Source organism: Pseudomonas sp. Pseusp15, from assembly GCF_059492165.1.
Map to the genome: position 1 here is coordinate 3774915 of NZ_CP168523.1, position 57671 is coordinate 3832585.

Genomic DNA, 57671 nt, shown 5'->3' on the forward strand with positions numbered 1-57671 from the left:
TGTCATTGGGAATGTCCCAAGCGAATTGCCCCGGTACCTGCGTGATCGGCAGCGTTGCTTCATGGCTGGCAACCGGACTGCCATTCACCAGCGCGGTGAACATCAGATGGATCTCATCACCCACGTCCCAGATCGCATCGATCAGATGAACCAAGGCCCACAACGGCCCCCCCTTCAACTTGTCCAGATCGACGATGGTCGGGTCGTCATTGTTCTCAGTCAGGATTTCTCGAAGGATCGGCATCTCCAGTTCTTTACGATCGAGGTGGACATCGATCAGGCAAGGCACCGACCAATGATCCCGTGCATCGAACTGCCCCAGATGCGTCGTGCCCGAGAAGTTGTTCGTCTGGCTGATGACGTTGTACCTGATCGGGAACTGCGAGTTATTCGGGTCGTTCGCGAAATGCTGGGTGTACAGGGTAAGAACCAGCGGCTTTGTCAGGTCGGGGACGGGATCCAGCGGCGTCGGTTCGATCCGGTGGGTCAGCGGGACGCCACCGCAATCGACGGTCACCAGGTCATAAAGATGCTTATGGGGCCAATCCAGGGTCAGGATCACACCCTGCGCCGCCTGCGCGGCATCCACGCTGGTCGGGCTGACGCTGATGCCCAGTGCAGAATGCCCCCCGCCCACGACCGGGTCATCGCCGCCCGGCGCGTAGACGAAGTAGAGCACTTTCAACTCCTGCGACTTTTCGATGTTGCCAGAAAGACGCTCGACCGTGCAGTAGAAGGTGTTGACGCCCTCCACCAGTAGGCCCATCGGCAGGCGCAACTCCACCGCTGCGCTGGAATCCATGACGATTTCGCTGGCAACCGGGTTGGAGTTGTCATTCACGTATAGATTTACGGTTTCATACTTAGCCTGCTCAAGCCAAGTCCCCAACAGCACCAGTACACCCTTCGAATCCCTGTAGTGATTAACGATGGACAGCCCGATATGCGCCTCCGGATGAGAGATCAGGTCAGTCTTCAGCAGAATATGCGGACGTGTGACGGTGAAAACGTCAATCGAAACCGGGACAGGACTGTTCATGGCGCAGTGCTCGCTATGTGATGGAGGGTCTGCGCAATCAGAACGCGGTAGTAGCGGAACTCGCTACTGTCAGATCTGACAGTAGCGACGAGCGGTCGGCAGAATGAATACCGTCGTTGGCTTATCCAAGCAAAAAAAACGGCCCTCTCAGGTCGTTTCTCATTTTGCTCATGCACAGATGCTGTTGTGGCGAGGGAGCTTGTCGGATCGCCGCACCGTCCCGCTAGGTTGCGAAGCGGTCCCAAAATCTGCAATCGCAGGTTTTCAGGTACACCGCATACACCGGTGTTGCGACTGCTGCGCCCGGACGCGGATCGGCCGGCGGGAGCAAGCTCCCTCGCCACAATGGATCAATCAGTTCTGAGGATCGAGGTTATCCAGCACCCGGTTGACGGCCAACTCACCGAGCATGACCACCGATTGAATCCCCAACATCATGTTGCGATGGGGCATGTCCATCAACCCGGCGAACTCACTGAGCATCACGCTCGCCGATGCCAGGGATTCGCAGGCGTTGACCAGCAGGGTTTCGTTATCGACCTTCGCACCGACATGGTAAATGGTGCTGGGTTTGCGCTTGGTGTCTTTGGGAGTGGGTGGTTTGAGGTAGTGGTCGAGGGCGCGGTCGGCGGCTTCGTGGAGTTTTTTGGAATCGAGGGATTCGTAGGGGGAGACGTCGTCGGGTGCTGGTGGATTAGGTGTTGGTTTGAACATGGATAAAGCCTCCTAGAGTCATGGAGCCGCCACTGTTCGCTGCGAGACGAAAGAAGGTGGCAGCTATACGCGGGTCGCAGACCGGGACTCTAGAACCGGCAGACCCGAAGGTCTCCCACGTACAGCCGCCATAACATGAACGGAGGATGTTGTGCGTCTAGAGATACACGGGCTGCGAGACCCGATCACTGATTGGTCAGCGACCCGGAAACGATATAGGCCGGCCTCAAGGCGCACTAGCCGGCGGATTCTGGCGTAGTCGTAGGCAGCGGCGCAAGGATGTGTAGCCTGGGTGAGTGTCTGGAGATGTCTTTTAAACATCCACGTTTAAAATCAAAAGATCGCAGCCTCGTTGCACTCGACAGCTCCTACAGGTGGACGCAAATCCCTGTAGGAGCTGTCGAGTGCAACGAGGCTGCGATCTTTTCGGCCAAGCCCCTACATCAAACCACCGGAAAATGAATCCGGAACGCCGCGCCGCCCATCGGCGAATCCCCCAGCGTCAGCTTGGCGCTGTAGCTTTCGATGATGTCCTTGACCACCGCCAAGCCAATCCCCTGCCCCGGATGCTGGCGGTCCAGCCGCTCGCCGCGCTCGAGAATCCGTGCGCGTTGGTCCGGTGGTACACCGGGGCCATCGTCTTCAATGCAAAGCTCAATGCTACTGAGGGTTTCGCGCACGCTGATGCGTACTTCGTTCAGGCACAGGCGATAGGCGTTTTCCAGCAGGTTGCCCATCATTTCCAGCAAGGCGCCCTGCTCGATCGGTACGTAGCACTGATCCGGCAGATCGAAGGCGACCCGCACGCGTTTGTCGCGGTAGACCTTGTCCAGGGTGTCGCAGAGGCTTTGCAGCACCGGGCGTAAGCGTACCTGATGGCGCACCAGACCACTTTTGCGCAGGCTGGCCCGTTGCAGTTGATAGCTGATCTGCTGGCTCATGCGTTCGATCTGGGTTTGCAGCACCCAGGCCTGATCGCGCTCTTGCGGCTTTTGCGCCATGTCTTCGCTGACCCCTTGCAACACCGCCAGCGGGGTTTTCAGGCTGTGGGCCAGGTCGTCGAGGGAGTCGCGGTAACGGCTGCGCTGTTCACGCTCGCTGTGCAGCAAACGGTTGAGCGAGCCGGTCAGGCGCAGCAGTTCACGCGGGTGTTGTTCGCTGAGGCTTTCGCGGGTGCCGCTTTCGATCTGGTCCAGCTCCTGGCTCAGTCGGCTCAACGCCTGCAAGCCCCAGGTCAGGCCAACCCAGAGCAAAACGAGCAACACCAGCAGCGCGGCACCGAAGCCCAGGTAGAGGTTTTCCCGCAGGCCTTCGAGGGTGGCTTCGTATTCGCGCACCGGTTGCAGCGCGACGATGCTGAACGCCGCGCTTTTGCCGCCGAGCAGCTTGACCTCGACGTCATAGACGAAAAACTCTTCACCATTGGCCTCGCGAATCCTCGCGAACTCGTTGCCGCGTCCGTCGTAACGCGGCTTGTAGTTGATGTTCTCTTCCTGGGTGGCCTTCGAGCGCCAGACCAGGTGACCTTCGCGGTCATAGATGTAGCCGAGCAATCGGCTGTCGGCGAGGTTGAAACGCTCATCGGGCAACTGCGCCGGCATTTGCAAGCGGTTGTTATCCACCCGGGCGGCGGAGATCAGCGTGGTGACGTCCGACGCCAGGCGCTGCTCGATGGAGTCCTGCAACGCCAGGCTGAACGCGCCCTGCATCGCCGGCAGTAACGCCAGCATGAACAACACCGCCAGGGTGGTGGCGGCGAGCATCAAGCGGACACGAAGGGAACGAATCAAGTGCAGCGCTCATTGAACAGGTAGCCGAGGCCACGCACGGTATCGATCGGCTTGAACCCGGCCGGGCCTTCGAGTTTGCGACGCAAGCGGCCCACCAGCACTTCGATCACATTTGGATCGCGCTCGTCGTCATCCGGGTAGAGCTGCTCCATCAAGCGGTCCTTGGCCACCACTTGCTGGTGATGGCGCATCAGGTATTCGAGGATCCGGTATTCGTAGGCGGTCAGCGCCAGCGGCTGGTCATCGAGGGACGCCTGTTTGCGATTGAGGTCCAACAGCAAGGGACCGGCGACGATGGTCGACTGGGTGAAACCGCTGGAGCGACGCAGCAAGGCATTGAGCCGGGCGTCCAGCTCTTCGAACTGGAACGGCTTGACCACGTAGTCGTCGGCACCGGCGGCGAGGCCTTCGACCTTGTCTTGCCAGTTGCCGCGCGCGGTGAGGATCAGGATCGGAAACGTCTTGCCTTGGGAGCGCAGCTGACGAATCAGGTCGAGCCCGCCCATGCCCGGCAGACCGAGGTCGATCACCGCCAGGTCATGGTTGAACTGCTCGGCCTGATGCAACGCATCGATGGCGTTGGCCACGGCCTCGACCACGTGGCCGCTGTCCGTCAAACGGGTCTGCAGGTGATGGCGCAACAGCGCTTCATCTTCGACAACCAGCAATTTCATAAGGCTCTCCGGGGCAAATCAACATCTCCAAAGGTCAGTTAAGCCTGCTCCCACAGGTTGCGAGGCTTAACTGACTGGCAACCAAACGCTGTTTAGAAAGCGTAGTTGGCGGACAAGTACGTCTGGGCGCTGCTGGTCAAGTCCAGCGAACCCTGTTTGCTGCCGCCGCGCTCGCTCATCTCGGTGCTGGCGTTGCTACGCAGGTAACGGTAACCCAGCTCGACCGAGGTGTTTTGCGTAACTTGCTGCAACACACCGACCTGGCCGCCAATGGCGTAACCGATGTCGCTGTCGCGGCTGAAGCCTGGCGATTCCTGGGTCATTTTGGTCAAACCGGCCGTGGCACCGCCGAACAGTTTGGTGCTGCCACCCACTGGGTAAAACAGATCGTAGCTGCCCAGCAGGTTTTCCTGACGCAGTTTAATGCCATTATGCGAGCCCGACACGTTGTCGTAAGTGGCGTAGTAGCGGCCCTGGCTGTCTTGCTGGCCCACACGCAAACCCCAGGTGTTGTCCTTGCCGATCACACCGTCGGCGTTAGGGTGGTTGAGGTTGTCGTTCAGGGCACTGGATTTTTTAACCTTGTCGCTGGTCTGGCCAAAGGTCAGGCCGGCAAAATTGGTGGTGTCGGCGTGGGCGGCAACACTGGCGCCCATCACGGTGAAAGCCAGGAGCAGTTTTTTCAAAGTAGTCATTGGGGAACTTCCTCATGCGCTATGTGCTTTTTGGGTACGGGGCAAGGTTACTGACCTCACCCTGTACAGCCCCTGAACGCACTCTGAACCTGAGCTGAATCAAATCGACTACGCTTTCTTGACGTTTGTTTATAAGGAGATTCAGCCATGCGTGTGTTGCTCGCCCTTGTATTACTGGCCGTGAGCGGGGTCAGCCAGGCCGCCATCAAGACCCAGGAAATTCCCTATCAGAGTGCCGATGGCACCAAGCTGATTGGCTATTACGCCTACGACGACGCCATTAAAGGTCCGCGTCCGGGTGTGGTGGTGGTACATGAATGGTGGGGGCTCAACGACTACGCCAAGCGACGCGCACGCGATCTGGCGGGTCTGGGCTACAGCGCACTGGCGATCGACATGTATGGCGACGGCAAAAACACCGAACACCCCAAGGACGCCATGGCGTTCATGCAAGCCGCGACAAAGGACAGCGCAGCAGCCAGCGCGCGGTTTCAGGCCGGGCTCGATTTGCTGAAGAAACAGCCACAGACCGATCCGGCCAAACTGGCGGCCATCGGCTATTGCTTCGGCGGCGCAGTGGTGCTGAATGCCGCACGCCAGGGCTTGCCGCTGGCGGGCGTGGTGAGTTTCCACGGTGCACTGGCGACCAATACGCCGGCGGTGCCTGGCAGTGTGAAGGCGAAAATCCTGGTGGAGCATGGCGCCCTGGACAGCATGGTCACAGCGGAAAACGTGACGGCGTTCAAGACGGAAATGGACAAGGCCGGTGCCGACTATAAATTTGTCAGCCTCGAAGGCGCCAAGCATGGCTTCAGCAACCCTGATGCGGATCGTCTGAGCCATGGCGATCATGGCGGGCCGGACATTGGTTACAACAAGGCCGCCGATGAGAAATCGTGGGCGGACATGCAGGCGTTTTTCAAGAAGATCTTTGGCTGATCAGATAGACCTCTGTGGCGAGGGGGCTTGCCCCCGTTGGGCTGCGAAGCAGCCCCAAAACCTGCAACCGTATTTCGTCAGGTACAACGCGTTTGCCGCCTTTACGACTGCTACGCAGCCGAGCGGGAGCAAGCTCCCTCGCCACAAAAGCCCTCAGCCACTACCCAGCCTCAAGGCAACCCGGCAAAATGCCCGTCATGAATCCCGTCCCCGCCCTACCCGCCTGCTGCACCCCGCTCGACGCCCATTGGCCGCTGCCGTTTGTGCTGCCCGATACGGTCCTGCTGGGCACTCACTTCGATACCAAGCAATTGGCCAGCGATGATTTCCAGCGCAGCGCCATCGAGCCGCCCGCGAGCATCCAGCGTTCGGTGGCCAAGCGTCAGGCCGAGTTTCTTGCCGGGCGGATTTGCGCTCGGGCCGCATTGCAACAGCTGGAAGGGCTGAGCTTCATTCCGGCCATTGGTGAAGACCGCGCACCGGTGTGGCCAGCGCATATCACCGGTTCGATCACCCACAGCACCGGCCGGGCCGCGGCGATTGTCGCGAACAAGGCCCATTGGCGCGGTTTGGGGATGGACCTGGAAAACCTGCTCGACGCAGAACGGGCCGAACGCCTGGCCGGAGAGATTCTCACCGGGCCTGAGTTGCAGCGCATGACCGCCGGGGCTCGCGATCAGTTGGCGATGGTGGTGACGCTGACGTTTTCGGTGAAGGAAAGCCTGTTCAAGGCGCTCTACCCGATCGTCCAAAAGCGCTTCTATTTCGAACACGCCGAAGTGCTGGAGTGGAGCGAGGGCGGTGAAGTGCGGTTGCGGTTGCTGACCGACCTGTCCAGTGAGTGGCGCAGCGGCACCGAACTGGACGCGCAGTTTGCGGTGATGGATGGGCAGTTGTTGAGTCTGGTCAGTATCAAGGCCTGAGGGTTTGTAGTGGCTGTCAGGGCCTCTTCGCGGGCAAGCCTCGCTCCTACGGGGTTTGTGTCGATAACGAAATGGGTGAACGCCCCCCCCCCGATCTGTAGGAGCGAGGCTTGCCCGCGAAGGCGATTGCCCTGACACCAACAACCTCAACGCCGCTCCTGATTCCTCGGCCAGCTCAAACTGAAACACGCCCCGCCCAGGCTTTTGCTCTTGCTGATCAGCGCTCGCCCGTCGTGCCAATGGATGATCCGCCTCACGATCGACAACCCCAGCCCATGACCACCCGAAGCGCGGGTGCGGCTGTCGTCGAGGCGCAGGAACGGGGTGAAGATTTTCTCCCACGCGGTTTCCGGCACGCCCGGCCCGTCATCCTCGACATCCACCCGACAGCGCTGCTGCCCCACCTGATAGCTGACGGTCACCCGTGAATGGGCATGGCGCATGGCGTTGCTCACCAGGTTCTGCAACGCCCGGTGCAGGTAACGCGGCTCGGCCTCGACCCAGGCGCCGTCGCAATCGGCGGCCGACAGGCACAAACCGCGTTGCACCGTGACCTCGGCGCGCAACGGTGCCAACTCCTCGATCACCTGATTGACCAACGCATCCAGATCGATCCGCTGGAAATTCAGCGCCGGCGAGCCCTGCTCCAGCCGCGCATAAGTGAGCATCTCATCGACCAACCGATCGAGATCCTCAATGTCGTGGTCCATGCCCTCGCGGTATTTCTCCAGCGCCTCAGGCGTGCTGGCCGAGCCGATCATCTCCAGGCCAAAACGCAGGCGCGCCACCGGTGTGCGCAATTCGTGGGACACGGCACGCACCAGTTCTCGCTGAATCGCCAACAATTGCTGCAAGTGCTCGGCCATGCCGTTGAACGCCGAGGCCAGCCGCCCCACCGAGTCGGCGCCACGGGCCGGTACGCGGGTTTCCAGGCTGCCCTTGGCAATTCGCGTGGCGGCGGCTTCCAGGCCGCGCAAACGACGCTCCAGTTGCCGCACCAACAGATAGACAATCAAACCGATCAGGCTCAGGCCAAGGGCCGCGATCAGCACCAGCCACTCGGGCGGGTAAGGATTCATCTGATACAACGGGCCAATTTCCAGCACCCACGGCGTACCAACCATGCCGGCAAACACCCGAATCGAATCGCCGCCCTTGCCTAACGCCATCACCGTGTCGCCTTCTGACACTCGGCGGCTCTGGTCTTCGTCCATGTCGGCCTCATCAACCGTCACCAGCCGCAGATCGAAGCCGAAACCCTTATCTTCCTTTAACTGCTCCAGACGCTTGGGCTGCTCGGCCACCGGGTAGCGCACCAGTTCATCGGCCAGCAGGTAGATGGTCGCCCGCGCCAGTTGCTCGCTGATCTGCTGGACTTCACCGGTGAGCACCAACTGCTCCTTTTCGCTGACCAGGCGATAAACCTTCGCCGCATGCGGACCGGTCTGCTCCACCAGGGCCTGGCCGTGCAACACGCGGGTGCGCTGGGTCAGGTCGAGGTCGGTCTGGGGGAACGTCTTCAGCGCCAGCGGAATCCCGAGCAAGCGCTCCCACAACAGCAACGCCCGATGGCGCTCGGTTTCGTTCATCGGTTGCAGGTTATCGGCCATCAGCGAGAAGGTGCCGTGGGCCAGGCGCTCGCGGTACTGCTCGCTGCGCACCTGGTTAAGCAGGTGCAACGCCAGCACGCCGAGTACGGCCACCAGAATCAGCGCCGCGCACATGCCGCCATAAATACGCAGGAAGATCGAGTTCACAGGGTGCAGGCTTCCGGCACGAACAAATAGCCTTTGCTGCGGACGGTCTTGATCAGCCGCGGATGCTCCGGGTCATCGCCGATCTTGGGGCGGATGCGCGAGATGCGCACGTCGATCGAGCGGTCCTGGCCGTCATAACCGATACCGCGCAGCGCGGTGAATATTTCTTCGCGGGACAGAATACGCCCGGCATTGGCCACCAGCAGCCAGAGCAGATCGAACTCGGCACTGGTCAATTCGATGCCTTTGTCATGCAGCCAGGCTTCGCGCAATGCATTGTCCACCACCAACGGACCGAACTGCAGGCGCCGGAGTTTTTCCGGGGCCACCTCCGGGGCTTCGCTGCGGCGCAGCAGGGCTTGAATACGCGCGAGCAATAAACGTGGACGCACCGGTTTACAGACGTAGTCGTCGGCGCCCAGGTCCAGGCCAAGAATCTGATCGGTGTCATCGGTGCGCGCGGTGAGCATCAGGATCGGCCCGTCATAGCGGTCGCGAATCTTGCGGCAAATGCTCAAGCCATCTTCGCCGGGGAGCATCAGGTCGAGAATCACCAGGTCCGGTTTCTCCTTGATGATGCGTGCTGCGGCCAGGGCGCCATTACCCTCGATCGATACTCGCAGGCCATTGGCTTCCAGGTAATCGCGGGTCAGTTCGGCCAGACGCTGGTCGTCCTCGACAATCAATACCTGCCAGGCTTCTTGCTCCACGACGACCTCTGCTTGCCAACACCATCAATAAGGAAGGATCCACCCGTCTTTTTGTAATGATTGGGGAGGATAAGAATGCATCTGCATGGGCCGATTGTATAAACGCCACACGTCTGGAACACAAGCCGGTAAATGCGTTCGGACACAACGGTTTTTTGTGATAGGGTTCGCGCCCTTAAAAATCCGGATGACTGTTTTCTGTCGCTGAAAATCAGTGAAAAATGGTCGGCTCCAGCTAGGTCGCGGCCTACACGCCCGTTCCCTCTTTCACACACAATTTACGCACAGGTTTATCCACAGGTAGTACGTTGCAACACCCTCCAAAACGCATTATCTTGTACCTCGGCGCAAAAAAAACCCTACATGTAGGGTTTTACGCCAAAAACCAAACACAAACCGGACACCGATTTCAAGCGCTTTTATTGCCTCTTTCCGGTTGAACCAAACGTATTTTCGAAAGACCAAACCGCGTGTGCGGATGGCTACTGTTTTTAAGCCCGAAACGGCGATAACGGTACGGGTGTTGCAGTCATTTACTGCCACTCAAAACGGAATTCGGTTTCAGGCCCAAGGCGTGACACCAAAGACTTCGGCATGGAAGCGGCGCCCAATAGCCCCCTTCCTGATCTGTCCCGAAGTTGGTATGCCCGGCCCTCGCCGGTTGTAGTGCTTCAGGACAGAACGGTGGGCACCGTGATGGTGCCCAAACAAACATAGAGAATGTGGAGACAACCCCCCATGCAAACCGACACAACTCGCGAGAACCCGCAAGGCACCTTGCCGCAGGCCGCCGATTCGAATTCGGATCTGTCCGCCACCGCGCCTGGCCAACTGCGCGTGATCAAGCGTAACGGCACTGTCGTCCCTTACACCGATGACAAGATCACCGTCGCCATCACCAAAGCGTTTCTCGCAGTTGAGGGCGGCACCGCTGCCGCTTCGTCGCGAATCCACGACACCGTTGCCCGCCTGACCGAACAAGTCACCGCGACTTTCAAGCGTCGCATGCCTTCGGGCGGCACCATCCACATCGAAGAAATCCAGGACCAGGTCGAACTGGCCCTGATGCGTGCCGGCGAGCAGAAAGTCGCCCGCGACTATGTGATCTACCGTGACTCCCGCGCCAAAGAGCGCGCAGCGCACTCCCCTGCCGAAGAAGCCGTCAACGCTCACCCATCGATCCGCATCACCCGCGCCGATGGCAGCCTCGCACCGCTGGACATGGGTCGTCTGAACACCATCGTTACCGAAGCGTGCGAAGGCCTGGAAGAAGTCGACGGCGAGCTGATCCAGCGCGAAACCCTGAAAAACCTGTACGACGGCGTGGCCCTGACCGACGTCAACACCGCCCTGGTGATGACCGCCCGTACGCTGGTCGAGCGTGAGCCGAACTACTCGTTCGTGACCGCCCGCCTGCTGATGGACACCCTGCGTGCCGAAGGCCTGGGCTTCCTCGGTGTCGCCGACAGCGCGACCCACCACGAAATGGTCGACCTGTATGCCAAGGCACTGCCTGCATACATCGCCAAAGGTATCGAATTCGAATTGCTGAACCCGGTTCTGGCGTCCTTCGACCTGGAAAAACTCGGCAAGGCGATCAACCACGAGCGCGATCAGCAGTTCACGTACCTGGGCCTGCAAACCCTGTACGACCGTTACTTCATTCACAAGGACGGTATCCGCTTCGAACTGCCACAGATTTTCTTCATGCGCGTGGCCATGGGCCTGGCGATCGAAGAGAAGCAGAAAGAAGACCGTGCGATCGAGTTCTACAACCTGTTGTCGTCCTTCGACTACATGTCCTCGACCCCGACCCTGTTCAACGCCGGTACCCTGCGTCCACAGCTGTCGAGCTGCTACCTGACCACCGTGCCGGATGACCTGTCGGGCATTTACCACGCGATCCACGACAACGCCATGTTGTCGAAATTCGCAGGCGGCCTGGGCAACGACTGGACCCCGGTTCGGGCGCTGGGTTCGTACATCAAGGGCACCAACGGCAAATCCCAGGGCGTCGTGCCGTTCCTGAAAGTGGTGAACGACACCGCCGTCGCCGTTAACCAGGGTGGCAAGCGCAAAGGCGCTGTCTGTGCCTACCTGGAAACCTGGCACATGGACATCGAAGAGTTCATCGAACTGCGCAAGAACACCGGTGATGACCGTCGTCGTACCCACGACATGAACACCGCCAACTGGATCCCTGACCTGTTCATGAAGCGTGTCTTCGATGACGGCAAGTGGACCCTGTTCTCGCCGTCCGAAGTACCGGACCTGCACGACCTGACCGGCAAGGCCTTCGAAGAGCGTTACGAGTACTACGAAGCCCTGACCGAGTACCCGGGCAAGGTCAAGCTGTTCAAGACCATCCAGGCCAAAGACCTGTGGCGCAAAATGCTGTCCATGCTGTTTGAAACCGGCCACCCATGGCTGACCTTCAAAGACCCGTGCAACCTGCGCAGCCCGCAGCAGCACGTGGGCGTGGTTCACAGCTCGAACCTGTGCACCGAGATCACCTTGAACACCAACAAGGACGAGATCGCCGTTTGCAACCTGGGCTCGATCAACCTGCCGAACCACATCGTCGACGGCAAGCTGGACACCGCCAAGCTGCAACGCACCGTGAACACCGCCGTGCGCATGCTCGATAACGTGATCGACATCAACTACTACTCGGTGCCGCAAGCGAAGAACTCCAACTTCAAGCACCGTCCGGTCGGTCTGGGCATCATGGGCTTCCAGGACGCTCTGTACCTGCAGCACATCCCTTACGGTTCCGACGCTGCCGTCGAGTTCGCCGACAAGTCGATGGAAGCGGTCAGCTACTACGCGATCCAGGCTTCCTGCGACCTGGCTGACGAGCGTGGCGCCTACGAGACGTTCCAGGGTTCGCTGTGGTCCAAAGGTATCCTGCCGCTGGATTCGCAACAGATCCTGATCGAGCAGCGTGGCCAGAAGTACATCGACGTTGACCTGAACGAAACCCTGGACTGGGCACCGGTTCGCGCCCGTGTGCAGAAAGGCATTCGTAACTCCAACATCATGGCCATCGCACCGACCGCAACCATCGCCAACATCACCGGCGTGTCGCAGTCGATCGAACCGACCTACCAGAACCTCTATGTGAAATCGAACCTGTCGGGCGAATTCACCGTGATCAACCCGTACCTGGTTCGCGACCTGAAGGCTCGCGGCCTGTGGGACTCGGTCATGATCAACGACCTGAAGTACTACGACGGTTCGGTGCAGCAGATCGAGCGCATCCCGCAAGAACTCAAAGAGCTCTACGCGACGGCCTTCGAAGTGGACACCAAGTGGATCGTCGACGCCGCCAGCCGTCGTCAGAAGTGGATCGACCAGGCTCAGTCGCTGAACCTGTACATCGCCGGCGCTTCGGGCAAAAAACTGGACGTGACCTACCGCATGGCCTGGTACCGTGGTCTGAAAACCACCTACTACCTCCGTGCCCTGGCCGCAACCAGCACCGAGAAGTCGACCATCAACACCGGTAAGCTGAACGCTGTTTCCAGCGGCGGCAACCACGGTGACGACTCGGTCCTGGCAGCCCCAGCCGGTCCAGCTCCAGTGCCGAAGGCCTGCGCCATCGACGAGCCGGATTGCGAAGCTTGCCAATAAGCTGAGCCGGTAGGCGCTCCAGGGCGCTTACCTGAAACCCCCGATGAGCCTCTGGCTGGTCGGGGGTTTTCTTTTGCCTCTGCCTTGTAGGAGCGAGGCTTGCCCGCGAAGAACGATGACGCGTAATACCTGAAAAACCGCAGTGCATTCTTCGCGGGCAAGCCTCGCTCCTACAGAATGAAAAAACCCCTCTTGCGAGGGGTTTCTTATGCAGCACTATCAAGCATCAAGTCATCTGAATGATGGTCTGCATGATGGTGCTCTGGGTGGAGATGGTCTTGGCGTTCGCCTGGTAGTTGCTCTGCGCCTTGATCAAATCAACCAGTTCGTTGGTCAGGTTGACGTTGGACTCTTCCAGCGAGTTGGACACGACCGAACCCAGGGTACCGGTCTTCGGCGCATCGACACCGGCCACACCGGAGGCGAAGGTTTCTTTCCAGCGCGTACCGCCAATTGGCTGCAAGCCTTGCTCGTTGGCGAAGCTCGCCACAGCCACCTGGCCGATGGCCTTGGTTTGCTGGTTGCTGAAGTTGGCGGTCATGACGCCGCTGGCGTCGATGGTCAGGCTGGAGATCTGGCCGGTGGCGTAGCCGTCCTGGTATTGGGCGGTACGGGCGGTTGGCGAGTTGTAAGAAGTGGTCAGCGCCATGTTGAACGCGATACCGCCAGTGGCAGCGACGGAACCGTTCGGCCCCCAGGTCACAGGAATCGTTGCGGCGTTGGTAATGGCACCTGGCACCCAACCGGTCATGGTCAACGTGTTGCCAGTCTGGGTCCAGCCGGCACCCGCCGTCAGCGTGTTAATGCTGCCGTCGGAGTTGAAAGTGATGTCAGCGGTGATCGGCACTGGAGGCGTGGTTGCAGGGTTGGCCGGGGAGCGACCGTCCATGTAGGTATAGACACGCCAGGCATTGGTACCCGTCTTCACGTAGTACTGATCCATGGTGTGCTCGTTACCCTGGCTGTCGTAGACCTTGGTGGAGATGGTCTTGTTATAGCTGTTGGTATCGGTCGGGCTGAACGGGGCCACGGTCGGCGTGGTTTCCGCCGAGTTCAGGTTCATCGTCTGATCAACCTTGGTAGTCGGATTCGGCTTCAGGCTCGAGGTGTCGATCTTCAAGTCAGTCAACACACCGTTGATGATCTTGCCATTGGAATCGACGCCATAACCCTGCAAGCGGTTGCCGTTGTTATCGACCACAAAGTTTTGAGCATCGGTCTTGAACGCACCGGCACGGGTGTAGCTCAGGGAACCGTTGTCGCTGAGGATGAAGAAGCCGTTGCCCTGAATGCCCATGTCCAGCACGTTGCCGGTGTTGTTCACATCACCCTGGCTGAACTGCTGGGAAACGTTGGCCAGGCGCACGCCGTTACCGATGGTCTTGCTGCCGGTACCCAAGCGAGTGGCCGAGTACACGTCTTCGAATTCTGCACGGGACGATTTGAAACCGGTGGTCGCGACGTTGGCGATGTTGTTGCCGGTCACGTCCAGTTGTTTGTTGGCTGCATAGAGACCGCTAAGGCCGATATTGAAAGACATATTCCACTCCTTTGTGCCGTGTTAGTCGGCTCTATAGACCAATGGTTTGCACTTTGGACAGGGCAACGCTGCCCAGGCCTGCCAGGTTCAACATCAACTCACCGCCGGTCTGGCTGATGGTCACGCTGTTGACCGTTGCCGGCAGGTAAGTAATCAGTGAGGTGTTCGTGCCGTCGATGGTGCTCGTTGCGCCGAAGGTGTAAGTACCCGCCGGTGCCACCGCGCCCGAACTGTCCTTGCCGTCCCAAATGAAGCTGGCATTGCCGGCGCTTTGACTGCCCAGGTCGAGGGTGCGGATGACCGTGCCTGCCGAGTTGGTGATTTTGACGGTGGCTGCGGAAACCGATGTTGGCACCACGACGGTACCGTTGAGGCTCTTGGAGGTGTCGACCACGGCCTTGTCGGTCTGCGCGATGACCGAGCGGCCCACCAGCGAAGAAGCCTGCAAGGCTTGCGAGGAGTTGTAGTTGCCGGCAATACCGCTGACGGTGTCGTTCAGCGTGGTGATGCCTTCCAGGCTACTGAACTGCGCCAACTGGGCTACGAACGCGCTGTTGTCCTGAGGATCGAGCGGGTTCTGGTTTTTCAGCTGGGTGACCAGCAGTTGCAGGAACGCATCCTTGCCCAATGCCTTGCTGCCGGTGGCACTGCTGGTCGCCGCGGAAAGACCATCACTGGTGGTCGTGGTCTTGACCGAAGAGTTGGCCAGGACATCCTTGAGGCTTACGCCGCTGGTGGTATCGGTAACACTCATCGAAAGTCGCCCCTTATCACTGACCGAGGGTCAGGACCTTCTGCATCATGGTTTTGGCGGTGTTCATCATTTCGGCGTTGGTCTGGAACGAACGGCTTGCGGAAATCATGTCGGCCATTTCTTCGACGACGTTGACGTTCGGGTAGTAGACGTAGCCCTTGGCATCGGCGGCCGGATGATTCGGCTCGTAGCGCGCTTCAAGGTTGCTCTGGTCTTCGACCACACCCAGCACTTGCACGCCTTGACCGGCCGCGTCCTGGTTCTGGAACAGCGAATCGCTGCCGCCGCTCTGGCCGCCCTGGAACATGGTGGCGAACACCGGGTGACGGGCGCGATAGGTCTGGTCGATGCTCGACGAAACGGTCTCGGCGTTGGCGATGTTACTGGCGACGGTGTTCAAGCGAGTGGTCTGGGCACTCATGCCGCTACCGGCAATGTTGAAAACACTGGACAGGGACATGAATTACTCTCCGCGCAGGGCTGACACCAGCCCTTTGAATTTACTGTTGAGCAGGGTGAAGCTGGCCTGGAAGTTGACCGCGTTTTCCGCGTAGTTCGACTGTTCCAGTTGGGCGTCCACGGTGTTCTGGTCGATCGACGGTTGCATCGGCGTGCGATACATCAGCGACTCGTCGCCATTGCCCAGGCCTTCAGCTTCGATGTGACGGCTGTTGGTCATGCTCAAGGCGAACTTGCCGTTTTTGGTTTTCTCGTTCTGCTCGGCGAGCACTTTCGAGAAGTCCAGATCCCGAGCCTTGTAGTTCGGGGTGTCGGCGTTGGCGATGTTGTTGGCCAGGACTTCAGCACGCTGAGCGCGGAAGCCCAGGGCTTGTTCGTGGATACCGAGCGCTTTATCGAAGCTGATGCTCATGTCGGGAAACCTTCGGGTGACCTGATTTTTCGTAACGTGAACATAGCAAGCGGCGTGCCAATTTAAAAAAGCCCGTAAACCGGGGCTTTGCGAGCAGTAACGAGGCGGCAATGCCAGAAAAGCGGCAACCGATTTCCGCCGCCTGCCGCTTTTCTGCCGCTTTCCCAGGGCAACACCGATCAACTGTAGGAGCGAGGCTTGCCCGCGAAAACGGTGTGCCAGACAACAATCATCATTGACCGCCCCAACGCTTTCGCGGGCAAGCCTCGCTCCTACAGGTATTGGGGTGCCTATGAGAAACAAGCAGGCAAAAAAAACGGGCGCCCCTGAGGACTCCCGTTTTTTTGTATGCCGTCAACGAATCACTTCGCCTGGTAAATGATCCCCGGGCTGCACTGGACCATCTGGTAATGGTCCGGCAAACCGTTCAGCGCTTCGGACGCGCCAAGGAACAGATAACCGCCCGGCTTGAGCGTGCCGTGAATGCGCAACAGGATGTCTTTCTTCACCTCGGCGGAGAAGTAGATCAGCACGTTGCGGCAGAACACGATGTCAAACTTGCCCAGGCTTGCGTAGCTGTCCAGCAAGTTGAACGAGCGAAACTCCACCCGACTCTTGATTGGTGCCTTGATGGCCCAGCGCCCCGGCCCCTTGGGGTCGAAGTAACGCTGAAGGCGCTCGGGCGACAGACCGCGACCGATGGCCAGGCTGTCGTACTCGCCGGTCTTGCAGTTGGTCAGCATGCTGCCGGACAGGTCGGTGGCAACGATCTGCACGCCCATCTTCAACTGGCCCATGTTGACCCGTTCGAACTCATCGATGGACATCGACAGCGAATACGGTTCCTGACCCGACGAACACGCCGCCGACCAGATCCGCAGGCGCTGACCGGGGCTGGCCTTGATCGCTTCAGGCAATACCTTGTTCTTCAAGACTTCAAACGGATAGGTGTCACGAAACCACAGGGTTTCGTTGGTCGTCATGGCATCCACCACCATCTCGCGCAAACCGCTGCGCGGCTGGGTCTGGATGCGCTGAACCAGCTCACCCAACGATTTGATGCCCTGCTGTTCCATCAGTTTGTTGAGACGGCTCGAGACCAGATATTGCTTGTTTTCACCGAGCAAAATGCCACAGGCTTTTTCCAGGAATACCCGGAACTGTTCGAAATCCAAATTACCCGTAGACAAAGATACCGCCTCTTAAATCGTGTTGACCGCCAGGGGCAGAAGGCCTCTAGCTGTTATCTGCTGCTTTGATCCGGTCGACTACCCGGGATGCCAGGTCATCAGGACGGAACTTGGCCAGGAAGTCATCGGCACCGACCTTCTTGACCATCGCCTGATTGAACACTCCCGACAACGAAGTATGCAGGATGATATGGAGCTTTTGCATGCGCGGATCGGCGCGGATCTCGGCCGTCAGGGTGTACCCGTCCATCTCCGGCATCTCGATGTCGGAGATCATCATCAGGAACTCTTCTTCCGGCTTCTTCCCCTCGTCAACCAGCTTGCGCAGGTAATCCAGCGCTTGCCGGCCGTCGTTCAACGCCACCACTTCGACACCGATCGTTTGCAGGCAACGGGTCACCTGCTTGCGTGCCACCGACGAGTCGTCGACCGTCAATACGCGCAAGGAGAGCGCCTTGTGCTGGGTCTCAACATCGACCACGCCCACCGAAATCGCTTCCGGCGTCGGCGCCACTTCCGCCAGCACCTTCTCGACGTCGATGATTTCGACTAACTGGTTGTCGACCCGAGTCACAGCCGTCAGGTAGTGATCGCGCCCCGTGCCCTTGGGTGGCGGATGAATCTCCTCCCAGTTCATGTTGACGATGCGCTCCACCGACCGAACCAGGAAACCCTGGGTCTTGGTGTTGTACTCCGTGATGATCACGAAGGGATTGCTCTGGTCCAGCAACCGACCGGCACCGGTCGCCATCGCCAGATCCAGGATCGGAATGGTTGCCCCCCGAATATTCGCCACACCGCACACGACAGGACTGGACTTGGGCATCAGGGTTAGCTTGGGGCATTGCAGCACCTCGCGAACCTTGAACACGTTGATCCCATACAGCTGCTGGCCGTCGAGACGGAACAACAACAGCTCAAGGCGATTCTGCCCTACCAGTTGCGTGCGCTGGTTCACCGAATCCATTACACCAGCCATGCCCAGACTCCTACACCAACGCTAAGTGTGTTGCGACGCACATTCATCACGAAACGGCACGGCGCTTGCTTTTTAACTCTTATGAACACAGAACCGACATTTTTCCGACACCTGACATCAACCTGCCGCAGATTGCTCTGCGCGATGTCGGCCGCTTGCCTGTTCAACGCTGGCAGCCCTGCCCTTGCTGATACGGTTACCTTGCCTGACATGCTTATCGGCGTCACCCAGGGCTTTCTTGAATTCACCGTAGAGGACTATCTGGCCACCAGTCAAACGCAAGGTCGCTACGAAATCCAGGTCAACCAGCTCGATCCGCGCCTGCGCATGCCTATGTGCGACAAGGAATTGACAGCCACCCTCGAGAGCCCGGCAAGGCCTCTGGGACGGGTCACGGTCAAGGTTCGCTGCGAGGGCGCCTCGCCCTGGACGGTCTTCGTGCCCGCTCAAGTGAAGCTGTTTCGCGACATTGTGACGACCACTCGTCCGCTCAAGCGCACAGGGATTATCGAACCTCAGGACGTAACCCTGCGCGAGCGTGATATCAGCCTGATAAATCAGGGGTTTCTGACTTCCGTCGATCAGGCGATCGGGCAAAAACTTACCCGACCAATGGTCGCCGATCAGATCATTACGCTGGTGCATCTCGAACAGGCGGAAGTGGTTCGCAAGGGCGACCAAGTGGTGATTACCGCCCGCAGTGGTACGCTCAGTGTGCGCATGCCGGGTGAAGCGCTATCCAACGGCGGCCTGAGCGAACAGATTCGCGTGAAGAACCTTAACTCCCAGCGGGTCATCAAGGCGCAAGTCACCGCGCCCGGCCAGGTGGAAGTGGCCATGTAAGGGCTCTGTGTTTGTGAAGTGATGGCGCACCGCCTGGCGGTTGCCTAAACTGTGCCGCATGCAGGGCATGCGCTGGCGCATGCAAGCTCATTGATAAATGGGCCTAAAGTTTTTCGGGGAATCGCCGAAAACATGGCAAGCGTCCAAATATCCAGAGGTTTATTGTCATGGTCATCGATTTCAGTCGTTTAAACAGCTCCTCGTCACTTACGGGCAGTACGCGTACCAGCACCGCCAAGGAAACCGCCGAAGCCGGCCAATCCACGCCGCTGAATACCCCGGCCGAACAGGCCAGTACCACCAAAAGCGGGGAATCGGTACACCTCAGCAATGAGGCTCAACAGTTGCAGAAGGTCACTGACAAGCTGCGCGATCAGCCTGCCGTCGACAACGCCCGCGTGGCCGAGTTGAAAGCAGCGATTGCCGATGGCAGCTATAAAGTCGACAGCAACCGTGTAGCCAGCAAACTGCTCAACTTCGAAGCCCAGCGCTAGGCCACGGCCCGCGCCAGGCTTTTGGACGCTTAAAACCCAAGGCCAGCCATGCACGACACTCATTTACTGCAACTGATCATCGACGACTTTGCCCCGGCGCAACAACTGCTGGAGCTACTGCAAACCGAGTCCCTCGCCTTGCACGGTCGCGACATGCCACTGCTCGAAGAAATTCTGGCGCATAAACAGGCATTGATCATTCTGCTCGAACAGCATGGCCGCAAGCGCAGTGAAATCCTCGCCAGCCTCAACCTGCCAACCAACCGCCAGGGCCTGGAGCAACTCGCCAGCCAGTCGAGCATTGGCGAACGGTTGCTGGGACAGAGCGACGTGCTCACCGACCTCCTGGCCCAGTGCCAGGCCGCCAATGCCAACAATGGCCAGTCGATTCTGGTGCAGCAGGCCGCCACGGCCAACCAGCTGAAAATCCTCACCGGCGGCGAGCCGCCAGCGCTCTACGATGCCCGCGGATCAACCTCCAAGCTCGCCAAGCCACGCCCGCTCAGTCAGGCTTAAGCCTTTCAATGAGCACGCCCTATCAAGACGCGAAACATGCTGGCAGAATGCCGGCCAGTAGTCATATTTGTCTGGAGATTGATACCTCGTGTCCAATGCCTTAAGCGCGGAAGATGCTCCGCAGCCACCCAAGGTGCTCACCACGCCCCTGGAAATCTCCGGCAACCTGCGTCAGCTGCAAGACAGCCATGACCCGCTGATCATCACGTTCCACGAGCGCAGCCAGCGCTTCCAGAGTTATCTGGTGGACGTCGACCGTGACAGCAAGATGATCGCCCTGGACGAAATGATCCCGCGCGACGGCGAACGCTTTCTGCTGGCCGGCGAACCGTTCAAGGTCGAAGGCTTCCACGACGGCGTGCGCATCGCCTGGGAAAGCAATGGCCCGCTGACCATCGACGAGTCCGGTGATGGCCGCTGCTACCGGGGCGCGCTGCCCGATGAGGTGGTTTACCACCAGCGCCGCAATGCTTTCCGCGCTGCGTTGAAGCTGGCACAACTGGTCAATGTCGAGCTGGGCGGTGAGAAACTCAAGTCGCCCCTCGGCGGCAAACTGCTGGACATCTCCGCCACCGGCTGCAAGTTGCGCTTCGAAGGCGACATTACCGCCAAGCTGCAATTGGGCCAGGTCTACGACCGCTTCATCGCCGCCCTGCCCTTCGGCAGCATGACGGCACCGGTGGAGCTGCGTTACCTGCACTTTGAAGAAAAGATCAACACCACCTTCGCCGGCGTGCGTTTTCACAACATGAGCGGCCTGGTGCAACGGCAGGTCGAGCGGTTCGTCTATCAGCTGCAACGTGAAGCGCGGCGCTTCGATAAAGACGATTTCTGATACGCCCCGCCAATAAAAAACGGGCAGTCCCTTACGGTGACTGCCCGTTTTTTTATGCCTTGATCACGGCCGCGCTTCGGTAAAACTTTGCTCGCGACCTGCGTCCGGGTCTTCTGAATCCGAAACTGGTTCAGGTTCTGGTTCGGGCCCGGCATCCGGATTGACATCAGCCTCCGGGTTGACCGGATTCTGCATCTGATCCTGCACCACCTGCTCATCAACACGCGGGTCAAGGCAAGCCACCAGTGGCGAACTCGTCATGCTGTCCGGCATGGCCACGTGATGCAGTGGAGCATCGTCCACCTGATGCAGATTGGTGACTGCTTTCGGGCGGATTCGCCACACCAGCACCAATGCAAAAAAACTGAAAAAGGCATAAAGCATCTGGCTGCCGAACAACTTCATCAATACCCCTGCCACCAACGGTCCGACACTCGCGCCGACACCGTAAGTCACCAGCAGCATCGCCGTCAGCGACACCCGGCGATCACCCTCGACGTGGTCGTTGGAGAACGCCACCGCCAGCGGGTACAGACAGAATTGCACCAACGAACAGAGGAACCCGGCGATGAACAGCACCTCCAGTTGCACCTGCGGCATGATCGCCAGCGGCAACGCGGCCAGTGCCAGGCTAAACGCAAAACTTCGGATCAATACCGCCCGGTCATAACGATCCGATAGCCATCCCAACGGCCACTGCACCACCAGGCCTGCAAAAATGCAGCTGCCCATGAACAGACCGACCTGCTCGGTGGACAATCCTTGCTGGGAGGCATACAGCGGCGCCAGGCCGTAGAACGAGCCGACGATCAATCCCGCCCCCAACACCGTGCTCAGCGACTGCGGCACACGCTGGATGAAAAAGCGCGGTTCCATCGGCGCCGGGTGCAAAGGTGCCGGGTGAATCCGCCGGGTCAGGGCCACCGGCACCAGACACAGGGCAAAACACAGTGCGACCAGCATCAGCAGTTCCAGGCCCAGGCCCGGGTGCATGACCAGAATCAGCTGCCCCAACACCAGCCCCAGGTACGAGGCGATCATGTAGCCGCTGAACACCACGCCACGCTGCTTGGCTTCTGCCTGCTCGTTGAGCCAGCTTTCGATCACCATGTACTGGCACATCATGCCCAGGCCAACGATCACCCGCAGGAACAGCCACGCGGGCAGCCAGTCCACCAGGCCATGGCCCAGCACCGCCGCACCGACGATCCCGGCGCAGGCTGAATAAGCTCGAATATGCCCGACCCGGGCAATCAGCCGATGGCCGATCTTGCCGCCCAGCACCAGGCCGAAATAGTTGGCCGCCATCAACGCGCCGACCCACAGGCTGTCGACCTTATCGGCCGCCAGGCGCAGGGCAAGGTAAGTACTCAACAGGCCCGAGCCGATCAACATCATCAGCGAGGCGAAATAAAGTCCTCGAAAGGATTTCAGGATTTGGCGCATTGGCGTTCCGAGCGGCTCCTTGCAGTGAGTATCGGGCTATCGACAACGATAGCCCGATGGCGACAGGTCGTCAGGCCTGGGCTGCTAGAACACGCCGTTCCCAGGGAGTAATTTCATCGAGGAAGCTGGTCAACTCCAGGGTCTTCGAAGCGATGTAGCCTTCGATGAACTCCTTGCCGAACAGTTCCTTCGCCAATTGGCTACGTTTCAGACGTTCAAGAGCGGCATGCAAGGTACACGGCAACGCAAGATTATCCGGCACCACGAATTCGCCCCGTGCCGCTTCGCTCGGTTCCAGTTTGTTTTCGATGCCATACAGCCCCGACGCCAGGCTCGCGGCGATCGCCAGATACGGGTTGGCGTCAGCCCCCGGCAGGCGGTTTTCGACCCGACGAGCGACCGGTGAACTGGCCGGAATGCGCAGGCCGGCCGCGCGGTTGTCGTGGGACCAGCAGGCATTATTGGGCGATGCAAAAGGATGGCACAGGCGCTGATAAGAGTTCACGTTCGGCGCAAACAGCGCGGTGAAATCCGCAAGGCCAGCTTGCTGACCACCGATGAAATGACGGAAGGTCGCGGTCGGCTCGCCAGCCTCGTCGCTGAACACGTTACGCCCGGTGCCGATCTCGACGACGCTCTGGTGAATATGCATCGAACTGCCCGGCGTGTGAGCCAACGGCTTGGCCATGCAGACCACGGTCAGGCCATGCTTGAGCGCGACTTCCTTGAGCAGATGCTTGAACAGCAAGGTCTGGTCGGCCAGCAGCAGCGGATCGCCATGCAGCAGGTTGATCTCGAACTGGCTGACGCCCATCTCGTGCATGAAGGTATCGCGTGGCAAGCCCAGCGCCGCCATGCCTGCGTAGACTTCAGTGAAGAACGGCCGCAAGCCGTTATTGGAGCTGATGCTGAATGCCGAATGACCGTCCTCGCGACGACCGTCCAGGCCCACTGGCGGCTGGAAGGGTTGCGTCGGGTCAGGGTTGGGCGCGAACACAAAGAATTCCAGCTCGGTCGCCACGACTGGCGCCAAACCGAGGGCGGCGTAGCGAGCGATCACCGCCTTGAGTTGGCCGCGAGTCGACAGGTGCGAGCTCTCGCCAGTCAGTTCCTGCGCATCGCATATGGCCAGTGCCCGAGGGTGCGAACTCCAAGGCAAGCGGTGAATCTGCGCCGGATCAGGCACCAGCGCCAGGTCACCATCATCGCTGCCGTAAAAGTGCGCGGGCGGATAGCCGCCCATGATGCATTGCAGCAGCACTCCCCGCGCCATCTGCAAACGCCGCCCCTCAAGAAATCCTTCAGCGGTCATTACTTTGCCGCGTGGCACGCCGTTCAGGTCCGGCGTGACACATTCAATCTCATCAATGCCCGTCAATCGCTGCGCGAGTGAGCGATGGCCATCGGTTGTCATGACGCAATCCTTGTTGTTGTACGAGCCGCGAACGGCGACCCGTACAAAATAGGCTCCGGCTGTTCGGAATATCAAGCAGCGTCAAACAAAAAGGCGCAATCCTGTGAGGAACGTGTCGTTCAGGGGAGATAGAGGCTGAACACGCCGCCACCCAATGGCCCGCCATTACTGATTTCGGTACGTCCGCCCACACCATCACGCTGATGCAAGGCGGCAATCCGCCCGGCAAAGTACAAGCCCAGGCCGGTACTGCCGCTGCTGTGGTTGATGCCCTGCACGTAATCGGCCTGACGCTCGATCATCTCGGCCGGATAACCCTCGCCATCGTCATTGATGGTCAGCACCAGTTGCCCGGCTTCATCGCTGACGCTGATCAACAAGGCGTGGCGAGCGTAACGGATGGCGTTGTTGATGCAATTGGCGAGCACCGAGGCAATCAGTTCACGGTCGAAAAAACCCAGCGGGCTTAACGGGTCCACTTCATAGGTCGCGATAATGCCGCGGCTGGCGAACACTTCCTGGTGAGCCGCCAGTTGCGCCTCGATGAAGTCATCCAGTTCATGGTAAGCCGGCTGCAACGGCATCTGGTTGACGCCGAGTTTGTACAGTCCCAACAACTGCACCAGCATGCCATTGAGATGGGCGAACTCGAAGTCGATCACACCCTGCTCCGGGGTCTGCCGCTCGGGATCAGGCAAGCGCGCCAGCCATTGACTGTGGGCCTGCATCAGCATCGCCAGGGAGTTCTTCATGTCGTGCACGGTGGAGGCAATCACCGTGGAGAAGTCGAGTGACGGTTCGCTGTCGATCATTCGCCGAACGCCTTGATTTTCAGTTTCTGGTAGCGCGGATAACGCGCGTCGGTATCGGGCATCAGGCCGACTGTTTTCAGGCAGGCCCGGCACTCTTCCAGTTCGGCCGACGGCACACTGGTGTCGGTGCCGTGCAGCAGCGACTGCGCCATGTTCAGGGCAATACTGATGTTCTTCGGTTGCAGCGCCAGGGCTTTGCGGAACACCTCCCGGGCTTCCACCAGGTTGCCGGTCTTGTACACCCGCACGCCCTGACGGTTGAGGTCGGCGGCGGCGTTGCCCGAGTTGAGGATGGTCGGGTCGTCGGTCAGCTTGGCGATGCCCTTCATCACGGTCGGATCGTCGCCGTAGATTTCCGCACAGTTTTTCAACATCGAAGCACCGGCACTCGCCTGCCCCAGCATTTGCAACTGCTTGGCCACCAGCAGCGCCGCTTCGGCGCTCATGAACTGTTCCATGCCATCGAGGCGCGTCATCGCTTGCTCGGTGAGCTTCTCGGCGGTTTCGGCATCGTTGAGCAGCAGGCTGGTGGCCTTCATCAGACGCGCGCGAATCTGCAGGCCCGGGTCTGACGGGTTCTCCTTCGCCACTGCACTCAGCGTCGTGTTGATTTCCAGGCGGGTCCGCGTGTCCAGGCCCTTTTCCGCACCTTTGCTGATCAAGGCATGGGCCAGGCCGAGGTTGCTTTCCGCATCCTTGAAACGTGACTGCGCCCCTTGGTTCACGGCCTGGCGATAGGCTTTGGAGGCAGTGTCGAAATCTTCGTTGGCCATTGCCAACTTGCCCAGCAACGCTTGCCGGCGCACCGCCAGCGGCGACAGGCGAATTGCTTCCTCCAACACTTTCTGCGCCGCTTTGGTGTCACCTTCGGCGACCAGCACATCGGCCATGCCATCGTAGAGGGCCGGCATCATCGGGAAGACTTTCAAGGCTTTTTCGTAAATGCCCTTGGCCTGGCTGACCTGCCCGCGCTTGAACAGCAATTGGCCCAATCCGGCAAACGCCCAGGGCAAAGGCCGATCCGCAATGATGCTGTCGTAAAGACGCTCCAGCGCTTCGTTCTGGTTCAAGTCGCGCAATGCATCGGCGCGGTAGCGCAGGCACAGCGGCGAATAACGAATGTCTTGTTTGCACAGGGCGATGCAGGCATTGAGCACTTCAACCGGTTTGCCCCGGTCAAGCGCTTGCAGGATCGGCTTGAGCAAGGTCTTGCGCTGTTCCAGTCGCTCCAGGCGCTGGGCCAGGCCGGAGCGGTTGAACGGTTTGGTCAGGTAAGCGTCGGGCTCATGCTCCAGTGCGCTGAGCACCATGGCCTGGCTGGTTTCGGCGGTGACCATGACAAACACACTTTCGTGGCTGATCAGCTTCTCGATCATCAGGTCTTCGAGCACCTGCTGACCGTTTTTCTTGCCATCGCCCAGGTGGAAATCCTGCAGGATGAAGTCGTAGGACTTCTGCGAGCACATGCGCAGCGCCTGCTCACCGGTATCAGCGGTGTCGACGTCCTTGACGCCCAGCTCCCGCAGCATGGACCTGACGGAACTGCGGAAATCCGAGAAATCATCGACGATCAAAAAGCTTTTTTGGTGATACGACAGCATCGAAGATTTCCAGGCAATTTAAGGAAGAACAACCTAAAGGCAATGGCTGCGAGTTCAGCTTCGCGGCCTTTCAGGCGCGCAGATGATAGCGAGAGGCCATTGGCTATCAAGCAATTTCGCACAATCGCGTGATGAGCTTTACCGGCCGCCAGCGATGAAATCACAACGGCTTGTCGCGTTATCGGCCAGTAGTCGCGTTCCCTTGAAGCAGCGGGAGTGCAATCGTTCCTTTTACTGCCAAAAGATCATACGGCTGCGCTAAATATTTGAAGGCGTTATTGAAAAACGGGATTATCCTGATTTATTGAAGCACGCTAATTATTATCCGCTTGAACCCAATACGCTCTAAATCGCCGGCAAAGGCCAGGAAATGACCACCACCCCCAAGCACTCGGCCACGGCTCCCGAGCGAAAGGCCCTGACCCTCAGTACCCTGGATTTTCCAGTGGTGGGCATCGGTGCGTCGGCTGGCGGGCTGCAAGCCATCAAATTGTTTTTCGAGAACATGCCTAACGACAACGGCATGGCGTTTGTGATCATTCTTCACCTGTCGCCCGACCACCAAAGCGTCGCAGACAAGATCATCCAGGAATCGACCCGGATGCCGGTTCTGCAGGTCACCGAAACCGTACCGATCGAGAAAAACCGGGTCTATGTCATCCCGCCGGCGCGGCGACTGGTGATGAATGGAAATAACCTTGAGGTAATTGAAAACGACCCACAACTGGGACGCCATGCCTCGATCGATCTGTTCTTCCGCGACCTGGCGCAAGTACACCGCGAGCGCGCCTTCTGCCTGGTGCTCTCGGGCAGCGGTTCCGACGGCGCAGTCGGCCTGTCGCGTATCAAGGAACAGGGCGGCATTACCCTGGCCCAGGTACCGGAAGACGCCGAGTTCGACGGTATGCCTCGGGCGGCCATCGAAACCGGCATGGTCGATCTGGTATTGCCCGTAGCAGACATGCCGCAAAAGCTGCTGGACCTGTGGCACAACTCCCGGGAAATCAGCTTGCCCGCCGCCAATGATCCGGAACTGCAATCCTTCGCCTCTGTAGCCGAACGTGATGCCGTGCTCGCCGAACAAATGCTGCACGACATCCTGATCCAGTTGCGTACCGGCACCGGTCATGACTTCAAGCACTATAAACGCGCAACGGTATTGCGGCGGATCGAACGCCGGATGCAGGTCACGGCCCAGCCCGACTTGGGAGCTTATTACCGCTACCTGCTAAGCAATCCCGAAGAAACCAAGGCGCTGCTGGGGGACATGCTGATCGGCGTGACCAACTTTTTCCGTGATCGCGAAGCCTTCGAAGCGCTGGAGCGGGATGTCATTCCGCAACTGGTCAGCGCCGCGGTTTCGGCGCAGCCTGAAAAGGAAGAAATCCGGGTCTGGTCGGCTGGCTGTTCCACCGGCGAAGAAGCCTATAGCCTGGCGATGCTGGTCAATGATCAGCTGCAACAGGAAGCCAGCAAGGCCTCACTGCAAGTTTTCGCCACCGACATCGACGAGCGCGCCATCAGCTTCGGCCGGGCCGGCCTGTACCCGCAAGCCATCGTGACGGATGTGCCGCCGACGCGGCTGCGGCATTACTTCATCAAGGAAGATGAGCACTATCGGATTCGCAAGGAAATCCGCGAGAAGGTGCTGTTCGCCAAACACAGCCTGCTGTCCGATCCACCCTTCTCGCAAATCGACCTGATCGTGTGCCGGAACCTGTTGATCTATCTGGATCGCGAAGTACAGCGCGAAATCCTGCAGATGTTCCACTTCGCCTTGCGCCCCGGCGGTTTTCTGTTCCTCGGTTCCTCCGAAAGCGCAGACGCTTGCCATGAGCTGTTCACGCCGGTGGACAAACGCAACCGGATCTTCCGCGCCAAGACCGGCACTGCCAACAGCCGACGCACGCCGACCGTGCCGCGCGGTGGTTACGTACGCTCCAATATTTCCCATCAGGCACCGCAACACGCCGTGCAGCGCAAACTGTCGTTTGCCGACATCCACCAGCGCGCCTTCGAACGCGCGGCCCCGCCGAGCATGATCGTCGATGCCAACGCCGACATCCTGCACATGAGCGAAAGTGCCGGGCGTTTCCTGCGGCATGTGGGCGGTGAGCTGTCACGCAACCTGCTGACGCTGATCCTTCCGGAACTGCGCCTGGAAATCCGCACCACGCTGTTCCAGGTCCAGCAGAGCGGCCTGGCCGTGAAATCACGCGAGGTGCCGGTCAAGCGCGAAGAGCGGCATTACAAGGTCAGCCTGGAGGCGCAGCCTTACAAGGATGAAGAGGCGGACGGCGAGTTCATCCTGGTGATTTTCGAGGAAGTCGAAGTCGATCCTTCGCAAGCGACGGCCACGCCCCTGCCGCAAACCGAAAGCCAGGTGCTGTCCAATCTTGAGCGTGAACTGCAACGCACCAAACTGCACTTGCAGGACACCATTGAACAATCGGAAATTTCCAGTGAAGAACTGAAAGCTTCCAACGAAGAAATGCAGGCGATCAACGAAGAACTGCGCTCGGCCACCGAAGAGCTGGAGACCAGCAAGGAAGAGCTGCAATCGATCAACGAAGAGCTGCTGACGGTCAACTACGAGCTGAAAACCAAAGTCGAAGAAACCGACAAGATCAACGACTACCTGACCAACCTGATCGCCTCCACCGACATTGCCACGGTGTTTGTCGACCGCAGCATGCGGATCAAGTGGTTCACTCCGCGTGCCACCGATATTTTCAGCATGTTGCCGGTGGATACCGGCCGCTCCCTGCTCGACATCACCCATCGCCTGCACTACGACGACCTGGCGAGTGACGCGGCATCGGTGTTCGAATCATTGAACATGATCGAACGTGAAGTCAGCAGCACCGACAAGCACTGGTACATCGCCCGCCTGCTGCCCTATCGCTCCAGCGAAGACCGTATCGACGGCACCGTGCTAACGTTCATTGACATCACCAAACGCCGCGAGGCCGAAGAAGAACTGCGCCTGGGTGAAGAACGCATGCGCCTGGTGGCCGAAAGCACCCGCGACTACGCGATCATCACCCTTGATGAACAAGGCGTGATCACCACCTGGAACAAAGGCGCCGAACTGATCTTCGGCTACAGCAAGGCCGAGGCCGAAGGCGCTTACTACGACTTCATTTTTTCCGCCGAAGACCGCGCCTCCGGCGTGCCTGAATCCGAACTGCTGGGGGCTCGCACCCATGGCCGTTCCGAAGATGAACGCTGGCACCTGCGCAAGGACGGCAGCCGCTTCTATTGCAGCGGCGAAGTGACCTTGCTCAGCGGTGACAACCTTCGCGGCTACGTGAAAATCGCCCGGGACCTGACCGGTCACAAACGCCAGCATGAGGAACAAAGCCAACAACTGGCCGAGACGCTGAACACCAATTACCTCAAGGATGAGTTCTTCGCGGTCATGTCCCACGAACTCAAGCATCCTCTGAACCTGATCCAGCTCAACGCCGAACTGTTACGGCGCTTGCCGGTGACCAAGTCGGTGGCGCCGGCCGCCAAAGCCGTCAACACCATTTGCGATGCCGTCAGCAGCCAGGCGCGGATCATCGACGACCTGCTGGATGTCGCCCGCGTGCGCACCGGCAAGCTCAAGCTCAAACCGATCGCCGTGGATCTGGCCAGTGTGCTGCGCGATATTTACACCGTCGTCCTCAACGACCAGCACAGCACCACCGTCGAGCTGCATGTGCCTTCGGAGCCGTTGATGGTGCGCGCCGATCCGACGCGCCTGGAGCAGATCATCTGGAACCTGGTGAATAACGCACTGAAATTCACCCCGCCCGACGGCCGCGTGCAATTGATCGCCAGCCTGGCCGAGAACATGGCGCGGCTGGACGTCAAGGACAATGGCACCGGCATCGCGGCAGAGAACCTCGAACACGTATTCGACCTGTTTGGCCAGGCTGAAACACAGCACGCCAACCACCAGCGCGAAGGGCTGGGCATCGGTTTGTCACTGGTGCGCCAATTGACCGAGGCGCAACATGGCACGGTTGAAGTGAGTTCGCCGGGCGTTGGGGAAGGCTGTACCTTCACTGTCTATTTGCCCCTGGCCAGTAGTGAAGGCAAAACCCAAACCACAACGCCAACCGATGAGGTATCAGGAAAACTGAGCGGCCTGACGATTCTGCTGGTCGACGACTCCGCCGAGGTACTGGAAACCCTGAAGATGCTGCTGGAAATGGAGGACGCCGAAGTCGTTGCCTTCGATCATCCGAAGGACGCTCTGGACGCGGCTGCAAACAGCCACTTCGACCTGATCATTTCGGACTTGGGCATGCCGGTCATGAACGGCCATGAACTGATGCAAGCATTACGTCAGTTGCCGCATGTCAAGGATGTGCCGGCCATTGCCCTGACTGGCTATGGCGCTATCAGCGATATTAAAAAGGCTCGTCAATCGGGCTTTGACCAGTACATTGGAAAACCGGTGTCCTACGATGACCTGATCGCGACCATCGAGACCCTGCGACAGCCCCGGGTATCAGGTTCTGAATAGCTCAGCGTAAATAGGCGCGTTGTACACAGACGCGCCGGTCAATCGCCTGCTTCAGTCGCTCCTTGTGGTCCGCCCAGACCCTGGGATCGACTTTGGGCGCGCGCATGAGGTCAAGCATGGCCGCTTTGGCGGTCAGGTATTCCGACCACGCATCTTCACAGCTGAGCTTGAAACGCTCACGTTCGTTCATTTCCATCCGCCGCAGCGCCAGTACCGACTCATCGGTGATGACCGTGCCGAGCGTCAGTTGCACCCGATGAGGTGCAACGAAGGCCTGCGTGCCCGCGACGATCTCGCCCGCTCGTAGAGCGCCCCACTTCAACGCCGCACAGTAAGTCTCATCACGGCCCCTGTCGTGAAACTCCTCACACAGCATGATCCCATGGTTATCGTAAACACCGATGAACACCTGGGTGATCCCCTCACGACTCAGTCGTGCCCGCACTTCCACTTGTGTCCCGTCACCGAGCATTTCTTCATGGATGTGGTGAGGTAATCGGGGGTCGGTCCATAACCAGAACTGTGCACCTCTGTGTCGCATTGCTTGGCTCCGTGAGTGGAGTCAGAAGTAAGGCACAGCAATAACGGACTTTCCACGTAAGTCGTCAGGTGGTTCGAGCAAGAAAAAACCGCCAGGGAATGCTCTGATGGACTTTTCTAACCGCTGACGCTGCAATTTTAGAGTGTTCTTGCACTGAAATTACGCAGCCAGCCCTTGCCGCATAAGGGTTTCAGCTCATTTGAGGCACACCACTATTGAGTGCCGGCGGGCACTTCGCCAAAAACAAATCGACATAATATTGACACCAAAACATCCACTTGTCGGAATATTGGCACATCGTACTGTTACCTGCGCTTAACACCTTTACAAAGCCTGACCCCACAACTAAACACCTATCAAACTGATATCAGGAAAGGCCGTATCCCTGAATCAGTGCTGTACCAAAATACGGCCTCATCCAGCCATTACTTCAGGAGTCCCTTCCCTATGGGTGCTCTCAGGATACTGCGCGCCACGCGCAGCGCAGCCTCAGGCTTGGGCCCACGTTCGCCCGACCGCTCCTGCGATTCGCTCCTCAAGTACGGCGAGTTTCTTCACCCCCGCGAGACCAGCGCCCCTCTGCCGGCAGCACCTGTCCCGTCAAGCCCAGACGGTCGACGATGTCCGGTAGCCGCCCCGTACCGCTCCTGAACACTCTGAGCGGCGCAAGCACGGGACTTCGTCCTGTTAGCAGTCCCTGGCAATTCCAATAAAAAAAGCATTCTCGGGAGAAAGACATGGCTACCACCACCACGACCAGCGGCGGCACCGTTACTTCGTTTTCCAATACGCCGCAGGCGCAGGACGACATTTTCACTACAGGTGTCATTGGCACGAGCAACGTGACCATCACTGAAGACCTGCAGGGTGTCGTGTACCTGGATGTCATGTCCAATGACCTGGGCGGTAACGCAAAGACGCTCTGGTCAGTTGATAACGCGACCAGCCTTTCTACTGCCACCAAGGTTTATGCCCCGGCCGATCTGCTGGTCCAGGACACGAGCAGAATTGAGGCGACGAGCACCGACACCAGCCTCAACGGGGCAAAAATCTGGATTACATCGGATGGCAAAGTCGGCTACGACGCCGCTACCTTATCGACTGCTTTCAAGACGCAACTTCAGGAGCTTGCTGCCGGAGCGTCCCTGGCAGACAGCTTTACGTATGCGATTCGTCTCGGCAATGGCACCCTCAGCTGGGCCACTGCGCAAGTGCAATTTGCCGGTATGAATGACAGTGTGACGATGAACGTCAGCGTGCAGGCTGGCACGGTGACCGAAGATGCGCCCACAACGCCGAGCACTACCGATTCGCTGAGTACGACGGGCACGATTGCATTTAGCGATGTCGATCTGAGCGACACGCATACCGCTTCATTCGTGGCGGCGGGAGGCAATACCACAGCGCTGGGCAACTTCAGCCTTGCCTCTGTCATTGAAGCGGCCAATGCGGCCAACGGCACCGTTAACTGGACTTACACCGTGAACAATGCGGCAGCCCAGTACCTGGCCCAAGGTCAGACGGCTACCGAAACCTATGTGGTCACCCTCAACGATGGGCATGGTTCGTCGACAACGCAAAATGTGGTCATCACCCTCACCGGCACCAACGACCAGGTGCACATCACCAGCGGCGTGCAGACCGGCGATGCCAAGGAAGACAGTGGCGACTACGCCGCCAACGGCAGCATCACCTTCACCGACGCCGACCTGATCGACACCCATAGCGTCACCGTCACACCGGGCGCTTCCGGCTACCTGGGCAGCTTCACCACAGATCCACTGCACGACAGCACCGGCACCGGTAGCGGTTCGCTGGGCTGGCACTTCGCGGTAGACAACGCCGCCGTGCAGTTCCTGGGCGAAGGCCAGACCCTCACCCAGACCTATAACGTGGCGATCGGCGACGGCACGGTACAGACCGTGACCATTACCATCACCGGCACCAACGACCGGCCGACGCTGACGATTGCCGACACCACCGGCGCCATGAGCGAAGGCAACGGTACGGCCACACTGAGCGACAGCGGTGCACTGAGCTTTGCCGATGTGGACAACATCGACGTGGTGACTGTGTCGCACACCTCCAACGGCAACATCGCCTGGAGCGGCGGCACGCTCGATGCGGGCGTGGCTTCGGCACTGGTCGCCGGTTTCTCGGTCGATCACAACAGTTGGGACTACAGCACCAGCCAGAACCTCGATTTCCTCGGCGCGGGTGAAACCGTCACCTTCTCGTACACCGTGGTCGCCACCGACAACAGCGGCGCGGCTAACGCTGCTTCGGCGACGCAGACCGTGACCATCACCATTACTGGTAGCAACGATGCACCGGTGCTCAGTTTCGCCACCGGTAACGATGCCGGCGCGGTGCAGGAAGACACCACGCTCAGCGTCAGCGGCCAGTTCAGCTCGAGCGACATTGATCATGCGGCCACGGCTACCTGGAGTATTGCCGGGTCCAATACCGGCACCTATGGCTCGATCGCCGTCGACGGCGCCGGTAAGTGGACGTACACCCTGGCCAACGGCACCGATGGCGTTGCCAGTGCGGTGCAATCACTGAAGGTTGGCGAGAGTCACAACGAAGTGTTCAGCGTGCAGGTCAGCGATGGCCTCGGCGGCGTCGCCACCCATCTGGTCACTGTCACCGTCACCGGCAGCAACGACGCGCCGGTGCTCAGTTTCGCAACGGGCAATGATGCCGGCGCCGTGAAGGAAGACACCACCCTCAGCGTCAGCGGCCAGTTCAGCTCGAGCGACATCGATCATAATGCCACCGCCACCTGGAGCATTGCCGGGTCCAATACCGGCACCTATGGTTCGATCGCCGTGGACGGCGGCGGTAAATGGACCTACACCCTGGCCAACGGCACCGATGGCGTTGCCAGTGCGGTGCAATCGCTGAAGGCCGGCGAAAGTCACAACGAAGTGTTCACCATCCAGGTCAGCGATGGCCTCGGCGGCGTCGCTACCCATCTGGTGACCGTCACCGTCACCGGCAGCAATGACGCACCGGTGCTCAGCTTCGCGAGCGGCAACGATGCCGGCGCCGTGAAGGAAGACACCACCCTCAGTGTCAGTGGCCAGTTCAACTCGACCGACATCGATCACGCGGCCACCGCCACCTGGAGCATTGCCGGGTCAAATACCGGCACCTATGGTTCGATCGCCGTGGACGGCACCGGTAAGTGGACGTACACCCTGGCCAACGGCACCGATGGCGTTGCCAGTGCCGTGCAATCACTGAAGGTTGGCGAGAGTCATGCTGAGGTGTTCACCATGCAGGTCAGCGATGGCCTCGGTGGCGTCGCCACCCACCTGGTGACGGTCACCGTCACCGGCACCAATGACGGTCCGGTCGCGGTAGCCGATGTCGCCGCCGGCACGGAAAACCAATCCCTGACCATCGACGTGCTGGCCAACGACACCGACGTCGACAACGGTCATCTGTTCACCCTGAACAGCGCCAGTGCCCCACTCGGCCAGGGCACCGCCAGCGTGGTCGCCAACCAGTTGGTGTTCACCCCTGGCAGCGACTTTGATCATCTGGCGCAAGGCGCGGTCGCGCACGTGACACTCAGCTACACCATGCAAGACGAACACGGCGCGCTTTCGTCTAGTACGGTGGACGTGACCATCACTGGTACCAACGACGGCCCAGTCGCGGTGGCCGATGTCGCCGCCGGCACGGAAAACCAATCCCTGACCATCGACGTGCTGGCCAACGACACCGACGTCGATGACGGTCATCTGTTCACCCTGAACAGCGCCAGCGCCCCACTCGGCCAGGGCACCGCCAGCGTGGTCGCCAACCAATTGCTGTTCACCCCTGGCAGCGACTTTGATCATCTGGCGCAAGGCGCGGTCGCGCACGTGACACTCAGCTACACCATGCAAGACGAACACGGCGCGCTCTCGAGTTCCACCGTGGATGTCACTATCACCGGCACCAACGACGGCCCGATCGCGGTGGCCGATGTCGCCGCTGGCACGGAAAACCAATCCCTGACCATCGACGTGCTGGCCAACGACACCGACGTCGATGAGGGTCATCTGTTCACCCTGAACAGCGCCAGCGCCCCGCTCGGCCAAGGCTCGGCCAGCGTGGTCGCCAATCAGCTGGTATTCACCCCCGGCAGCGACTTCGACCATCTGGCACAAGGCGCGGTCGCGCACGTGACACTCAGCTACACCATGCAGGACGAACACGGCGCGCTTTCGTCTAGTACTGTGGACGTCACTATCACCGGCACCAACGACGGTCCGATCGCGGTGGCCGATGTCGCCGCTGGCACGGAAAACCAATCCCTGACCATCGACGTGCTGGCCAACGACACCGACGTCGATGAGGGCCATCTGTTCACCCTGAACAGCGCCAGCGCCCCGCTCGGCCAAGGCTCGGCCAGCGTGGTCGCCAATCAGCTGGTATTCACCCCCGGCAGCGACTTCGACCATCTGGCACAGGGTGCGGTCGCGCACGTGACGCTCAGCTACACCATGCAGGACGAACACGGCGCGCTTTCGTCTAGTACGGTGGACGTGACTATCACCGGCACCAACGACGGCCCGATCGCGGTGGCCGATGTCGCCGCTGGCACGGAAAACCAATCCCTGACCATCGACGTGCTGGCCAACGACACCGACGTCGATGACGGCCACCAGTTCACCCTGAACAGCGCCAGCGCGCCGATCGGCCAAGGCACCGCCAGCGTGGTCGCCAACCAATTGCTGTTCAATCCTGGCAGCGACTTCGATCACCTGGCGCAAGGTGCCGTCCAGCACGTAACGCTCAGCTACACCATGCAGGACGAACACGGCGCACTTTCGAGCTCCACTGTGGACGTGACTATCACCGGCACCAACGACCAACCAACCCTGACAATTGCCGACACCACCGGCGCGATGAACGAAGGCGATGGCGCGGCGATGCTGAGCGACAGCGGCGCACTGAGCTTTGCCGATCTGGACAGCACCGACGTGGTGACCGTGTCGCACACCGCCAACGGCGACATCACCTGGAGCGGCGGCACACTCAATGCGGGCGTGGCTTCGGCACTGGTCGCCGGCTTCTCGGTCGATCAGGACAGCTGGGATTACAGCACCAGCCAGAACCTCGACTTCCTCGGCGCGGGTGAAACCATCACCTTCTCGTACACGGTGGTCGCCACCGATGACAGCGGCGCGGCTAACGCTGCTTCGGCAACGCAGACTGTCAGCATCACCATTACCGGCAGCAACGATGTGCCGGTGCTCAGTTTCGCGTCGGGCAATGATGTCGGTGCGGTGCAGGAAGACAGCACGCTCAGCGTCAGCGGCCAGTTCAGTTCAAGCGACATCGATCATGCCGCCACCGCGACCTGGAGCATTGCCGGGTCAAACACCGGCAGCTACGGCTCGATCGCCGTCGACGGCAGCGGTCAGTGGACTTACACCTTGGCCAACGGCACCGATGGCGTCGCCAGTGCCGTGCAGTCGTTGCAGGCCGGCGAGAGTCACAACGAAGTGTTCACCGTCCAGGTCAGCGACGGCCTCGGCGGTGTCGACACCCAGCAGGTGACTGTCACCGTCACCGGCAGCAACGATGCGCCAGTGCTCAGCTTCGCATCGGGCAACGATGCCGGCGCGGTGCAGGAAGACACCACGCTCAGCGTCAGTGGCCAGTTCAGTTCAAGCGACATCGACCATGCGGCCACCGCCACCTGGTCGATCAATGGCTCGGCAACTGGAACCTACGGCTCGATCGCCGTGGACGGCACCGGTCAGTGGACCTACACGTTGGCCAATGGCACCGACGGTGTCGCCAGTGCCGTGCAATCGTTGCAGGCCGGCGAGAGTCACAACGAAGTGTTCACCATCCAGGTCAGCGACGGCCTCGGCGGCGTCGACACCCAGCAAGTGACCGTCACTGTCACCGGCAGCAACGACGCCCCGGTACTCAGTTTCGCGTCGGGCAATGAGCTGGGCGCGGTGCAGGAAGACAGCTCCCTCAGCGTCAGCGGCCAGTTCAGCTCAAGCGACATCGACCACAATGCCACCGCCACTTGGAGCATTGCCGGAACAGCTAACGGCACTTATGGCTCAATCGCCGTCGACAGCAGCGGTCAATGGACCTACACGTTGGCCAATGGCACCGATGGTGTCGCCAGTGCCGTGCAATCGCTGCAGGCCGGCGAGAGCCATGACGAGGTGTTCAGCATCCAGGTCAGCGACGGCCTGGGCGGCGTCGACACCCAGCAAGTGACTGTCACCGTCACCGGCAGCAACGATGCACCGGTACTCAGCTTCGCGTCGGGCAACGAGCTTGGTGCTGTGCAGGAAGACACCACCCTCAGCGTCAGCGGCCAGTTCAGTTCAAGCGACATCGACCACGCGGCCACCGCGACCTGGTCGATCAATGGCTCGGCCACTGGGACCTACGGCTCGATCGCCGTCGACAGCAGCGGTCAGTGGACTTACACCTTGGCCAACGGCAGCGATGGCGTTGCCAGTGCCGTGCAGTCGCTGCAGGCCGGCGAGAGTCACAATGAAGTGTTCACCATCCAGGTCAGCGATGGCCTCGGCGGCGTCGACACCCAGCAAGTGACTGTCACCGTCACCGGCAGCAATGACGCGCCCGTACTCAGCTTCGCCAGCGGCAACGAGCTTGGTGCAGTGCAGGAAGACACCACCCTCAGCGTCAGCGGCCAGTTCAGTTCGAGCGACATTGATCACAATGCCACCGCCACTTGGTCGATCAATGGCTCGGCAACTGGAACCTACGGCTCGATCGCCGTCGACAGCACGGGCCAGTGGACCTACACCCTGGCCAACGGCAGCGACGGTGTCGCCAGTGCCGTTCAGTCACTGAAGGCCGGCGAGACTCACAATGAAGTGTTCACCATCCAGGTCAGCGATGGCCTGGGCGGCGTCGACACCCAACTGGTGACCGTCACCGTCACCGGTAGCAACGACGCACCCGTACTCAGTTTCGCCAGCGGCAACGAGCTTGGTGCAGTGCAGGAAGACAGCACCCTCAGCGTCAGTGGCCAATTCAGCTCAAGCGACATCGACCACGATGCCACCGCCACTTGGTCGATCAATGGCTCGGCAACTGGAACCTACGGCTCGATCGCCGTCGACGGCAGCGGTCAATGGACGTACACCCTGGCCAACGGCACCGATGGCGTCGCCAGTGCCGTGCAGTCGTTGCAGGCCGGCGAGAGTCACAACGAAGTGTTCACCATCCAGGTCAGCGACGGCCTCGGCGGTGTCGACACCCAGCAGGTGACTGTCACCGTCACCGGCAGCAATGACGCGCCGGTGCTGAGCTTCGCGTCGGGCAACGATGTCGGTGCGGTGCAGGAAGACAGCACGCTCAGCGTCAGCGGCCAATTCAGCTCGAGTGACATCGATCACAATGCCACCGCCACCTGGAGCATTGCCGGGTCCAATGCCGGCAGCTACGGCTCAATCGCCGTCGACAGCACGGGCCAATGGACCTACACCTTGACCAACGGCACCGATGGCGTCGCCAGTGCCGTGCAATCACTGCAGGCCGGCGAGAGCCATGACGAGGTGTTCAGCATCCAGGTCAGCGACGGCCTCGGCGGCGTCGACACCCAGCAGGTGACCGTGACCGTCACCGGCAGCAACGACGCGCCGGTGCTCAGCTTCGCCAGCGACAACGATGTCGGCGCCGTGCAGGAGGACAGCACCCTCAGCGTCAGCGGCCAGTTCAGCTCGAGCGACATCGACCATGCGGCCACCGCGACCTGGTCGATCAATGGCTCGGCAACTGGGACCTACGGCTCAATCGCCGTCGACAGCACTGGCCAATGGACTTACACCTTGGCCAACGGCAGCGATGGCGTCGCCGGTGCCGTGCAGTCGCTGAAAGCCGGCGAGAGTCATAACGAAGTGTTCAGCGTGCAGGTCAGCGATGGCCTCGGCGGCGTCGACACCCAACAGGTGACCGTGACCGTCACCGGCAGCAACGATGCGCCGGTGCTCAGCTTTGCGAGCGGCAACGATGTCGGCGCCGTGCAGGAGGACACCACCCTCAGCGTCAGCGGCCAGTTCAGTTCAAGCGACATCGATCATGCTGCCACGGCGACCTGGAGCATTGCCGGAACAGCTAACGGCACTTATGGCTCAATCGCCGTCGACAGCAGCGGCCAATGGACCTACACCTTGGCCAACGGCAGCGATGGCGTCGCCAGTGCCGTGCAATCGTTGCAGGCCGGCGAGAGTCATAACGAGGTGTTCACCATTCAGGTCAGCGATGGCCTCGGCGGTATCGACACCCAGCAGGTGACCGTCACCGTCAGCGGTAGCAACGACGCACCGGTGCTCAGTTTCGCCAGCGGCAACGAGCTTGGTGCAGTGCAGGAAGACAGCACCCTCAGCGTCAGTGGCCAATTCAGCTCAAGCGACATCGACCACGATGCCACCGCCACTTGGTCGATCAATGGCTCGGCAACTGGAACCTACGGCTCGATCGCCGTCGACGGCAGCAGCGGCCAATGGACGTACACCTTGGCCAACGGCACCGATGGCGTCGCCAGTGCCGTGCAATCGCTGCAGGCCGGCGAGACTCACAACGAAGTGTTCACCATCCAGGTCAGCGACGGCCTCGGCGGCGTCGACACCCAGCAAGTGACCGTCACTGTCACCGGCAGCAACGATGCGCCGGTGCTCAGCTTCGCCAGCGGCAACGATGCCGGCACGGTGCAGGAAGACAGCTCCCTCAGCGTCAGCGGTCAGTTCAGCTCAAGCGACATCGACCACGACGCCACCGCGACCTGGAGCATTGCCGGGTCCAATACCGGCACTTATGGCTCGATCGCCGTCGACAGCAGCGGTCAATGGACCTACACCTTGGCCAATGGCAGCGACGGCGTCGCCAGTGCCGTGCAGTCGTTGCAGGCCGGCGAGAGTCACGATGAAGTGTTCACCATCCAGGTCAGCGATGGCCTCGGCGGCGTCGACACCCAGCAGGTGACCGTCACCGTCACCGGCAGCAACGATGCGCCGGTGCTCAGCTTCGCGTCGGGCAATGAGGTGGGTGCGGTGCAGGAAGACACCACCCTCAGCGTCAGCGGCCAGTTCAGTTCAAGCGACATCGATCATGCGGCCACCGCCACCTGGAGCATCGCCGGGTCCAATACCGGCACTTACGGCTCGATCGCCGTCGACGGCAGCGGTCAGTGGACTTACACCTTGGCCAATGGCACCGATGGTGTCGCCAGTGCCGTGCAATCGCTGCAGGCCGGCGAGACTCACAACGAAGTGTTCAGCGTGCAGGTCAGTGATGGCCTCGGTGGCGTCGACACCCAGCAGGTGACTGTCACCGTCACCGGCAGCAATGACGCCCCGGTACTCAGCTTCGCCAGCGACAACGATGTCGGCGCGGTGCAGGAGGACAGCAGCCTCAGCGTCAGTGGCCAGTTCAGCTCGAGCGACATCGACCACGATGCTACCGCCACCTGGAGCATTGCCGGGTCCAATACCGGCACTTATGGCTCAATCGCCGTCGACGGCAGCGGCCAATGGACCTACACGTTGGCCAATGGCAGCGACGGCGTCGCCAGTGCCGTGCAGTCGTTGCAGGCCGGCGAGAGTCACGATGAAGTGTTCACCATCCAGGTCAGCGATGGCCTCGGCGGCGTCGACACCCAGCAGGTGACTGTCACCGTCACCGGCAGCAACGATGCGCCCGTGCTCAGCTTTGCGTCGGGCAACGATGTCGGCGCCGTGCAGGAAGACAGCACGCTCAGCGTCAGCGGCCAATTCAGCTCAAGCGACATCGACCACGATGCCACCGCCACTTGGTCGATCAATGGTTCGGCCACTGGAACCTACGGCTCGATCGCCGTCGACAGCACGGGCCAATGGACTTACACCCTGGCCAACGGCACCGATGGCGTTGCCAGTGCCGTTCAGTCACTGAAGGCCGGCGAGAGTCACGACGAAGTGTTCAGCGTGCAGGTCAGCGATGGCCTGGGCGGTGTCGACACCCAGCAGGTGACCGTGACCGTCACCGGCAGCAACGACGCACCCGTACTCAGCTTTGCGAGCGGCAACGAGCTTGGTGCAGTGCAGGAAGACAGCACGCTCAGCGTCAGCGGCCAATTCAGCTCAAGCGACATCGACCATGCAGCCACTGCCACCTGGTCCATCAATGGCTCGGCAACTGGAACCTACGGCTCGATCGCCGTCGACGGCAGCGGTCAGTGGACCTACACGCTGGCCAATGGCACCGATGGCGTCGCCAGTGCCGTGCAGTCGTTGCAGGCCGGCGAGAGTCACGATGAAGTGTTCTGCATCCAGGTCAGTGATGGCCTGGGCGGCGTCGACACCCAGCAGGTGACCGTCACTGTCACCGGCAGCAATGACGCACCGGTACTCAGCTTCTCGTCGGGCAACGATTTCGGCGCCGTGCAGGAGGACAGCACCCTCAGCGTCAGTGGCCAGTTCAGTTCAAGCGACATCGATCATGCAGCCACCGCGACCTGGAGCATTGCCGGGTCCAACACCGGCAGCTACGGCTCGATCGCCGTCGACAGCAGCAGCGGTCAGTGGACCTACACCCTGGCCAACGGCACCAATGGCGTCGCCAGTGCCGTGCAATCGTTGCAGGCCGGCGAGACTCACAATGAAGTGTTCACCATCCAGGTCAGCGATGGCCTCGGCGGCGTCGACACCCAGCAGGTGACCGTCACTATCACCGGCAGCAATGACGCGCCGGTGCTGAGCTTCGCGTCGGGCAATGAGGTGGGCGCGGTGCAGGAGGACAGCAGCCTCAGCGTCAGCGGCCAGTTCAGCTCGAGCGACATCGATCATGCGGCCACCGCCACCTGGAGCATCGCCGGGTCCAATACCGGCACTTACGGCTCGATCGCCGTCGACGGCAGCGGTCAGTGGACTTACACCCTGGCCAACGGCACCGATGGCGTTGCCAGTGCCGTGCAATCACTGCAGGCCGACGAGAGTCATAACGAAGTGTTCAGCGTGCAGGTCAGCGATGGCCTCGGTGGCGTCGACACCCAGCAGGTGACCGTCACTGTCACCGGCAGCAACGATGCGCCAGTGCTCAGCTTCGCCAGCGGCAACGATGTCGGCGCCGTGCAGGAGGACAGCACCCTCAGCGTCAGCGGCCAGTTCAGCTCGAGCGACATCGACCATGCAGCCACTGCCACCTGGTCGATCAATGGCTCGGCAACCGGAACCTACGGCTCGATCGCCGTCGACGGCAGCGGTCAGTGGACCTACACCCTGGCCAACGGCACCGATGGCGTTGCCAGTGCCGTGCAATCACTGAAAGCCGGCGAGAGCCATGACGAAGTGTTCAGCGTGCAGGTCAGCGATGGCCTCGGTGGCGTCGACACCCAGCAGGTGACTGTCACCGTCACCGGCAGCAACGATGCGCCGGTGCTCAGCTTCGCGTCGGGCAACGATGCCGGTGCGGTGCAGGAAGACAGCACCCTCAGCGTCAGTGGCCAGTTCAGCTCGAGCGACATCGACCATGCGGCCACCGCCACTTGGAGCATAGCCGGGTCCAATACCGGCACTTATGGCTCGATCGCCGTCGACAGCAGCGGCCAGTGGACCTACACGTTGGCCAATGGCACCGACGGTGTCGCCAGTGCCGTGCAATCGTTGCAGGCCGGCGAGAGTCACAACGAAGTGTTCACCATCCAGGTCAGCGACGGCCTCGGCGGCGTCGACACCCAGCAGGTGACTGTCACCGTCACCGGCAGCAACGACGCACCCGTACTCAGTTTCGCCAACGGCAACGATGCCGGCGCGGTGCAGGAAGACACCACGCTCAGCGTCAGCGGCCAGTTCAGTTCAAGCGACATCGATCATGCAGCCACCGCGACCTGGAGCATTGCCGGGTCCAATACTGGCAGCTATGGCTCGATCGCCGTCGACAGCACGGGCCAATGGACCTACACCTTGGCCAACGGCACCGATGGCGTCGCCAGTGCCGTGCAATCACTGCAGGCCGGCGAGACTCACAATGAAGTGTTCACCCTCCAGGTCAGCGATGGCCTCGGTGGCGTCGACACCCAACAGGTGACTGTCACCGTCACCGGCAGCAACGATGCGCCCGTACTCAGCTTCGCGTCGGGCAACGATGTCGGCGCGGTGCAGGAGGACAGCAGCCTCAGCGTCAGCGGCCAGTTCAGCTCGAGCGACATCGATCATGCGGCCACCGCCACCTGGAGCATCGCCGGGTCCAATACCGGCACTTACGGTTCCATCGCCGTCGACAGCACTGGTCAGTGGACTTACACCCTGGCCAACGGCACCGATGGCGTTGCCAGTGCCGTGCAGTCGCTGCAGGCCGGCGAGACTCACAACGAAGTGTTCACCATCCAGGTCAGCGACGGCCTCGGCGGCGTCGACACCCAGCAGGTGACCGTCACTGTCACCGGCAGCAATGACGCCCCCGTACTCAGTTTCGCCAGCGGCAACGAGCTTGGTGCAGTGCAGGAAGACACCACCCTCAGCGTCAGCGGCCAGTTCAGTTCGAGCGACATTGATCACAATGCCACCGCCACTTGGTCGATCAATGGCTCGGCAACTGGAACCTACGGCTCGATCGCCGTCGACAGCACGGGCCAGTGGACCTACACCCTGGCCAACGGCAGCGATGGCGTCGCCAGTGCCGTGCAATCACTGAAGGCCGGCGAGAGTCACGATGAAGTGTTCAGCGTGCAGGTCAGCGATGGCCTGGGCGGCGTCGACACCCAACTGGTGACCGTGACCGTCACCGGCAGCAACGATGCCGCAGTGCTGTCCTCGGCCAGCGTCACGCTGACCGAAACCAATGCTCCGCTGACCACCGGCGGCAGCCTGACCATCAGCGATATCGACAGCCCGGAAAGCTTCCAGGCGCAGTCCGGCACCGCTGGCGTCAACGGGGCCTTCGCCATCGATGCCGCGGGTAACTGGAGCTATACCGCCAACTCGGCCTTCGATGCACTCAATGTCGGCGACAGCCTGACCGACACCTTCGCGGTACTCAGTGCTGATGGCACCGAGACCTCGGTCAGCGTCACCATCAACGGCACTAACGATGCACCGGTAACCGACCTGAACGGTGGAAGCCCCGGCAACGACGCGACCGCAGCCTTCACCGAACAGACCTCCGTGCTGATCGCCCCGTCGGCGACCATTACCGACGTCGACTCGGCCAACCTGACCTCGATGACGGCGACGCTGACGGTGCGCCCTGACGGCAACACCACCGAGTCGCTATCACTTAACGCGAGCGCCACTACCGCAGCGGCCGGCCTGACGGTCAGCTACACCACCAGCACCGGCGTGCTGTCGATCACCGGTTTGGCCAGCAAGGCCACATACCAGACGATTCTGGACGGCATCCTCTACAACAACTCCAGCAATACGCCGACCACTTCTGATCGGACGGTGAACGTTCTGGTCAGCGACGGCATCGACAGCAGCATCTCGCACAGCGTCACCATCGGCATTACTGCGCTCAACGACACGCCGGTGAACACGCTGCCGGCAAGCTACACGACGAATGAAGACGCCGCATTCAAGCTCAGCGGTCTGTCGGTGGCAGACGTCGACGCAGGCGCTGGCAACATCTCGGTTACGCTCACGGTCGGCAGCGGCTCGTTGACGGCCGCGACAGCGGGCAGTGTCTCGGTCAGTGGCTCGGGCACCAGCAGCATCGTGCTCACGGGTACCCTCGCCAACATCAACACTTACCTGGCCACGGTCGCCAACCAGCCAACCTACACCCCGGTTGCCAATGCCAACGGTGCGGTCACCCTGACCATGCTGACCAATGACGGCGGCAACACGGGCACTGGTGGTGCACTGAGCGACAGCGACACGATCAACATCAACATCACCGCGCTCAATGACGCCCCGGTGAACACGTTGCCGGCAAGCTACACGACGAATGAAGACGCCGCATTCAAGCTCAGCGGTCTGTCGGTGGCAGACGTCGACGCAGGCGCTGGCAGTATCTCGGTTACGCTCACGGTCGGCAGCGGCTCGTTGACGGCCGCGACAGCGGGCAGTGTCTCGGTCAGTGGCTCGGGCACCAGCAGCATCGTGCTCACGGGTACCCTCGCCAACATCAACACTTACCTGGCCACGGTCGCCAACCAGCCAACCTACACCCCGATTGCCAATGCCAACGGTACGGTCACCCTGACCATGCTGACCAATGACGGCGGCAACACGGGCACTGGTGGTGCGTTGAGCGACAGCGACACGATCAACATCAACATCACCGCGCTCAATGACGCACCGGTGAACACGTTGCTGGCAAGCTACACGACGAATGAAGACGCCGCATTCAAGCTCAGCGGTCTGTCGGTGGCAGACGTCGACGCAGGCGCTGGCAACATCTCGGTTACGCTCACGGTCGGCAGCGGCTCGTTGACGGCCGCGACAGCGGGCAGTGTCTCGGTCAGCGGCTCGGGCACCAGCAGCATCGTACTCACGGGTACCCTCGCCAACATCAACACTTACCTGGCCACGGTCGCCAACCAGCCGACCTACACCCCGGTTGCCAATGCCAACGGTACGGTCACCCTGACCATGCTGACCAATGACGGTGGCAACACGGGCACTGGTGGTGCACTGAGCGACAGCGACACGATCAACATCAACATCACCGCGCTCAACGACACTCCGGTGAACACACTGCCGGCAAGCTACACGACGAATGAAGACACTGCATTCAAGCTCAGCGGTCTGTCGGTGGCAGACGTCGACGCAGGCGCTGGCAGCATCTCGGTCACGCTCACGGTCGACAGCGGCTCGTTAACGGCCGCGACAGCAGGCAGTGTCACGATCAGCGGCTCAGGCACCAGCAGCATCGTGCTCACGGGTACCCTCACCAACATCAACACTTACCTGGCCACGGTCGCCAACCAGCCGACCTACACCCCAGCTGCCAATGCCAACGGTACGGTCACCCTGACCATGCTGACTAATGACGGCGGCAACACGGGCACTGGTGGTGCGCTGAGCGACAGCGACACGATCAACATCAACATCACCGCGCTCAATGACGCACCGGTGAACACGCTGCCGGCAAGCTACACGACGAATGAAGACGCCGCATTCAAGCTCAGCGGTCTGTCGGTGGCAGACGTCGACGCAGGCGCTGGCAACATCTCGGTTACGCTCACGGTCGGCAGCGGCTCGTTGACGGCCGCGACAGCGGGCAGTGTCTCGGTCAGTGGCTCGGGCACCAGCAGCATCGTGCTCACCGGCACCCTCGCCAACATCAACACTTACCTGGCCACGGTCGCCAACCAGCCAACCTACACCCCGGTTGCCAATGCCAACGGCACGGTCACCCTGACCATGCTGACCAATGACGGTGGCAACACGGGCACTGGTGGTGCATTGAGCGACAGCGACACGATCAACATCAACATCACCGCGGTCAATGACGCGCCGGTACTGTCCGGGACAGCTCCGACGTCGGTCAATGTCAGCGGCGGTGTGTTGGTGAGTTCGTTCCTGAGTTCCACTGATGTGGACAGTGGTGCACTGAAGGGCATCGCGATCACCGCTGCGACCCGCACAAATGGCTCTACTGGCAAGTGGCAGTACTCAACAGACAGTGGATCGACGTGGACAGATGTCGGCACGGTAAGTACGAACTCGGCGCTGCTGCTACGTAGCGGAGACTTAGTACGCATGACCGGTAACGGAAATGCGGGAGATCTAACCTACAAGGCGTGGGATCAGACGTCGGGCACGTTTGCGACGAAGGTCGACCCTGGCTCAGGCGGGGGTGCCAGCGCGTTCAGCACGACCAGCGTTACATGGTCGGTCACTCACCCGGCAGGCACCGCCGGCGAGCCGATCAACTTGGCTCTGGTCAACCCGTCGGCGGATCACAGTCTTCCTGTCACGGTAACGATCACCGGTGTTCCAGCGGACTGGATAGTGAACGGCGCCACGCATCTCGGCGGCGGCAGTTGGTCGGTCACCACTATCGACCCCTCGGTACTCACCGTCACTACGACGGCAGGCTACGTCGGCGCTATGGTGTTACATGTAACGGAGACTTGGACCAATGCAGACGGGACCACAGGAAGCGCCATCATCTCGGACAACGTAGAGGCTTACGCCCCAGGCTCACCAATCTTCGCCTTGTCCCTCAACGACAACCTGACCGGCTCGTCCGGTGCCGACACCTTCGTCTTCGCCCAGCCGATCGGCAACAACCAGATCTACAACTTCGATGCCGCAGCGGACAAGATCGACCTGATCGGCTTCACAGGCGTCACCGGCTTTGCTGACTTGAGCATCACTAACGACGCAAACGGCAATGCGCTGGTCAGCATAGGCACTGGCCAGACGATCACCCTGAAAGGTGTCGATGCGGCGAGCTTGAGCGAAGCGAACTTCCAGTTCGATGTCGACCCGCTCACCAACAACACCGGTACCCTCACCATTGCCGACGGCGCGATCATGCCGTTCGGTGGCAGTATCCATAACAGCGGCACCATCGAGCTCGGCTCCGCCGGCAGCGCGACCAGCCTTGAGGTTCTGTTCCGTGGCGCGACCTTGACCGGTGGCGGCCAGGTGCTGCTATCCGACAACGCGCAAAACGTGATTTTCGGCGGCAGCGCCGACACCGTACTGAACAACGTCGACAACCGCATTTCCGGCGCCGGCCAGTTGGGTGCCGGGCAGATGGTGCTGATCAATTCGGGGCTGATCATGGCCAGCGGGCTGAACAGCCTGGTGCTCGACACCGGCACCCACACCATCACCAACAGCGGGGTGCTGGAGTCCACGGGCCCAGGCGGCATGACGGTGGCCAGTACGGTCGAAAACACCGGCCACCTGTGGGCCAATGGTGGTGACCTGCGCCTGCTGGCCGACGTGACCGGCGACGGCAGCGCGACCATCGACGGTAACGCAACCCTGACCTTCTCCGGTGCTGCACACGGGTCCGTCGCCTTCCACGGCGAAGGCGCGGGTACGCTGGTGATCGCACAGGCCGAAACAGCGGGCTCGCTGGCCGGCATCCTCGGCCTTGAGAGCAATGACATGCTGACGTTCGGCAATCTCGCTTTCGGCGCCAACACCCAACTCAGCTACAACACCAACGCCTCTGGCGCCGGCGGCCTGCTGACAGTGGACGACGGCGTGCATCGGGCCGAGGTGAACCTGTTGGGGCATTACTCGGCGGAAGACTTCCAGGTCACCGACGGCGGCGCGGCCGGCACTCAAGTCAGTTACCACGGAGAATCCAGCGGCACGCTGGTGGGCACCATGCTCGCAGACACGATCAATGGTGGCGACGGCAACGACATCATCGTGGGCCGTGGCGGTGCAGACACGCTCAGCGGTGGCGCGGGAGCCGACGTGTTTGCCTACTTCAACGTGAATGAAGGCGGCGACCATATCCTCGACTACAACTACGCCGAAGGGGACAAAATCGACCTCTCCGCACTGCTCAAGGCCAACTTCGTCGCCGGCACCAGCCAGGTGTCGGACTTTGTCCAAGTGGTGCAGACCGGCAACGACATCACCGTGAAGGTAGACCCTGATGGCGCAAGCAATGGCAAGAATTTCGTCGATGTGGCGGTGCTTGACCACGCTGGTACGCCTGGGCCCGATCTGGTGCGCACCTGGTTCGGGGATGCGGAGCATACGCTGACGGCGTGATAGTGGGCTGGAGTTGAGCAGTTGATGATGGTGGAGACCAGGGAAGGTCGAATATGAATTGCACGATACCAACGTGAAATCCAAGCATGACGCGCCCAGAGGGGGGTGTATGTTCCGATGGATGAGGGAACTTTGGGTGGGATCGGATCTGGTCGAGTTTGAGAGCTCGTTCGGACTGGCGGAATCTGTTGAGCGCCTGAAAGGCGCGACCCGGCACTGGGCTATGTTTACACCTTTTCGAGAAGCGGCCGTGGGAACGGTGACAGAGTCTCGCGTTTCGCTCCAACGTGTCATCCCGATGGTACGCAACTCATTCAAGCCACTTTTCGTCGGCCGATTCCAGGTGCGCCAAAACCAGGTCGTGCTAACCGGGCGTTTTGCGCTGCACTGGTCCGTTAAGCTCTTCATGGGCTTCTGGTTGGGGTTTTGTGTGCTTTTTACAGCATTGGCGTTGTTTACCGCCGTACCTGGGCCGCACGCCACATTCATGCCGCTGGAGGGGCTTGCGATGATGGCCTGTGGGATTGGCGTGATGCGGATCTGTATGTGGTTTTCCCGCAACGATCAGGCATGGCTGTCTGAGGTCATTCGCACGGCGCTGAGTAATCAGGTCGCGATTGCATCAAAAGGTTTGCCGCCCGATGAGCTTCGGAGCACCCAAAAGCGGCCACCCACTGTCATCGTGATTGTCACAGCGATGCTCGCCCTCCAAGGGCTCATGTTCTGCGTTTCTGCCATAACGGATATCCAGCCTTCCCTGGGCGATCCAAGTGGTTCGGTCTTTACCCATTATGCAGACGTTAGACTTCGCTATCTTTCCGTAATCTATGGCGCCGTTATGCTCCCGCTGGCTTTCGACGTTTACCGACAGCGCATGTTCGCCTGGCGAATGGGGTTCCTGGCGCTTTTTGGGGGGGCTGCCCTCCAGGCGCTTGGCTTGCTTGCCCGAGAGGATCTTGGCAATGCGCGTCAGACCATAATCTTCTGCGTCGCCTCCCTGGTGATCACCATCGTCTGGGCGTGTTGGTGGTACGCGCAGCGCGTCCATTTTCACGATTGATCGGGAAAGAGTCGATAGACCGCATGACACGACAGTTATGAAAAAGCCCCGCCAGATAACAATCTGAGCAGGGCTTTTCTTTGCTTAAAGCATACCTGTTGCACCCACCTAGCACCCATGAGGGTTAAGCAGAGAAACAAAAAGACGCTGTAGGCCTTGGATTATATGGTGTCCCAGGGCAGGTTCGAACTGCCAACCTTCCCCTTAGGAGGGGGATGCTCTATCCAATTGAGCTACTGAGACACAAGTTGCGCGCAAGGAATGCGCGGCGATGGACGGCGTGCATGTTAACGGGCAGGCCCGCTTTTGTCATGTCGTCCGTGGGGCTTTTTAAGTGTAGGCAGACGCCCCACGGTAGCGTGGCTTTGTTTACCGTGCAAATTGCATCACCGCAAAATGCCATCATTGCAAAATGCAATGCCGGCATTTTGTTAAAATAGCGTAATTCTTTGTTTTTAAAGGATTTAATAGCCGTTAAACTTTTGGCATGCGGGCTGCTTCGACTGTTCTCAAAGAACGAAGGAGATCAGCCCCATGAACAGCGCTCTTTTAGTCGCGAATGCAGTCGCCCTGGCGGTTCTGTTGGGTTTTCAGTTCTTCCCCGCAAACGACGCTGCGATGGTTGCCCAACGCACGCCCCATGACCTGCAGCTGCAAAAAGCGCCTCAGTGGGCAGTCACGAGCGATCAACGCAGTTTTGTCAGCCAAGAGCTGAGCCAGGAAAGTCTTCAACCCCGCACGCAGTCTTTTGAACGCTTGGTATTTTGAACCACCTCATCAGGAAGCACAGCATGTCCAAATCAGCCGCAGGGTTTCTCATCCTCGCTCTACTGAGTGGCATCCTTCATCTGTCATTAGTCCAGGACACGATCGTCACCCTGCCCCTGATTGCCTGCGGCGTGTTCAGTGCGCTGTTCGTGCTGGCGCTGATCGCCGGGCGCAAGATCAAGTTCGATCCGGTTCTGCGCTGACGCTCAGCAACTCCAGAAGACTGGCAACGGTGACCGCAAGGTCGCCGGAGTTATCGAGTCGACGGATTTGCGTATCACCGATTGTGTCGTCAGCCGTGAACAGCGCATTGCGGCACAGTCTCGCTTCAATTTCTGCCGGGCTTTCACGCCCCCGCCGTAGCAGGCGCTCTCGCAGAACGTCATCCTTGACCGTCAACAGCACCGGCAACAGCGTGGGATAGCGCTGTTGCGCTTCTGTCAGGTGGCCGCGCGAAGCATTGATCAGCACATCGCGTCCTTCCTTGAGCCACTGGTCTATACGCACAGGAATACCGTAATCGAGCCCATTGGCCTGCCACGAAAGCGCGAAATCCCCATTGTTTCTGCGTCGCTCGAACTCTTCGCGGGACACCTCAATGGCGTCTTCGCCGACGGACTCAGCCGAGCGCGTAATAACCCGCCGCACGACTTCACAATTGCGCACCCGCAACGGCCCGCGAGCGGCTTCGATGAGGCTGTCCTTGCCGGATCCCGAAGGCCCCATTAAATAAATCAGCCTGCCATCCATCCTGAAATCATCCCATACCGTCCGTCTGCCCTAGTAAATCGGCCATTTGCCACTATCCTGTTAAGGTAAGGAACAAGGATCGAATCCGCATAGCATGCACCTTCAGGCGTCTTCGGGCATCACCTGTCGGGCAAGAGGACGCGGTCAGCGATACGGACTCATGGAATGTTTTCAAACCAGTCCGCATTTCTGATAATAGGTGCTGGCATTAAGCCTTTACCCAGATCAATATTTGTCACAGAATTGACGCCAATGATCTGGCTAATTTGAGGCATGATGCGCGCCTCTATCAATTCAGGTTGAACATTTGGTCGGAGTGCTTGTCCTATCTGACATCCTGCGGCCTATCCCGAGAACCGCTCCCCTGAACTAACCGGTTAAATATATGCGCCCATTGAAACAGGCAATTTATTCCAGCCGTACGGCTGACAAGTTCGTCGTACGTCTGCCAGACGGAATGCGTGAACGCATTGCCGAGGTGGCTCGCAATCATCATCGCAGCATGAATTCCGAAATCATCGCGCGTCTTGAGCAGAGTCTTATTCAGGAAGGCGCGTTGGGCGAAGAATTGAGCATGCGCCTGGACAGCCCCGAGCTGTCATTACACGAACGCGAACTGCTGCAACGCTTCCGCCAACTCTCCCACCGCCAGCAAAACGCTCTGGTTTCGCTGATCGCCCATGATGCCGAAATGGCTGCAGACGTTTCCTGATTCATCCTGAAAGCTCAAGCCAGCGTAATTGCTGGCTTTTTTTTGCCTGAAATTCAGCCCCTCAAAAAAAACCCGCCGATTGGGCGGGTTCTTTTGAGGTAGAACGTCAGAGCAGAAAAATCGTCGCCAGCCCGAGGAAGATGAAAAAGCCACCACTGTCGGTCATGGCAGTGATCATCACACTCGCGCCCATTGCCGGGTCGCGCCCAAGCCGCGCCAGGGTCATCGGAATCAACACACCCATCAATGCCGCAAGCAACAGGTTAAGCGTCATGGCGGCGGTCATCACCACGCCCAGGGACCAACTGCCATAAAGCAGGTAGGACACCACCCCAATCACTCCACCCCAGACCACGCCATTGATCAAAGCGACCGCCAACTCCTTGCGCATCAACCTCGACGTATTGCCGGTGCTGACCTGGTCCAGCGCCATGGCCCGAACGATCATGGTGATCGTCTGGTTACCCGAGTTGCCGCCGATACCCGCCACGATCGGCATCAATGCCGCGAGCGCTACCAGCTTCTCGATAGAGCCCTCGAACAGGCCGATCACCCGTGATGCAACGAACGCGGTGATCAGGTTTATCGCCAGCCAGGCCCAACGGTTGCGCAGGGACTTCCAGACTGACGCAAAAATATCTTCTTCTTCGCGCAGACCCGCCATGTTGAGAACTTCGTTTTCGCTCTCTTCACGAATCAGGTCGACCATTTCATCGATGGTCAGACGACCGATCAGCTTGCCGTTCTTGTCGACCACCGGGGCCGAGATCAAGTCGTAACGCTCGAACGCCTGAGCGGCCTCGTAGGCGTCTTCGTCCGGATGAAAACTCACCGGATCGCTGGCCATCACTTCCGAGACCTGTTTATCCGGGTCGTTGACCAAAAGGCGCTTGATCGGCAACACGCCCTTGAGCACGCCGTCGTAATCGACCACGAACAGTTTATCGGTATGGCTTGGCAACTCTTTGAGACGACGCAGGTAACGCAACACCACTTCAAGACTGACATCCTCACGGATCGTCACCATCTCGAAGTCCATCAGCGCACCGACCTGCTCCTCGTCATAGGACAACGCGGAGCGGACGCGCTCACGCTGTTGAGCATCGAGGGTTTCCATCAGCTCGTGGACGACGTCTCGCGGCAGCTCGGAGGCCAGGTCAGCAAGTTCGTCGGCATCCATGTCCTTGGCCGCCGCCAGGAGCTCGTGATCGTCCATGTCGGCGATCAGGGTTTCACGAACCGAATCGGATACTTCGAGCAGAATGTCGCCGTCGCGGTCGGCCTTGACCAATTGCCAGACGGTCAGACGATCGTCCAGTGGCAAGGCTTCAAGGATGTAGGCAACGTCAGCGGAGTGCAGATCATCGAGCTTGCGTTGCAACTCGACGAGGTTTTGCCGGTGAACCAGGTTCTCGACCCGGTCGTGATGCGGACCTTCCTGGCGATGAGTCAGGTCTTCGACCACCCGCTGGCGCTGAAGCAGCTCAACGACTTGAGCAAGGCGGTCCTGCAAGCTTTCCTGCGTTTTCTTTACTTCAACTTCAGACATAGGCGAACTCCACTCCCAGCAGCGGGGCACGCCGGAAGGATCAATCAGTCAATTCATGATTGTAAAAACGGGGTACTGAGTAACTACTGGGTAAGTCCATGGAGGTATTCCACAAGCCCCGGCGGGGCTGACAGGCGCAATGATAACACCGCCTGACGGTTTTAAACGTGAAAAAATCGCGGCTGAAACAAGCGCTTGCGAGACAAACCTGAGCGCCGTCCTGATCCATGGAACTGCGACGACTCATCCTGAAAAGAAAACACACCGCAGTCGAAAAATGTAACGGCTACCCTTGATATGGACCGTCAAGGAGGACGTCGAATGCCACGGAATGCTAATTATTTTTTGCTTGCCGCCCTGCTCTGCCTGCCGCCCTGGGCGTTTGCTACGACCATCCACCGGTGTGAAGCCCCTGACGGACGCATCACCTTCACGACCTTGAGCTGTACGACCGGAGAAAGCCTTTCGCTTCAGGAAGTACGCACGTTTTTGCCTGGCAGCACGACAGCCCTGATGCCAGAAGCCGAGGTTCGCGAAACATCAAGTATGAAAAACCCAAGGAGAGAGCCGACGGTCGTTGGTCAGTCCGAGGACAAATGTGGAAATCAGCTCAGCGCGAAGGAACGCCGCATCGCGATCATCAATCAGAGAGTGGTTGCCGGCATGAGCCAGCAGGACGTCGAAAGCGCTCTCGGCAAGCCAGACAAAATCAGCACTCGCAATTCAGCCATGAGCTACCGCTACGACAACAAGCGAGGGCGCAGTGCTCACATCGAGTTCGATGAGAAAGGCTGTACCAAAGGAAAAGCCAAATCGCAGACGGCAAAAAGCCCGCGTTAAACGCGGGCTTTTTGGTGTTTGGTGCACTCGACAGGATTCGAACCTGTGACCGCTCGGTTCGTAGCCGAGTACTCTATCCAGCTGAGCTACGAGTGCATTTGTGTTTTTATACCAGATCACAACTGGTTGAAGCCAAGTTACTCACATTACTGCAAACAACTCTTAAATGGTGCACTCGACAGGATTCGAACCTGTGACCGCTCGGTTCGTAGCCGAGTACTCTATCCAGCTGAGCTACGAGTGCATTTGTTGCCGCGCATTATAGGCCGTTAAATCTTTTTGTAAAGCACTTTTTCTAGTAATTTCAACAACTTACCGAAGAAGCCAGATTACAACGTACTAAACAAATAATGGCGGAGAACGGGGGATTCGAACCCCCGACACCCTTTTGAGGTGTACTCCCTTAGCAGGGGAGCGCCTTCGGCCACTCGGCCAGCTCTCCGCAACACGGGGCGTATATTAACCAGCTTTATCCCCGTTTGCAAACATAAAAAACGATAAAAATTAATGGCTTGGTTCTTCGTCCTTCTCTTTCTTGATACGCAGGTAAATTTCCTCACGGTGCACAGCCACCTCTTTCGGGGCGTTGACACCAATACGCACTTGATTTCCTTTAACGCCGAGCACGGTCACGGTGATTTCGCCATCACCAATAATCAGGCTTTCTGCGCACCGACGAGTCAGAATCAGCATACCTTTCTCCTCACGCATTTCATTTCAGGGACAACAGTCTGCAAAAAAAAGGCATTCGACCTACAACCGAAAAGGTCGTAGCCCTACATGCCTGAGTATTGACTAGCGCGAGCAAAAGAACAGTTTTGGTACGCACCATTCAAAAAAACGAAGGGCGCGGTCAGACCGCGCCCTTCGGGGGGAACGCATTACTCGCCCTGTCGGGCCGGCGCGTCCAGTTCGAAAGCTGTGTGCAGGGCGCGCACAGCCAGTTCCAGGTACTTCTCTTCGATCACCACGGACACTTTGATTTCCGAAGTCGAGATCATCTGGATGTTGATGCTTTCTTTCGCCAGGGATTCGAACATGCGGCTGGCCACGCCTGCGTGGGAGCGCATGCCGACGCCAACGATCGAGACCTTGGCAATCTTGGTGTCGCCAACGACTTCACGGGCACCGATCTCGCGAGCGGTGTTTTCCAGCACGGATTGCGCCGCCTGGTAGTCGTTACGGTGCACGGTGAAGGTGAAGTCGGTGGTGTTATCGTGCGCAACGTTCTGCACGATCATGTCGACTTCGATGTTCGCGGCGCTGATCGGGCCGAGAATCTTGAACGCCACGCCCGGGGTGTCTGGCACGCCACGGATGGTCAGCTTGGCTTCATCGCGGTTGAAAGCGATGCCGGAAATGATCGGCTGTTCCATGGTTTCCTCTTCATCAATAGTAATGAGGGTGCCCGGACCCTCCTTGAAGCTGTGCAGTACGCGCAGCGGAACGTTGTACTTGCCGGCGAACTCGACCGCACGGATCTGCAACACCTTGGAACCGAGGCTGGCCATTTCCAGCATCTCTTCGAAGGTGATCTTGTCCAGACGCTGAGCCACGGACACCACACGCGGGTCGGTGGTGTAGACGCCGTCGACGTCGGTGTAGATCTGGCATTCGTCAGCCTTCAGGGCTGCCGCCAGTGCCACGCCAGTGGTGTCGGAACCACCACGACCGAGCGTGGTGATATTGCCGTGCTCGTCGACGCCCTGGAAACCGGCGACAACCACCACACGACCGGCCTTCAGGTCACCGCGAATCTTCTGGTCATCAATCTGCAAGATACGCGCTTTATTGTGCGCGCTATCCGTCAGAATCCGTACCTGGTTGCCGGTGTACGACACCGCTGGCACGCCACGCTTGATCAGCGCCATGGCCAACAGTGCAATCGTCACCTGCTCACCGGTGGAAACGATCACATCCAGTTCACGCGGAACCGGTTGGCCGTCGCCACTGATTTGCTTGGCCAGATCGATCAGACGGTTGGTTTCGCCGCTCATTGCAGACAGCACAACCACCAGGTCATCGCCCGCATCGCGGAATTTCTTAACCTTGTCGGCGACCTGCTCGATTCTCTCGACAGTGCCGACTGAGGTGCCTCCAAATTTCTGTACGATCAAAGCCATTTCAAAGCCGCCTCTGCCCATGAAGGGCGCCCAATAATCACTCAAACAGCGTTCTGGCCCGCCACTAGACCGCGGGCCAGGCACACTGCCTTATAAACCCTGCTCTACAAATGGAACAGTCAGGGCCAATGCGGCATCCAGTGCGCCAGCGTCAGTACCACCGCCCTGCGCCATGTCTGGACGACCACCGCCCTTCCCGCCCACTGCCGCAGCAGCCTGCTTCATCAAATCACCGGCTTTGAGTTGGCCAGTCAGGTCTTTGGTCACGCCTGCAACCAGAACGACCTTTTCCTCATGGACACTGCCGAGCAGGATCACTGCGCGGCCGAGTTTGTTTTTCAGTTGATCGACCAGCGCCAGCAGCGCCTTGCCGTCCTGACCGTCCAGACGCACGGCCAGCACTTTCACGCCTTTGACGTCCAGGGCAGAAGCCGACAGATCGTCGCCCGCCGCGCTGGCAGCCTTGGCCTGCAACTGCTCGAGTTGCTTCTCCAGCAGACGGTTGCGCTCCAGCACAGCCGACAGCTTGTCGATCAGGTTATCGCGGCTGCCCTTGACCAGGTTGGCCGCTTCCTTGAGTTGTTCTTCTGCAGCATTCAAGTAGGCCAGTGCCGCGGCACCGGTGACTGCCTCGATACGACGCACACCCGAAGCCACACCGCCTTCGCTGATGATTTTCAGCAGACCGATGTCGCCAGTACGGGTGGCGTGAATACCGCCGCACAGCTCGACGGAGAAATCGCCCATGCTCAGCACACGTACGCTGTCGCCGTACTTCTCGCCGAACAGCGCCATGGCGCCTTTCTGCTTGGCGGTTTCGATGTCGGTTTCTTCGGTTTCAACTTCGGAGTTCTTGCGAATCTCGGCGTTGACGATGTCTTCCAGCGCCTTCAACTGCTCAGGCTTGATCGCTTCGAAGTGGCTGAAGTCAAAGCGTAGACGCTGACTGTCGACCAACGAGCCTTTCTGCTGAA

At 59.8% G+C, this 57671-nt stretch carries 37 protein-coding genes and 4 tRNA genes (2 of these 41 cut by a window edge); 14 read left to right on the forward strand and 27 right to left on the reverse strand.

Features of this window, described 5'->3' with window-relative positions; all coding sequences use genetic code 11:
• The 5 genes from ACEN8R_RS17200 to ACEN8R_RS17220 all read right to left on the reverse strand — a co-directional run.
• Positions 1 to 1039 carry the 5' portion of a hypothetical protein gene (locus ACEN8R_RS17200; RefSeq protein ID WP_178114242.1) on the reverse strand. It extends 1220 nt beyond the left edge of the window, so only the first 1039 of its 2259 coding nucleotides appear in the window; it begins with the start codon at positions 1037 to 1039; its stop codon lies off the left edge, out of view.
• A gap of 354 nt (positions 1040 to 1393) precedes the next feature.
• The gene (locus ACEN8R_RS17205; protein WP_138866968.1) at positions 1394 to 1753 is read right to left on the reverse strand and encodes a DUF6124 family protein; all 360 of its coding nucleotides are present in this window, start codon (positions 1751 to 1753) and stop codon (positions 1394 to 1396) included.
• 443 nt (positions 1754 to 2196) lie between these two features.
• Positions 2197 to 3543: an ATP-binding protein gene (locus ACEN8R_RS17210; protein ID WP_018926311.1), complete on the reverse strand. Its 1347-nt coding sequence runs from the start codon at positions 3541 to 3543 to the stop codon at positions 2197 to 2199.
• Positions 3540 to 4217 carry a response regulator transcription factor gene (locus tag ACEN8R_RS17215; RefSeq protein ID WP_018926312.1) on the reverse strand — a complete coding sequence of 226 codons (678 nt, stop codon included), beginning with the start codon at positions 4215 to 4217 and terminating at the stop codon, positions 3540 to 3542. Before ACEN8R_RS17215 ends, ACEN8R_RS17210 begins: the two co-directional genes overlap by 4 nt.
• A gap of 92 nt (positions 4218 to 4309) precedes the next feature.
• The gene (locus tag ACEN8R_RS17220; protein WP_019581238.1) at positions 4310 to 4912 is read right to left on the reverse strand and encodes a membrane protein; all 603 of its coding nucleotides are present in this window, start codon (positions 4910 to 4912) and stop codon (positions 4310 to 4312) included.
• A gap of 147 nt (positions 4913 to 5059) precedes the next feature.
• Here ACEN8R_RS17220 and ACEN8R_RS17225 point away from each other — a divergent pair, with 147 nt between their 5' ends.
• Together ACEN8R_RS17225 and ACEN8R_RS17230 are read left to right on the forward strand one after the other, a co-directional pair.
• Positions 5060 to 5851, forward strand: coding sequence for a dienelactone hydrolase family protein (locus ACEN8R_RS17225; RefSeq protein ID WP_019650369.1), 792 nt, complete (start codon positions 5060 to 5062; stop codon positions 5849 to 5851).
• Positions 5852 to 6048: 197 nt separating this feature from the next.
• Complete coding sequence (locus ACEN8R_RS17230) at positions 6049 to 6774, forward strand: 4'-phosphopantetheinyl transferase family protein (protein ID WP_209435074.1); 726 nt, start codon at positions 6049 to 6051, stop codon at positions 6772 to 6774.
• Between the two features lie 146 nt (positions 6775 to 6920).
• On the opposite strand, the gene ACEN8R_RS17235 is transcribed toward ACEN8R_RS17230, so the two are convergent.
• Both ACEN8R_RS17235 and ACEN8R_RS17240 read right to left on the reverse strand, forming a co-directional pair.
• On the reverse strand, positions 6921 to 8531 hold the full coding sequence (locus tag ACEN8R_RS17235; RefSeq protein ID WP_018926316.1) for an ATP-binding protein: 1611 nt from the start codon (positions 8529 to 8531) through the stop codon (positions 6921 to 6923).
• A complete protein-coding gene (locus tag ACEN8R_RS17240; RefSeq protein ID WP_019650367.1) occupies positions 8528 to 9241 on the reverse strand; it encodes a response regulator in 714 nt (237 codons plus the stop codon). The genes ACEN8R_RS17235 and ACEN8R_RS17240 overlap by 4 nt, the downstream gene beginning before the upstream one ends.
• Positions 9242 to 9979: 738 nt before the next feature.
• Here ACEN8R_RS17240 and ACEN8R_RS17245 point away from each other — a divergent pair.
• Positions 9980 to 12874: a ribonucleoside-diphosphate reductase subunit alpha gene (locus ACEN8R_RS17245; RefSeq protein WP_018926318.1), complete on the forward strand. Its 2895-nt coding sequence runs from the start codon at positions 9980 to 9982 to the stop codon at positions 12872 to 12874.
• Between the two features lie 226 nt (positions 12875 to 13100).
• Here the strand turns inward: ACEN8R_RS17245 and flgE are convergent, their stop codons facing one another.
• The 6 genes from flgE to ACEN8R_RS17275 form a co-directional block, all read right to left on the reverse strand.
• On the reverse strand, positions 13101 to 14414 hold the full coding sequence (gene flgE, locus ACEN8R_RS17250) for a flagellar hook protein FlgE (protein WP_064616487.1): 1314 nt from the start codon (positions 14412 to 14414) through the stop codon (positions 13101 to 13103).
• Between the two features lie 31 nt (positions 14415 to 14445).
• Positions 14446 to 15168: a flagellar hook assembly protein FlgD gene (gene flgD, locus ACEN8R_RS17255; protein ID WP_428632868.1), complete on the reverse strand. Its 723-nt coding sequence runs from the start codon at positions 15166 to 15168 to the stop codon at positions 14446 to 14448.
• 16 nt (positions 15169 to 15184) lie between these two features.
• Positions 15185 to 15628, reverse strand: coding sequence for a flagellar basal body rod protein FlgC (gene flgC / locus ACEN8R_RS17260; protein ID WP_007937507.1), 444 nt, complete (start codon positions 15626 to 15628; stop codon positions 15185 to 15187).
• 3 nt (positions 15629 to 15631) lie between these two features.
• Complete coding sequence (flgB, locus tag ACEN8R_RS17265; RefSeq protein ID WP_007937506.1) at positions 15632 to 16039, reverse strand: flagellar basal body rod protein FlgB; 408 nt, start codon at positions 16037 to 16039, stop codon at positions 15632 to 15634.
• A 362-nt stretch (positions 16040 to 16401) separates the two neighbouring features.
• Positions 16402 to 17229, reverse strand: a complete 828-nt coding sequence (gene cheR, locus ACEN8R_RS17270; protein WP_495624216.1) for a protein-glutamate O-methyltransferase CheR — start codon at positions 17227 to 17229, stop codon at positions 16402 to 16404.
• A 46-nt stretch (positions 17230 to 17275) separates the two neighbouring features.
• Positions 17276 to 18208 (reverse strand): chemotaxis protein CheV, encoded by a 933-nt coding sequence (locus ACEN8R_RS17275; protein WP_007937503.1) that lies wholly within the window; start codon positions 18206 to 18208, stop codon positions 17276 to 17278.
• A gap of 81 nt (positions 18209 to 18289) precedes the next feature.
• Here ACEN8R_RS17275 and flgA point away from each other — a divergent pair, with 81 nt between their 5' ends.
• The 4 genes from flgA (at position 18290) to ACEN8R_RS17295 (ending at position 20896) form a co-directional block, all read left to right on the forward strand.
• Positions 18290 to 19051 (forward strand): flagellar basal body P-ring formation chaperone FlgA, encoded by a 762-nt coding sequence (flgA, locus tag ACEN8R_RS17280; RefSeq protein ID WP_026286438.1) that lies wholly within the window; start codon positions 18290 to 18292, stop codon positions 19049 to 19051.
• Positions 19052 to 19218: 167 nt separating this feature from the next.
• Entirely contained in the window at positions 19219 to 19545 is a 327-nt protein-coding gene (flgM, locus tag ACEN8R_RS17285; protein WP_018926323.1) for a flagellar biosynthesis anti-sigma factor FlgM, read from the forward strand.
• Positions 19546 to 19593: 48 nt separating this feature from the next.
• Positions 19594 to 20061, forward strand: coding sequence for a flagella synthesis protein FlgN (locus ACEN8R_RS17290; protein ID WP_018926324.1), 468 nt, complete (start codon positions 19594 to 19596; stop codon positions 20059 to 20061).
• 88 nt (positions 20062 to 20149) lie between these two features.
• Positions 20150 to 20896, forward strand: a complete 747-nt coding sequence (locus ACEN8R_RS17295) for a flagellar brake protein (protein WP_230174709.1) — start codon at positions 20150 to 20152, stop codon at positions 20894 to 20896.
• Between the two features lie 63 nt (positions 20897 to 20959).
• Here ACEN8R_RS17295 and ACEN8R_RS17300 read toward each other — a convergent pair whose 3' ends face one another.
• From ACEN8R_RS17300 to ACEN8R_RS17315, 4 genes are all read right to left on the reverse strand, one after another.
• Positions 20960 to 22342, reverse strand: a complete 1383-nt coding sequence (locus tag ACEN8R_RS17300) for an MFS transporter (RefSeq protein ID WP_018926326.1) — start codon at positions 22340 to 22342, stop codon at positions 20960 to 20962.
• Positions 22343 to 22412: 70 nt separating this feature from the next.
• Positions 22413 to 23654, reverse strand: coding sequence for a glutamine synthetase family protein (locus tag ACEN8R_RS17305; protein ID WP_178119836.1), 1242 nt, complete (start codon positions 23652 to 23654; stop codon positions 22413 to 22415).
• A 221-nt stretch (positions 23655 to 23875) separates the two neighbouring features.
• Entirely contained in the window at positions 23876 to 24568 is a 693-nt protein-coding gene (locus tag ACEN8R_RS17310; protein WP_495624217.1) for a sensor histidine kinase, read from the reverse strand.
• Positions 24565 to 26169, reverse strand: coding sequence for a response regulator (locus ACEN8R_RS17315; protein WP_495624218.1), 1605 nt, complete (start codon positions 26167 to 26169; stop codon positions 24565 to 24567). The genes ACEN8R_RS17310 and ACEN8R_RS17315 overlap by 4 nt, the downstream gene beginning before the upstream one ends.
• 370 nt (positions 26170 to 26539) lie before the next feature.
• On the opposite strand from ACEN8R_RS17315, the gene ACEN8R_RS17320 reads away from it, so the two are divergent.
• Positions 26540 to 30688 carry a CheR family methyltransferase gene (locus ACEN8R_RS17320; protein WP_018926330.1) on the forward strand — a complete coding sequence of 1383 codons (4149 nt, stop codon included), beginning with the start codon at positions 26540 to 26542 and terminating at the stop codon, positions 30686 to 30688.
• 1 nt (position 30689) lies between these two features.
• On the opposite strand, the gene ACEN8R_RS17325 is transcribed toward ACEN8R_RS17320, so the two are convergent.
• Entirely contained in the window at positions 30690 to 31229 is a 540-nt protein-coding gene (locus tag ACEN8R_RS17325; protein WP_018926331.1) for a hypothetical protein, read from the reverse strand.
• 737 nt (positions 31230 to 31966) lie between these two features.
• Between ACEN8R_RS17325 and ACEN8R_RS17330 the strand changes: the two genes are divergently transcribed.
• Both ACEN8R_RS17330 and ACEN8R_RS17335 read left to right on the forward strand, forming a co-directional pair.
• Positions 31967 to 48895: a VCBS domain-containing protein gene (locus ACEN8R_RS17330; RefSeq protein ID WP_495624219.1), complete on the forward strand. Its 16929-nt coding sequence runs from the start codon at positions 31967 to 31969 to the stop codon at positions 48893 to 48895.
• Positions 48896 to 49031: 136 nt separating this feature from the next.
• A complete protein-coding gene (locus tag ACEN8R_RS17335; RefSeq protein ID WP_245220333.1) occupies positions 49032 to 49955 on the forward strand; it encodes a hypothetical protein in 924 nt (307 codons plus the stop codon).
• A 166-nt stretch (positions 49956 to 50121) separates the two neighbouring features.
• Here ACEN8R_RS17335 and ACEN8R_RS17340 read toward each other — a convergent pair.
• Positions 50122 to 50198: transfer RNA gene (locus ACEN8R_RS17340), tRNA-Arg, on the reverse strand.
• Positions 50199 to 50489: 291 nt separating this feature from the next.
• Between ACEN8R_RS17340 and ACEN8R_RS17345 the strand changes: the two genes are divergently transcribed.
• Positions 50490 to 50723 carry a hypothetical protein gene (locus tag ACEN8R_RS17345; RefSeq protein ID WP_018926377.1) on the forward strand — a complete coding sequence of 78 codons (234 nt, stop codon included), beginning with the start codon at positions 50490 to 50492 and terminating at the stop codon, positions 50721 to 50723.
• Positions 50724 to 50746: 23 nt separating this feature from the next.
• On the forward strand, positions 50747 to 50926 hold the full coding sequence (locus ACEN8R_RS17350) for a PA3371 family protein (RefSeq protein WP_018926378.1): 180 nt from the start codon (positions 50747 to 50749) through the stop codon (positions 50924 to 50926).
• Here the strand turns inward: ACEN8R_RS17350 and phnN are convergent.
• Positions 50901 to 51473: a phosphonate metabolism protein/1,5-bisphosphokinase (PRPP-forming) PhnN gene (gene phnN, locus ACEN8R_RS17355; RefSeq protein ID WP_026286446.1), complete on the reverse strand. Its 573-nt coding sequence runs from the start codon at positions 51471 to 51473 to the stop codon at positions 50901 to 50903. The genes ACEN8R_RS17350 and phnN overlap by 26 nt on opposite strands.
• 385 nt (positions 51474 to 51858) lie before the next feature.
• On the opposite strand from phnN, the gene ACEN8R_RS17360 reads away from it, so the two are divergent.
• Positions 51859 to 52185 carry an Arc family DNA-binding protein gene (locus tag ACEN8R_RS17360; RefSeq protein ID WP_018926380.1) on the forward strand — a complete coding sequence of 109 codons (327 nt, stop codon included), beginning with the start codon at positions 51859 to 51861 and terminating at the stop codon, positions 52183 to 52185.
• A 106-nt stretch (positions 52186 to 52291) separates the two neighbouring features.
• Here the strand turns inward: ACEN8R_RS17360 and mgtE are convergent, their stop codons facing one another.
• Positions 52292 to 53734, reverse strand: a complete 1443-nt coding sequence (gene mgtE, locus ACEN8R_RS17365; RefSeq protein ID WP_018926381.1) for a magnesium transporter — start codon at positions 53732 to 53734, stop codon at positions 52292 to 52294.
• Between the two features lie 321 nt (positions 53735 to 54055).
• On the opposite strand from mgtE, the gene ACEN8R_RS17370 reads away from it, so the two are divergent.
• Complete coding sequence (locus ACEN8R_RS17370; protein WP_018926382.1) at positions 54056 to 54574, forward strand: hypothetical protein; 519 nt, start codon at positions 54056 to 54058, stop codon at positions 54572 to 54574.
• A 19-nt stretch (positions 54575 to 54593) separates the two neighbouring features.
• Here the strand turns inward: ACEN8R_RS17370 and ACEN8R_RS17375 are convergent.
• The 6 genes from ACEN8R_RS17375 to alaS form a co-directional block, all read right to left on the reverse strand.
• A tRNA-Arg gene (locus tag ACEN8R_RS17375) sits at positions 54594 to 54670 on the reverse strand.
• A gap of 71 nt (positions 54671 to 54741) precedes the next feature.
• Positions 54742 to 54818 (reverse strand) — tRNA-Arg (locus ACEN8R_RS17380).
• A 107-nt stretch (positions 54819 to 54925) separates the two neighbouring features.
• Positions 54926 to 55016 (reverse strand) — tRNA-Ser (locus ACEN8R_RS17385).
• 62 nt (positions 55017 to 55078) lie between these two features.
• Positions 55079 to 55267, reverse strand: coding sequence for a carbon storage regulator CsrA (gene csrA, locus ACEN8R_RS17390; RefSeq protein ID WP_002554426.1), 189 nt, complete (start codon positions 55265 to 55267; stop codon positions 55079 to 55081).
• Positions 55268 to 55455: 188 nt separating this feature from the next.
• The gene (locus tag ACEN8R_RS17395; protein WP_007934911.1) at positions 55456 to 56697 is read right to left on the reverse strand and encodes an aspartate kinase; all 1242 of its coding nucleotides are present in this window, start codon (positions 56695 to 56697) and stop codon (positions 55456 to 55458) included.
• A gap of 90 nt (positions 56698 to 56787) precedes the next feature.
• Positions 56788 to 57671, reverse strand: the final stretch of a protein-coding gene (gene alaS, locus ACEN8R_RS17400; RefSeq protein WP_018926383.1) for an alanine--tRNA ligase. It continues 1738 nt past the right edge of the window; the window shows 884 of its 2622 coding nt (coding positions 1739-2622); its start codon lies beyond the right edge, outside the window — the gene reads right to left on this strand; its stop codon occupies positions 56788 to 56790.

What these genes read in the sequence shown, in the direction of transcription:
- ACEN8R_RS17220 (WP_019581238.1), bottom strand. Translation starts at nt 4,912, where the DNA reads ATGACTACTTTGAAAAAACTGCTCCTGGCTTTCACCGTGATGGGCGCC.
- ACEN8R_RS17360 (WP_018926380.1), top strand. Translation starts at nt 51,859, where the DNA reads ATGCGCCCATTGAAACAGGCAATTTATTCCAGCCGTACGGCTGACAAG.
- flgD (WP_428632868.1), bottom strand. Translation starts at nt 15,168, where the DNA reads ATGAGTGTTACCGATACCACCAGCGGCGTAAGCCTCAAGGATGTCCTG.
- ACEN8R_RS17215 (WP_018926312.1), bottom strand. Translation starts at nt 4,217, where the DNA reads ATGAAATTGCTGGTTGTCGAAGATGAAGCGCTGTTGCGCCATCACCTG.
- ACEN8R_RS17230 (WP_209435074.1), top strand. Translation starts at nt 6,049, where the DNA reads ATGAATCCCGTCCCCGCCCTACCCGCCTGCTGCACCCCGCTCGACGCC.
- flgA (WP_026286438.1), top strand. Translation starts at nt 18,290, where the DNA reads ATGAACACAGAACCGACATTTTTCCGACACCTGACATCAACCTGCCGC.
- ACEN8R_RS17330 (WP_495624219.1), top strand. Translation starts at nt 31,967, where the DNA reads ATGGCTACCACCACCACGACCAGCGGCGGCACCGTTACTTCGTTTTCC.
- ACEN8R_RS17345 (WP_018926377.1), top strand. Translation starts at nt 50,490, where the DNA reads ATGAACAGCGCTCTTTTAGTCGCGAATGCAGTCGCCCTGGCGGTTCTG.
- ACEN8R_RS17395 (WP_007934911.1), bottom strand. Translation starts at nt 56,697, where the DNA reads ATGGCTTTGATCGTACAGAAATTTGGAGGCACCTCAGTCGGCACTGTC.
- ACEN8R_RS17305 (WP_178119836.1), bottom strand. Translation starts at nt 23,654, where the DNA reads ATGACCGCTGAAGGATTTCTTGAGGGGCGGCGTTTGCAGATGGCGCGG.
- flgC (WP_007937507.1), bottom strand. Translation starts at nt 15,628, where the DNA reads ATGTCCCTGTCCAGTGTTTTCAACATTGCCGGTAGCGGCATGAGTGCC.
- ACEN8R_RS17205 (WP_138866968.1), bottom strand. Translation starts at nt 1,753, where the DNA reads ATGTTCAAACCAACACCTAATCCACCAGCACCCGACGACGTCTCCCCC.
- ACEN8R_RS17350 (WP_018926378.1), top strand. Translation starts at nt 50,747, where the DNA reads ATGTCCAAATCAGCCGCAGGGTTTCTCATCCTCGCTCTACTGAGTGGC.
- ACEN8R_RS17290 (WP_018926324.1), top strand. Translation starts at nt 19,594, where the DNA reads ATGCACGACACTCATTTACTGCAACTGATCATCGACGACTTTGCCCCG.
- ACEN8R_RS17275 (WP_007937503.1), bottom strand. Translation starts at nt 18,208, where the DNA reads ATGGCTGGTGTAATGGATTCGGTGAACCAGCGCACGCAACTGGTAGGG.
- ACEN8R_RS17310 (WP_495624217.1), bottom strand. Translation starts at nt 24,568, where the DNA reads ATGATCGACAGCGAACCGTCACTCGACTTCTCCACGGTGATTGCCTCC.
- ACEN8R_RS17245 (WP_018926318.1), top strand. Translation starts at nt 9,980, where the DNA reads ATGCAAACCGACACAACTCGCGAGAACCCGCAAGGCACCTTGCCGCAG.
- ACEN8R_RS17370 (WP_018926382.1), top strand. Translation starts at nt 54,056, where the DNA reads ATGCCACGGAATGCTAATTATTTTTTGCTTGCCGCCCTGCTCTGCCTG.
- phnN (WP_026286446.1), bottom strand. Translation starts at nt 51,473, where the DNA reads ATGGATGGCAGGCTGATTTATTTAATGGGGCCTTCGGGATCCGGCAAG.
- ACEN8R_RS17300 (WP_018926326.1), bottom strand. Translation starts at nt 22,342, where the DNA reads ATGCGCCAAATCCTGAAATCCTTTCGAGGACTTTATTTCGCCTCGCTG.
- flgM (WP_018926323.1), top strand. Translation starts at nt 19,219, where the DNA reads ATGGTCATCGATTTCAGTCGTTTAAACAGCTCCTCGTCACTTACGGGC.
- csrA (WP_002554426.1), bottom strand. Translation starts at nt 55,267, where the DNA reads ATGCTGATTCTGACTCGTCGGTGCGCAGAAAGCCTGATTATTGGTGAT.
- mgtE (WP_018926381.1), bottom strand. Translation starts at nt 53,734, where the DNA reads ATGTCTGAAGTTGAAGTAAAGAAAACGCAGGAAAGCTTGCAGGACCGC.
- ACEN8R_RS17225 (WP_019650369.1), top strand. Translation starts at nt 5,060, where the DNA reads ATGCGTGTGTTGCTCGCCCTTGTATTACTGGCCGTGAGCGGGGTCAGC.
- ACEN8R_RS17315 (WP_495624218.1), bottom strand. Translation starts at nt 26,169, where the DNA reads ATGCTGTCGTATCACCAAAAAAGCTTTTTGATCGTCGATGATTTCTCG.
- flgE (WP_064616487.1), bottom strand. Translation starts at nt 14,414, where the DNA reads ATGTCTTTCAATATCGGCCTTAGCGGTCTCTATGCAGCCAACAAACAA.
- ACEN8R_RS17320 (WP_018926330.1), top strand. Translation starts at nt 26,540, where the DNA reads ATGACCACCACCCCCAAGCACTCGGCCACGGCTCCCGAGCGAAAGGCC.
- flgB (WP_007937506.1), bottom strand. Translation starts at nt 16,039, where the DNA reads ATGAGCATCAGCTTCGATAAAGCGCTCGGTATCCACGAACAAGCCCTG.
- ACEN8R_RS17325 (WP_018926331.1), bottom strand. Translation starts at nt 31,229, where the DNA reads ATGCGACACAGAGGTGCACAGTTCTGGTTATGGACCGACCCCCGATTA.